Source organism: Vibrio kagoshimensis (assembly GCF_050337535.1).
GTDB classification, from domain to species: domain Bacteria; phylum Pseudomonadota; class Gammaproteobacteria; order Enterobacterales; family Vibrionaceae; genus Vibrio; species Vibrio gallaecicus.
Window position 1 is genome coordinate 1 of record NZ_JAKJSZ010000004.1, and the last position, 57,671, is coordinate 57,671.

General features: G+C 41.8%; 46 protein-coding genes and 1 pseudogene (1 of these 47 running past the window's edge). 26 read left to right on the plus strand and 21 right to left on the minus strand.

The window, feature by feature from the left end:
- The 3 genes and pseudogenes from L4C37_RS03600 to L4C37_RS03610 form a co-directional block, all read right to left on the minus strand.
- Positions 1 to 70, minus strand: a pseudogene (locus L4C37_RS03600) (YnfA family protein); the annotation flags it as partial.
- Positions 71 to 216: 146 nt separating this feature from the next.
- A complete protein-coding gene (locus L4C37_RS03605; protein WP_429767890.1) occupies positions 217 to 621 on the minus strand; it encodes a hypothetical protein in 405 nt (134 codons plus the stop codon).
- A gap of 160 nt (positions 622 to 781) precedes the next feature.
- Positions 782 to 1,108: a TM2 domain-containing protein gene (locus tag L4C37_RS03610; RefSeq protein WP_429767891.1), complete on the minus strand. Its 327-nt coding sequence runs from the start codon at positions 1,106 to 1,108 to the stop codon at positions 782 to 784.
- A 277-nt stretch (positions 1,109 to 1,385) separates the two neighbouring features.
- Between L4C37_RS03610 and L4C37_RS03615 the strand changes: the two genes are divergently transcribed.
- Positions 1,386 to 2,354 carry an integron integrase gene (locus L4C37_RS03615; protein ID WP_429767892.1) on the plus strand — a complete coding sequence of 323 codons (969 nt, stop codon included), beginning with the start codon at positions 1,386 to 1,388 and terminating at the stop codon, positions 2,352 to 2,354.
- A 295-nt stretch (positions 2,355 to 2,649) separates the two neighbouring features.
- Here L4C37_RS03615 and L4C37_RS03620 read toward each other — a convergent pair whose 3' ends face one another.
- Positions 2,650 to 3,534 (minus strand): AraC family transcriptional regulator, encoded by an 885-nt coding sequence (locus tag L4C37_RS03620; RefSeq protein WP_429767893.1) that lies wholly within the window; start codon positions 3,532 to 3,534, stop codon positions 2,650 to 2,652.
- A 184-nt stretch (positions 3,535 to 3,718) separates the two neighbouring features.
- On the opposite strand from L4C37_RS03620, the gene L4C37_RS03625 reads away from it, so the two are divergent.
- The 6 genes from L4C37_RS03625 (at position 3,719) to L4C37_RS03650 (ending at position 9,539) form a co-directional block, all read left to right on the plus strand.
- Positions 3,719 to 4,867, plus strand: coding sequence for an iron-containing alcohol dehydrogenase (locus tag L4C37_RS03625; protein WP_372266568.1), 1,149 nt, complete (start codon positions 3,719 to 3,721; stop codon positions 4,865 to 4,867).
- 205 nt (positions 4,868 to 5,072) lie between these two features.
- Complete coding sequence (locus tag L4C37_RS03630; protein ID WP_137373878.1) at positions 5,073 to 5,789, plus strand: amino acid ABC transporter ATP-binding protein; 717 nt, start codon at positions 5,073 to 5,075, stop codon at positions 5,787 to 5,789.
- Complete coding sequence (locus L4C37_RS03635) at positions 5,789 to 6,586, plus strand: amino acid ABC transporter permease (protein WP_429767894.1); 798 nt, start codon at positions 5,789 to 5,791, stop codon at positions 6,584 to 6,586. Before L4C37_RS03630 ends, L4C37_RS03635 begins: the two co-directional genes overlap by 1 nt.
- A 12-nt stretch (positions 6,587 to 6,598) precedes the next feature.
- Positions 6,599 to 7,408, plus strand: coding sequence for a transporter substrate-binding domain-containing protein (locus L4C37_RS03640; RefSeq protein ID WP_137373858.1), 810 nt, complete (start codon positions 6,599 to 6,601; stop codon positions 7,406 to 7,408).
- 109 nt (positions 7,409 to 7,517) lie between these two features.
- On the plus strand, positions 7,518 to 8,444 hold the full coding sequence (locus L4C37_RS03645; protein ID WP_429767895.1) for an amino acid ABC transporter permease: 927 nt from the start codon (positions 7,518 to 7,520) through the stop codon (positions 8,442 to 8,444).
- Positions 8,445 to 8,594: 150 nt separating this feature from the next.
- Positions 8,595 to 9,539: an ADP-ribosylglycohydrolase family protein gene (locus L4C37_RS03650; protein WP_429767896.1), complete on the plus strand. Its 945-nt coding sequence runs from the start codon at positions 8,595 to 8,597 to the stop codon at positions 9,537 to 9,539.
- Between the two features lie 116 nt (positions 9,540 to 9,655).
- On the opposite strand, the gene L4C37_RS03655 is transcribed toward L4C37_RS03650, so the two are convergent.
- Together L4C37_RS03655 and L4C37_RS03660 are read right to left on the minus strand one after the other, a co-directional pair.
- Positions 9,656 to 10,948, minus strand: a complete 1,293-nt coding sequence (locus tag L4C37_RS03655) for an alpha/beta fold hydrolase (RefSeq protein ID WP_429767897.1) — start codon at positions 10,946 to 10,948, stop codon at positions 9,656 to 9,658.
- Between the two features lie 298 nt (positions 10,949 to 11,246).
- Positions 11,247 to 11,807 (minus strand): RNA-binding S4 domain-containing protein, encoded by a 561-nt coding sequence (locus tag L4C37_RS03660; protein WP_429767898.1) that lies wholly within the window; start codon positions 11,805 to 11,807, stop codon positions 11,247 to 11,249.
- A 168-nt stretch (positions 11,808 to 11,975) separates the two neighbouring features.
- Here L4C37_RS03660 and L4C37_RS03665 point away from each other — a divergent pair, with 168 nt between their 5' ends.
- Entirely contained in the window at positions 11,976 to 12,755 is a 780-nt protein-coding gene (locus L4C37_RS03665) for a substrate-binding periplasmic protein (RefSeq protein ID WP_273297347.1), read from the plus strand.
- Between the two features lie 87 nt (positions 12,756 to 12,842).
- Here L4C37_RS03665 and L4C37_RS03670 read toward each other — a convergent pair whose 3' ends face one another.
- The 4 genes from L4C37_RS03670 to L4C37_RS03685 are packed head-to-tail and all read right to left on the minus strand — an operon-like array spanning position 12,843 to position 18,714.
- Entirely contained in the window at positions 12,843 to 14,474 is a 1,632-nt protein-coding gene (locus L4C37_RS03670; RefSeq protein WP_429767899.1) for an ABC transporter ATP-binding protein, read from the minus strand.
- 6 nt (positions 14,475 to 14,480) lie between these two features.
- Positions 14,481 to 15,599, minus strand: a complete 1,119-nt coding sequence (locus L4C37_RS03675; protein WP_240701746.1) for an ABC transporter permease — start codon at positions 15,597 to 15,599, stop codon at positions 14,481 to 14,483.
- Between the two features lie 2 nt (positions 15,600 to 15,601).
- Positions 15,602 to 16,690, minus strand: coding sequence for a microcin C ABC transporter permease YejB (locus L4C37_RS03680; RefSeq protein ID WP_137373851.1), 1,089 nt, complete (start codon positions 16,688 to 16,690; stop codon positions 15,602 to 15,604).
- Between the two features lie 8 nt (positions 16,691 to 16,698).
- Positions 16,699 to 18,714: an extracellular solute-binding protein gene (locus tag L4C37_RS03685; protein WP_429767900.1), complete on the minus strand. Its 2,016-nt coding sequence runs from the start codon at positions 18,712 to 18,714 to the stop codon at positions 16,699 to 16,701.
- A 299-nt stretch (positions 18,715 to 19,013) separates the two neighbouring features.
- Here L4C37_RS03685 and L4C37_RS03690 point away from each other — a divergent pair, with 299 nt between their 5' ends.
- The 8 genes from L4C37_RS03690 (at position 19,014) to L4C37_RS03725 (ending at position 28,012) form a co-directional block, all read left to right on the plus strand.
- Positions 19,014 to 20,060, plus strand: a complete 1,047-nt coding sequence (locus tag L4C37_RS03690; RefSeq protein WP_429767901.1) for a GGDEF domain-containing protein — start codon at positions 19,014 to 19,016, stop codon at positions 20,058 to 20,060.
- A 97-nt stretch (positions 20,061 to 20,157) separates the two neighbouring features.
- Positions 20,158 to 21,192, plus strand: a complete 1,035-nt coding sequence (locus L4C37_RS03695; RefSeq protein WP_429768041.1) for an endonuclease/exonuclease/phosphatase family protein — start codon at positions 20,158 to 20,160, stop codon at positions 21,190 to 21,192.
- 426 nt (positions 21,193 to 21,618) lie between these two features.
- Entirely contained in the window at positions 21,619 to 22,038 is a 420-nt protein-coding gene (rbsD, locus tag L4C37_RS03700; protein ID WP_273296258.1) for a D-ribose pyranase, read from the plus strand.
- 67 nt (positions 22,039 to 22,105) lie between these two features.
- Positions 22,106 to 23,611, plus strand: coding sequence for a ribose ABC transporter ATP-binding protein RbsA (gene rbsA, locus L4C37_RS03705; protein WP_429767902.1), 1,506 nt, complete (start codon positions 22,106 to 22,108; stop codon positions 23,609 to 23,611).
- A complete protein-coding gene (rbsC, locus tag L4C37_RS03710; RefSeq protein WP_429767903.1) occupies positions 23,608 to 24,600 on the plus strand; it encodes a ribose ABC transporter permease in 993 nt (330 codons plus the stop codon). Before rbsA ends, rbsC begins: the two co-directional genes overlap by 4 nt.
- A 196-nt stretch (positions 24,601 to 24,796) precedes the next feature.
- Entirely contained in the window at positions 24,797 to 25,675 is an 879-nt protein-coding gene (gene rbsB / locus L4C37_RS03715) for a ribose ABC transporter substrate-binding protein RbsB (RefSeq protein ID WP_273296254.1), read from the plus strand.
- A gap of 188 nt (positions 25,676 to 25,863) precedes the next feature.
- Positions 25,864 to 26,787 (plus strand): ribokinase, encoded by a 924-nt coding sequence (rbsK, locus tag L4C37_RS03720; RefSeq protein ID WP_429767904.1) that lies wholly within the window; start codon positions 25,864 to 25,866, stop codon positions 26,785 to 26,787.
- 223 nt (positions 26,788 to 27,010) lie between these two features.
- Entirely contained in the window at positions 27,011 to 28,012 is a 1,002-nt protein-coding gene (locus L4C37_RS03725; RefSeq protein ID WP_137373844.1) for a substrate-binding domain-containing protein, read from the plus strand.
- Positions 28,013 to 28,167: 155 nt separating this feature from the next.
- On the opposite strand, the gene L4C37_RS03730 is transcribed toward L4C37_RS03725, so the two are convergent.
- A complete protein-coding gene (locus tag L4C37_RS03730) occupies positions 28,168 to 30,813 on the minus strand; it encodes a molybdopterin oxidoreductase family protein (protein ID WP_429767905.1) in 2,646 nt (881 codons plus the stop codon).
- 467 nt (positions 30,814 to 31,280) lie between these two features.
- Between L4C37_RS03730 and nirB the strand changes: the two genes are divergently transcribed.
- The 4 genes from nirB to L4C37_RS03750 all read left to right on the plus strand — a co-directional run bounded on the left by nirB (position 31,281) and on the right by L4C37_RS03750 (position 38,241).
- A complete protein-coding gene (gene nirB / locus L4C37_RS03735; RefSeq protein ID WP_429767906.1) occupies positions 31,281 to 33,908 on the plus strand; it encodes a nitrite reductase large subunit NirB in 2,628 nt (875 codons plus the stop codon).
- 69 nt (positions 33,909 to 33,977) lie between these two features.
- Positions 33,978 to 34,313: a nitrite reductase small subunit NirD gene (gene nirD / locus L4C37_RS03740; RefSeq protein WP_137373841.1), complete on the plus strand. Its 336-nt coding sequence runs from the start codon at positions 33,978 to 33,980 to the stop codon at positions 34,311 to 34,313.
- A gap of 216 nt (positions 34,314 to 34,529) precedes the next feature.
- A complete protein-coding gene (locus tag L4C37_RS03745) occupies positions 34,530 to 35,999 on the plus strand; it encodes a NarK family nitrate/nitrite MFS transporter (protein WP_372266543.1) in 1,470 nt (489 codons plus the stop codon).
- A 229-nt stretch (positions 36,000 to 36,228) separates the two neighbouring features.
- On the plus strand, positions 36,229 to 38,241 hold the full coding sequence (locus tag L4C37_RS03750; RefSeq protein ID WP_429767907.1) for a bifunctional protein-serine/threonine kinase/phosphatase: 2,013 nt from the start codon (positions 36,229 to 36,231) through the stop codon (positions 38,239 to 38,241).
- Between the two features lie 98 nt (positions 38,242 to 38,339).
- Here L4C37_RS03750 and L4C37_RS03755 read toward each other — a convergent pair whose 3' ends face one another.
- The gene (locus L4C37_RS03755) at positions 38,340 to 40,025 is read right to left on the minus strand and encodes a methyl-accepting chemotaxis protein (protein WP_429767908.1); all 1,686 of its coding nucleotides are present in this window, start codon (positions 40,023 to 40,025) and stop codon (positions 38,340 to 38,342) included.
- 474 nt (positions 40,026 to 40,499) lie between these two features.
- Here L4C37_RS03755 and L4C37_RS03760 point away from each other — a divergent pair, with 474 nt between their 5' ends.
- On the plus strand, positions 40,500 to 41,537 hold the full coding sequence (locus tag L4C37_RS03760) for a polyamine ABC transporter substrate-binding protein (RefSeq protein ID WP_429767909.1): 1,038 nt from the start codon (positions 40,500 to 40,502) through the stop codon (positions 41,535 to 41,537).
- Between the two features lie 6 nt (positions 41,538 to 41,543).
- Positions 41,544 to 43,931 (plus strand): putative bifunctional diguanylate cyclase/phosphodiesterase, encoded by a 2,388-nt coding sequence (locus L4C37_RS03765; protein WP_429767910.1) that lies wholly within the window; start codon positions 41,544 to 41,546, stop codon positions 43,929 to 43,931.
- Positions 43,932 to 44,086: 155 nt separating this feature from the next.
- Here the strand turns inward: L4C37_RS03765 and L4C37_RS03770 are convergent, their stop codons facing one another.
- The 5 genes from L4C37_RS03770 to L4C37_RS03790 all read right to left on the minus strand — a co-directional run bounded on the left by L4C37_RS03770 (position 44,087) and on the right by L4C37_RS03790 (position 48,049).
- Positions 44,087 to 44,530 (minus strand): PAS domain-containing protein, encoded by a 444-nt coding sequence (locus L4C37_RS03770; RefSeq protein ID WP_137373825.1) that lies wholly within the window; start codon positions 44,528 to 44,530, stop codon positions 44,087 to 44,089.
- A gap of 2 nt (positions 44,531 to 44,532) precedes the next feature.
- Positions 44,533 to 45,537 (minus strand): response regulator, encoded by a 1,005-nt coding sequence (locus L4C37_RS03775; RefSeq protein ID WP_429767911.1) that lies wholly within the window; start codon positions 45,535 to 45,537, stop codon positions 44,533 to 44,535.
- Positions 45,538 to 45,745: 208 nt separating this feature from the next.
- Entirely contained in the window at positions 45,746 to 45,991 is a 246-nt protein-coding gene (locus L4C37_RS03780; RefSeq protein ID WP_137373823.1) for a hypothetical protein, read from the minus strand.
- Between the two features lie 78 nt (positions 45,992 to 46,069).
- Positions 46,070 to 47,080, minus strand: coding sequence for an electron transfer flavoprotein subunit alpha/FixB family protein (locus L4C37_RS03785; protein ID WP_429767912.1), 1,011 nt, complete (start codon positions 47,078 to 47,080; stop codon positions 46,070 to 46,072).
- 129 nt (positions 47,081 to 47,209) lie between these two features.
- A complete protein-coding gene (locus L4C37_RS03790) occupies positions 47,210 to 48,049 on the minus strand; it encodes an electron transfer flavoprotein subunit beta/FixA family protein (RefSeq protein ID WP_429767913.1) in 840 nt (279 codons plus the stop codon).
- Positions 48,050 to 48,348: 299 nt separating this feature from the next.
- Between L4C37_RS03790 and L4C37_RS03795 the strand changes: the two genes are divergently transcribed.
- Positions 48,349 to 50,085, plus strand: coding sequence for an electron transfer flavoprotein-ubiquinone oxidoreductase (locus L4C37_RS03795; RefSeq protein ID WP_429767914.1), 1,737 nt, complete (start codon positions 48,349 to 48,351; stop codon positions 50,083 to 50,085).
- A 145-nt stretch (positions 50,086 to 50,230) separates the two neighbouring features.
- Here the strand turns inward: L4C37_RS03795 and yghU are convergent, their stop codons facing one another.
- Positions 50,231 to 51,091, minus strand: coding sequence for a glutathione-dependent disulfide-bond oxidoreductase (gene yghU, locus L4C37_RS03800; protein ID WP_429767915.1), 861 nt, complete (start codon positions 51,089 to 51,091; stop codon positions 50,231 to 50,233).
- 256 nt (positions 51,092 to 51,347) lie between these two features.
- Between yghU and L4C37_RS03805 the strand changes: the two genes are divergently transcribed.
- Positions 51,348 to 51,692 carry a YajD family HNH nuclease gene (locus L4C37_RS03805; RefSeq protein ID WP_137373818.1) on the plus strand — a complete coding sequence of 115 codons (345 nt, stop codon included), beginning with the start codon at positions 51,348 to 51,350 and terminating at the stop codon, positions 51,690 to 51,692.
- Between the two features lie 201 nt (positions 51,693 to 51,893).
- On the opposite strand, the gene L4C37_RS03810 is transcribed toward L4C37_RS03805, so the two are convergent.
- The 3 genes from L4C37_RS03810 to L4C37_RS03820 form a co-directional block, all read right to left on the minus strand.
- Complete coding sequence (locus tag L4C37_RS03810) at positions 51,894 to 52,652, minus strand: SDR family oxidoreductase (protein ID WP_429767916.1); 759 nt, start codon at positions 52,650 to 52,652, stop codon at positions 51,894 to 51,896.
- Positions 52,653 to 52,766: 114 nt separating this feature from the next.
- Entirely contained in the window at positions 52,767 to 53,927 is a 1,161-nt protein-coding gene (locus tag L4C37_RS03815) for an acyl-CoA dehydrogenase family protein (RefSeq protein WP_429767917.1), read from the minus strand.
- Between the two features lie 25 nt (positions 53,928 to 53,952).
- Positions 53,953 to 55,173 carry a thiolase family protein gene (locus L4C37_RS03820; protein ID WP_429767918.1) on the minus strand — a complete coding sequence of 407 codons (1,221 nt, stop codon included), beginning with the start codon at positions 55,171 to 55,173 and terminating at the stop codon, positions 53,953 to 53,955.
- A 293-nt stretch (positions 55,174 to 55,466) separates the two neighbouring features.
- Between L4C37_RS03820 and L4C37_RS03825 the strand changes: the two genes are divergently transcribed.
- Both L4C37_RS03825 and L4C37_RS03830 read left to right on the plus strand, forming a co-directional pair.
- Positions 55,467 to 56,636, plus strand: coding sequence for an isovaleryl-CoA dehydrogenase (locus L4C37_RS03825; protein WP_137373814.1), 1,170 nt, complete (start codon positions 55,467 to 55,469; stop codon positions 56,634 to 56,636).
- Between the two features lie 142 nt (positions 56,637 to 56,778).
- A protein-coding gene (locus tag L4C37_RS03830) for a carboxyl transferase domain-containing protein (RefSeq protein WP_429767919.1) crosses the window boundary here: on the plus strand, positions 56,779 to 57,671 show its 5' portion. The gene runs 751 nt beyond the window's last position; only the first 893 of its 1,644 coding nucleotides appear in the window; its start codon is at positions 56,779 to 56,781; its stop codon lies off the right edge, out of view.

Below are 57,671 nucleotides of genomic sequence, written 5' to 3' on the forward strand. Positions count from 1 at the left end.
TTAGGTAGCACCCTAAGATTTCAGCGATTGCTGTTACAAAGAATAAGCCTATTGTTTTAATTTCTAACACCTGAAAATCCTATTTTTACTGCAACCACATAACGCCCAATTAAGTTGCAGACCAACACAAACCTGAACCTAAAGCAACGCACCGATTACACCCAAAGCATTTGGAACTGAAAATGCCACGTGTTGGCTGTCAGCTTAAATTGCTTGTTAGCCCTGTTTTAACGACTTGAGGCTTGAATAAGAAACCCAAAGAACTAAAGCAGCTAGTATATTTAACGTTACGGTCAATTCGTTGAATGTAACGCTTATCGGGAGTTTGACTCCCGTGGACAGTGCAAATGAGAAATCAGGTGTTTCAATTCCTATTAGTTGTATAAAATAAAGTCCCATGATCAATTTAAGTGACCATAACTGCTTCTTAAAAAGACCGTAAAAACTGGCAATATTAAGGCTAGCAATCAACAAAATAGGTAATAATACAAGTAGTAAATCCGAAAAAGGAAACTGAGACATTTGGGAAAGTACAGCAAATGATATCAACGAAACCCCGATTAAAGCTATTCCCTGTAATACCAGCAAAAACTTCGTTCTTTTTATATGAAATTCAAACAATTTTAAATCCTATTGTAAGGGCTAACGCCCAATTAAGTAGCTGACAACGCTACCGATATACTCAAACTTAGCACCGTAAACACTGAAGCTAAACCCAACTGAAAATGCCAAKCGTTGGCAGTCTGCTTAAATTGCTTGTTAGGTATATTGCAAGCGAGCACTAGTTRCTATGAATAAGACTCAACGCTCTTCCTTTAGAGTCGGTAAAATTGTTGCAGACTCCAATCCGAATGGTGTCTACAATCCACCAAATKCCAAAACCGCCTCCAGTCAAAAACATYAATATACCAGTGCCTATTTTTCCATACACGAATCTATGAATGCCTAGCCAACCAAAGAGYAAACARACAAAAAAGGCCACTACRCCATCTGAATTTCGACATGTMGTATCTCTGGAAGACATGAACTCTTGTTTATGATTACAAGTGCTACAWACATTGGCAGTCTCTGGCATTRCCTGACCACAATTTCGACAAAAAACATTCATATTTTACTCATTATCCTTAAAGTATTTGTTTGTCCATAAACTCGGATACCTAACGCTTTCTATACATCTAACTGTATACCTAATCACCCACGCTACCGCCACTTCACACGGGTGAAGAACTTAGAATAATATCACGTAACTGATTGAAACACATATCAACTGAGTATTATAACTTGCTGTGAACTTGGCAATTAGATTGCAAAGTGTCTCATAATTCTTGAATCACTTAACTTTAAGTACAACTGTATATAATTACATACCTAAAAATAAGCTAATCATGAAAAATCAGTTTCTACTCAGTGTGCAAGATCATATGCGGACACGCCATTATGCGAGTAAAACCATTGAGGCGTACCTTATGTGGATCAAAAAATACATTATATTCCACAATATGGAGCACCCTTCAAAGTTAAATGAAAAACACGTTGAAAGGTTTTTAAGCTATCTCGCTATAGAAAAAAAGGTAGCCGCCAAAACACAGGCTTTGGCTTTAAATTCGATCAATTTTTTATACCGCGAATATTTCAGAACACCGCTCTCCCTTGAAATGAAGTTTCAAAAATCACAACTAGACAGAAAGCTCCCAGTCGTTTTAACAAAAAATGAGATGTCACAGTTTCTAGTGCATATTGACCCCAAATATAAGCTCCACATAATGCTGCTTTATGGGTCAGGTTTACGCGTAATGGAATGTGTGAGGCTTAGCATACAAGATATTGATTATCATTACGGAGCTATTCGTATATGGCAAGGTAAAGGCGGAAAAAATAGAACGGTAACACTGGCTAAAGAGCTAGTACCCTTACTGAAACAGCAAGAGAGCATAGCGCTAAGCTATTACAAAAAAGATATCAACTCGGCTGGTTATGATGGAGTTTGGCTAAATCAATCTTTACAACGTAAATACCCAAACGCTAGTCTAGACTTTAATTGGCATTATTTGTTTCCCTCAACAAAATTATCTACAGATCCGCAGTCCAGTTTATTGAGACGCCATCATATTAATGAAATTGCACTCCAAAGAGCCGTAAAACGAGCAGGTAAAGATGCAGGAATAACTAAAAACATAACCTGCCACACACTGCGACACAGCTTTGCTACTCATCTTTTAGAATCAGGGGCTGATATAAGAACGATACAAGAGCAGCTTGGTCATTCAGATGTAAAAACCACTCAAATTTATACCCACATATTAGATAGAGGTGCCAGTGGTGTTACCAGCCCACTCTCGAATATTATAAATTAAAGAAGGGAGTGTAAAAGTCGTGATTGAGGAGGTGGTAACTCTCTTCTTGTGCAATAAATAATAATGTAGCCAGTAAATTTCATAATATAAAAAAAGCGCATTCAATGCTTCACAAAGGAATTAGAATAACCTCCGTTCTGGCATCAAATGCGCTTTCCACAGAAAAGCATGACTAGTACTTCCCTATAGGGGGCTTAAGTATCCTATGATAGTACATCAAGAAAAAGAGTAGATTGCATATTATAAATTTCCCCTTTTTGTTTCCCAGCTAGAAACTATAATTTCTAGTTAACGACTAAATTGCTCTTGGAGTAGCGTTAAAGTGACGTTTAAATTCTCTGCTAAATTGAGAAGGACTCGAATAGCCAACTCTTCTTGCTGCATCACTAATTCTCATGCCTTCTATTTGAATGAGATCTTTTGCCTTGTTTAATCGAACTTTTTTCAAATACTGCAAAGGGGATTCAAAGGTCACATTTCTAAACGCATTATGGAAAGCTGACACACTCATATTCGCTTCTTCAGCCAATGATTGAACAGTGATCGTTTGATCGTATTCCTCATGAACTTTAGATAGTGCTTTAGCCACTCTAGCGTAATGCCCATCTTGATGAGCCAGATCAAATAGGACACGTCCTTCAGCTCCAGTTAATGCTCTATAAACAACTTCATCAATTAAAGCATCACCTAAGATATTGGCTTCTATTTCACAATGAAGTGTTTTCATTAAGCGAGTGCAGCTATCTAACATTAGCGCTTCCATTTCTGTTGATTCAAGACCACTACTGCCCGCTTTATGTTTATTGCAGTAACTTTCTAAAAAGCCTTGTTCCTCTAGTTGCTTAACGAGCTTATGCAGCCGTTTGGGATCAATCGTAATCGATAAACCCAATAAAGGTTCTCCATTAATTGGCATGGCTTCACACTCTAATGGCATAGGGACACCAACGACCAAGTAATCACCCGCGGCATAAGTGACTGGACGATCACCGATGTAGATATTTTTTCGCCCTTGAGCAAGTAAGATGATCCCCGATTCATAAGTAAAAGGCTGCCGACCGTTACCTTTATTGCTTCTATAAAGCCAAACACCGTCTATTTCAGTTTCTTTGATCCCTTCAAGATCATTCCAACCTTTTTTATCTACATAAGACTGCATCAAGTTCGCGAGAGTTTGCATAAATAGAGCCTGTTCCAACCAATTTTAATATCTGAAGAATAACAACAATGTAGAAATAGGCAATTATTTTGGAGAAATCACTCTTTAAACACGATAAGAACAGTACTAATATGCAAATATACAAACAAAACAATAATCAAATGCGCTGATTTAAGGCATGTTGAACTTACACAAGGAATTAGCAATGCAATTCACATACGTCAACCCTACAGTTATCCATTTTGGACAAGGTCAAATCCAAAGTATCAGCAATTCAGTTGAATCATCTCAAAAGGTTTTAGTGATCTATGGTGGCGGTTCAATTAAAAAAAATGGTGTTTATGACCAAGTAACTGAAGCACTTAAAAATCACTCTTGGGTAGAATTCTCAGGTGTTGAAGCTAATCCAACAAAGGAAACCCTAGATAAAGCGGTTGCGATTGTTAAAGAGCAAGCCATTGATTTCATCATCGCAGTTGGTGGTGGTTCAGTTATTGATGGTTCTAAGTATGTTGCTGCTGCAGCGAAATACGATGGTGACGGTTGGGATATCCTGCAAGGTAAACACCAAATCACTGAAGCAACACCAATTGGCGCAATTTTAACGCTTCCAGCAACAGGTTCTGAGTCGAATATGGGTGCGGTAATTACTCGAAAAGAAACTCAAGAAAAACTTCCGTTCATGCACCCTGCTGTTCAGCCTAAGTTCGCTGTAATGGACCCGGATGTAATGAAATCTCTGCCAGAACGTCAGCTAGTAAATGGACTTGTTGATGCATGGGTTCACGTATGTGAGCAGTACATCACCATGCCAACTAATGCTATGGTTCAAGAAGGTTACGCTGAAACGCTTCTGAAAAACCTGCTTGTTCTTGGTAAGCAATATGATGAACGCGACAATGATGAATGGCGTGCGAACCTAATGTGGACAGCAAACCAAGCTCTGAACGGTTTAATTGGTACTGGCGTTCCTCAAGATTGGGCAACGCACATGATTGGTCATGAATTCACTGCGCTTTGGCATGTAGACCACGCTCGTTCGTTAGCGATTGTTCAACCATCTTTACTTCGTAACCAAATCGAAGTGAAGCGTGGCAAGCTAGAGCAAATGGGTAAGAATGTATTCTGTTTAGAAGCAGGCTCTGATTTGGCTGAACGCACGATCAGCGCTATTGAAGATTTTTACCATAGCTTAGATGTTGCAACAGAGTTTTCAGATTACGAGGCAGATAAGCCTACGGCTATTGATCGCATTATTTCTCAACTTGAGTCACACGGTTTTGTTCAACTCGGTGAAAACCAAGCAATTACTATTGAAAAAACACGTGAGATTCTAGAGTCTGCGGTTCAATAATTAATTAGCAAAAGATGTTAAGTTGATGACTTAAGATCGATTGTATATAAAATCAGCGGTATTTTTACCGCTGTTTTTTCGTTTAAGCACAAAGCTTTACTTATCACCCATAAGCCAAGATTTTTATGTGCAATCGCATTTCTATCTTGTTATGGTGAACCATACCGCAGATATGTATGAAAAGAATTTGAACAGTCACCAACAAATGGTTGAGTTTAACGCACTTAACAAATGGTATGGCGATTTCCATGCCCTTAAGAATATTGATTTAAGTATCCAACAAGGTGAAATTGTTGTGATTTGTGGACCTTCTGGTTCGGGTAAATCCACACTTATTCGCTGTATCAACCAACTAGAGCCCTTTGAGTCAGGTGAATTAACCGTTAGGCAGCAATCTTTGCCTTGCCAGTTCAATACACCAGGAAAAGTAGGAATGGTATTCCAGCATTTCCATTTATTCCCACACTTAACCGTGCTTGAAAACCTCACTTTATCCCCTATTCGAACTTTAAAAATGAATAAGTCAGACGCCGAATCTCTGGCAATGCATTATTTAGAACGAGTACACATAGCTGAACAAGCTCATAAATACCCTGTTCAGTTATCGGGAGGGCAGCAGCAGCGCGTGGCTATTGCACGTTCACTTTGTATGAAACCCGAACTGTTATTATTTGATGAACCGACATCAGCACTCGACCCTGAAATGATTAATGAAGTCCTCGATGTAATGGTCGAACTTGCAAGTGAAGGGATCACTATGGTGTGTGTGACACACGAGATGGGTTTTGCTAAACAAGTGGCTGATCGAGTCATCTTTATGGATGAAGGGCAAATTGTAGAATCGAACACACCTCAAGCTTTGTTCGAGAACCCTCAGCATATACGTACTCAAACTTTCCTAAATCAAATTCTCACTTACTGATGATCATACGAATTTTTAAACCCGTGATTTCAGCTCTTTTTCAGATTAGCCTGTTAGCTTTCGCAATTGGGTGGATTTTAGATTCTGGTGCACAATCTATGGGCTATAGCTGGCAATGGGACCGTGTGCCCGATTACATTGCCTTCTATGAAGATGGTGAGTGGTGGCCTGCCGAGCTAATTGAAGGTTTGCTTGTCACCATTAAGATTTCTTTACTATCCTTAATCGCGACTCTATTCATTGGCTTAGTAACGGCATTACTTCGAAATTCTGATTCGATCGTAGGCCGGACGATTGCCACCAGTTATGTAGAGCTAATTAGAAACACACCGCTCCTAGTACAAATTTATTTGCTCTATTTTGTGTTTGGTCCTGTGATTGGATTAGACCGATTCAGTACTGCTGTATTAGCTCTGGCATTGTTTCAAGGTGCTTACACAGCTGAAATATTCCGTTCTGGTTTGAATGGTATTGCTAAAGGGCAATTTGAAGCAGCTCAATCGTTAGGGCTATCGAAAACTTTTACTTACTGGGATGTTATTTTACCTCAAGTGGTTCAACGAACACTGCCACCACTGACCAACGAAGTCATATCATTAATAAAAAATTCCTCTATTGTGAGTGTCATGGCGATATTCGACCTAACAACAGAGGCCAGAAACATTGTTTCTGAAACTGCGATGCCATTTGAGATTTGGTTCTCAGTTGCCATCATTTACTTAGCGCTTACACTTTCACTTTCTGCCGTTTCCGCTTGGCTTGAGCATAAGCTCGGAGCCAACTGGCGAACTCAATAAGGATTTATCAGCATGAAGCTATTTAAAACCGCAATCACTGCCCTACTGACGCTAGCCGTTAGCTTGCCGGCACTTGCTGCATCAACACCAAATTTAGATAAGATCAACGACCGAGGCACTCTACGTGTAGGAATGTCGACTTTCGTTCCTTGGGCCATGCGCAATAAACAAGGCGATCTGGTTGGTTTTGAAATTGATGTGGCAAAGCAACTGGCGAAAGATTCTGGATGGAAAGTAGAATTTGTTCCAACTGCGTGGGACGGTATCATCCCTTCTCTACTTTCTAAGAAGTTCGATGTGATCATCGGCGGTATGTCGATTACTGAAGCTCGTGCTAAAAGTGTGTTATTTACCGCGCCTTACTCTCACTCAGGCGTTCAGCTAGCCGCCAACAAAGAACTGGCAGAAGGTTTTACTCAGATTGATGATTTTAACTCTCGCCGCGTGAAAATTGCTGCTCGCCGTGGGGCATTCACAGTGCAAGTTGCACGTGAGACCTTCCCTAAAGCGAAAGTTCTACAATTCGATGACGATGCTCAAGCTTTCCAAGAAGTGTTAAACGGCAATGCCCATGCGGTTATCGCCTCTAGCCCAAAGCCTGAACATGAAAGTATTAAAAATTCAGACACTCTCTTTATTCCTTTTACAGAACGGTTATCTAAAGGCAATGAAGCTTTTGCTGTACGTTTAGGTGAAACGGATAAAGCAGAGTTCTTTGACCAGTGGATTCAAAAGCGTACTGAAGATGGTTGGTTACAAGAGCGCTATGAATATTGGTTCGCCACATTAGATTGGCAAGATCAGATAGCTCAAGGTCAGTAAGCACGCTATCTATTATCATCTAACCGTTAGGAGACTCTTATCGGTTAGGTGATTATTACCTGTTAATTTAACAAAAATTAGCTAAACCAAACCAGCCAATAGGTCCTTTGTGAGCAGTACTAGCAACGCATATTCAGTTAAACCCAATACGAATAACAAGCCTTGGTTTCGTCGTCTTAATTTGCTCGATGGAATACTGCTTGCCGTGCTCGCTGTATTCTCAATTTGGTTATATTACCGTTCCTCCATTGGTATTAATTACCAATGGCGATGGAATGAAGCCTTTTCACTTATTTTTATTCCGCCTTCCAGCGGTAACGTTCCTTACTTTTTCCAAGGTTTGATCGCCACATTGCGATTAAGCTTATGGAGCATGGCATTAGCCTTATCATTTGGCACCGTATTAGGCGTCGCTCGCCATTCAAAGATTGCATTCTTCCGAACCCCTGCGCTTTTATTTATTCAATTAGTGCGCAATATCCCACCTTTGGTATTCGTATTCATTTTTTACTTCTTCGTCTCTAATCAACTCATCCCGTTATTAGGCTTAGAAGAATTGTTAAGAGAGCACAATGGCGATATCAATCAGGTACAAGCTTTCTTATTTGGTCCAGCTAATTTGTGGGAAAATTTAGCCTCAGGTGTCATTTGTATTGGATTACTGTCTTCTGCTTACATTGCTGAAGTTATTCGTGCGGGCTTAGAAAGTGTGCCTAAAGGACAATGGGAAGCCGCAGATTCGCTTGGGCTTTCTGCCTTCGCTAAATACCGCTTTGTTATTGGGCCACAAGTATTGACTGCCATCACCCCACCTTTGGCCGGGCAGGCTATTTCTTTAGTAAAAGATACCTCGATTGTCTCGCTAATTTCTATTCAGGAAATGACGTTTGTCGGTACTGAAATGGCTAACTCATCTGGTCTTATTTTTGAAATTTGGCTGATTGTTGGCGCCGTTTACTTTTCACTTTGCTTTATGCTGTCTCAATTATTCAAATCCATAGAGAAACGTTCGAGTATTTATTTGAATCTTCAATAGTCTGGAAGTGAAAATCCACAATCTAATATATTCTGTAAGCTATACATTTGGTTACGTTGCTCACAGCAATTACATTGATAGGAAAGGATTCGCACGTTTAACTCGTTTGAAACCTATACTTTGATCATTCAATTCATACATGAGTTATCTATGGATCAACATAAAGAAAAAGCTTACCACGCCGTTGTTGGCGCTTTGGTCGGGGATGTCGCTTCTATGGGGTTACATTGGCTGTATGACCAACAGCAGATAATCAAAGTAGCTGGCAAGCACCCCGAATTTCATGCACCAGATAGGTTCGACTATCAAGACAAAGGCTACTTTGCTCACGCCGGAAAATCAGTTGGGGATCATTCTCAGTATGGCGCGCAAGTTTTGGCAATGGTCGATGCGCTAACTTGTGCAAAAGCGTACTCCGAGAAATGCTATATCGAACACTTTAGAGAGTGGTTCGATTTTGGTGGGTACTGGGTCGGTTACATAGATAAACCAACAAAAATAACCTTACAAAACATCCACCAGCAGGAAGCTAACGGGTTACCTGTCACGCGATGTGGCGCTGACGACACTCAGTTACCGGCTATTTCCAAGCTCATTCCCTTAATCGCCTGTTTTCACACCTCTAATGAGCTGCCAGCTATGGTAGAAAGCGCAGTAAGAGTAACGAATAACAATGATAAAGCGGTTGAGTGGGCTCATGCACTTACCTTACTTCTGCAAGCTGCTATTCAAGGACACACACCAATGCAGTGTGTCGAAATGGTCAGACAAACTTGTAGTTCATTCATACACGAACAAGTGAACTTAGCTCTAGTTGAACCTGAACTATCAATAACCGAAGCTGCTCAGAAATTTGGATTGCATTGTGATTTAGCCGCCGCATTTCCTGTGATTATTCGTATCGTGGCAACGGCAAAAAGCTACGAACAAGGGATTCGAGACAACATTCTATGTGGAGGTGATAATTGCGGGCGTTCTATCATTATTGGGGCTGTACTTGCTGCAGGGTACTTTGATGAAGAAGGTTCTATTCCTTGTGAATGGCTTGCCCAACTAAACCTGAATGGCAAGGTACTCGCCTTACCCATCCAATAAGATACCCCTTCAATAAAATATCGCTTCCAATAAAAAGCGCTGTGATAATACAGCGCTTTTTTCAAGGCTTTAAGCAGCCCACTTTTCTAATCAAACAAATTGAAAAACAGTCCGAATTATTTAGGCAAATTGTCTAATGCATTTGCCATAGTGATCAATCGGTCTAGAATACGCTCGCCATCCACACCAATACCATTATGTTCATATTCATTGGTAATCCACGCCTTAGTCATCGGTATGTTAGACAGCGTCTCACGCGTATAATCAAGCTCAACATACATATCGTCAGCGTATGCGGCACACGCTACTGGCACGGTGTTTTGGCTCAATACGTTTGCATCATAGACATCACACCAATCTTGCTTCTCAGCCAATAGGTTTGCAGCTTCACGAAGAGGTTTCAATGTTGCTAGTTGCTCGAACATCCATGGGTAAACCATTTCCCCGGTAAACCAAAACTCACTGCCCGTTTGGTAGTTATATTGCGGGTACTGCTGACGAACGCGATGTGCAGACCAATTTGAAGCGAAGCCCTGGCAGTAAATCGATTCATGCAAAATGGCATAAATTGGATTCGTTAAATATCCCTGCTCTTGCTGCATTTGATTTAAAAAGCTATAGCTCAGTTGTCTTTCGCCATTCACATCAATAAACGCACTTTCTAATGTGAAGTAAAGCGGCATATTAGCCCCACCACGCCCCAAGTTAATACCAATCAATTGGAACTGTTCAACGGTAAACTGCTGACCATTAGGCAGCCTTACATCGTTAATTAGTAAGTAATCTGCAATTTCACGACATATCACTTGTGCTTCAGGGAACTGAGCAAAAAATGCATTGTTTTTGTCTGTCACACGTTTATAGGTTGCTTGGTACACATCATCGGCATGGCGAGAAATAGAAGGAATACCGCCAGTCACATAACAACGTAACAAGCTTTGAGGGAATAGAGATAAGTAAGACAATGTACAGAACCCACCAAAGCTTTGCCCAAGCGTTGCCCATTGGTTCACACCTAGCTTTTCACGAATCGCTTCTGCGTCTCTTACAATGTTATCAGCTCTAAAATGAGTCAAGTATTGCACTTGTTGCTCACAAGACAAATGTGCCAGAGATTCTTGATTCACTGGTGTGCTATGACCGGTGCCTCGTTGATCCAATAACAGCACTCGGTAGTCTTGCAATGCACGCTTTAACCAACCAGATTCACCACTAGCTCTTGGAGAAGGAAAACCAGGACCACCTTGAAAGTACACTAACCAAGGAAGATCTTGATTGTCTTTTGAGAGACTGACGAGTTCACGGGCAAAAACTTGAATGTGTTGCCCTTGTTGATCTTCATAGTTGAGAGGTAATTGAAAGTTATGTTGGCGATACAGTGTTGTTCCATCAATAAAGCTCGTTTGCACCTGAATTTCCTTTTTATTTGTAAAGTTGTGACTGATTTATAAGGTTGCGACTAAAATTGAAGTGCGGAAAATCATCAAATGAATGATTGCCGATATGCACCTCAAACAACAAAATATTAACACTAATCCACGGGAGAAACCGCTCATTAATGTTAAGAAGATCTTTCATCTGCGTGAATAAGTCTGCTTAAAAAAGCTTCGCCCATAAAAAAGCCCGCGATTAGGTTCGCGGGCTTTTTAATAATTAACTGACCGAGTTAGGTAGGCAGAATTGAACAGCTATACAGCCTTACCGTAATTAGAAGAAGCTAATCGAGTGGCGACCACTTTTTTGATCACGTTCTGCTTTTGGCTTGTCTTCTGTTTTCGCTTTCTTTGCCTGATTCGATTTACTCGCTTTACTTGATTTATTCGAATTGTTTGCAGACTTTTTCGGTTCTGCTTTGGCGCTTAGAGGGTGCGAACTGTTTTTCTTATTTTCTTTGCTCTGAGCATTTGTTTTATTTGCTGTTTTTGATTTAGCTGGCTTCTTCGCAGCTAGTACTTTTTCTGGTTTTGCTACCACTTCTTGTACAGGCTGATCACACACAACCACGTAATACTCTTGATTGAACTCAAAGAAGTCACCGTCGTACATTTTGCGGCGTTTACGGGTTTCTAGTTCCCCATTAACGGCTACATAACCTTCAGAGATAATGTGCTTGGCTTCGCCGCCACCGCTCACAAGGTTAGCGATTTTAAAAACTTTATATAGCTCAATAGGTTGAGAAGAAACATCTACACCCAGAGCTTCAATTTCAATTTCTTCGCCTTCTTCATCACCAACATAGTCAGCGTCTTCGTAATATTCTTGTTCCATGTTGATTCTTACCTAAAACTAAATTCTAAACTGATTGCGCGCAGTGTAATGCCAAAAGGCATAAATAACCACGTTCTATTTAAAAACAATGATGGCATGTAATTACGCTATTTATGTCTCTCTATGTAGACTACAGTTAATAGTAAAGTCAATATTACAAAGGATTGTATGCGCATACTTTTGGTTTTATGTTTATGGCTGGGATTCAACCAATCACTTACCGCTAAGCAAATCCCCGTGACGGTTTATGCCGATGATGCTTATCCGCCATACAGTTTTGTAAGTGAGGGGGCAGCCAAAGGGATCTACTCTGATATTATGCGATTGGCTTTCAGTCGCATGCCACGCTACAACGTCACAATAAAGCCGACTCCATTTAAGCGAGGGTTAAAACTTCTTGAAGCAGGCAGAGGTTTTGCCCTTTATCCACCTTATTTCTACCCTAATCAACGCCATTATATAAACCCTTACTCTGTTCCTATTCTGCAAGAAGAAGTCGTGGTGTATTGCAATACAAAGCCGGCGGTCAGTACTTCTTGGCCAGACGATTTTTATGGTTTGAAGATTGGTATCAACAATTCCTTTGCTATTGGCGGAGAGCAATTCTGGATAGCGGAAAAAGAAGACAAAATAACAATTGAGCCAGCGTTAGATAACCGTGAAAACATCTTAAAGCTCAAAACAAATCGCATAGATTGCTACATCAATGACAAGCTATCGATTCTTTGGGAAATAAAACGAATGAAGCTTTCTGGTGATCTGCATGAGGAACGAGAGTTTGAACTTGGTATCAGTGTCAGCACAGAACAAGGCTACTTAGCATTTTCAGCCGATACAGATAACCGTTACCCATTTAAAGAACACTTTGTTAAGCAGTTCAACGCCATCATTCTTGAGATGCAAAACAATGGCGAGATTACAAATCTACTCAAGCGGTATATAAACTAGTTTACTTAACCGCTATGAAGGTTAGTGCTATCAACTCAAGGTATCGACTAAACACAATCATTTAAATAAATACATTAAGATGTTTAGCTAACGACCTTGGCTAAAAGACGATAATGAAACCAATTGCTTGGTGTATTCATGTTTAGGGTCATTAAATAATTGCTCTGTAGCACCTTGTTCCACTATATGCCCTGCTTTCATCACTATGGTGTAATGGCATAGTGATTTCACCACATCCAAATCGTGACTAATGAATAAGTAAGTCAACCCATACTTTTCCTGTAGAGATTTTAAAAGATCAAGTACTTGGGACTGAACAGTTCGGTCAAGGGATGACGTTGGTTCATCCAATAAGATGAATTCGGGCTTCAGTACCAACGCACGCGCCACTGCAATACGCTGCCTTTGTCCACCTGAAAATTCATTCGGGTAACGGTGGCGAGTATTCGGGTCTAAGTCGACTTCTTTCATCACCTCACAAATTTGTTGGTCAAGCTGTGTCTCCGTCAACTCTTGATGTACTCGTAAACCTTCACCAATAACCTGAGCAACCGACATTCTTGGGTTAAGTGCAGAAAACGGGTCTTGAAACACCACCTGCATGCGGCTTCGATATGGCAACATACCGGTTCGGTTTAAACCTTGAAGTTCACTTCCATCATAAGCAATTGAACCTTCACTCTCGACCAGTTTGAGTATCGCCATACCTGTGGTGGATTTACCAGAACCACTTTCACCGACTAACCCAATCGAGTGACCACGCTTTAGAGTAAACCCCATATCCGTGACAGCTTTTACATGCGACACCACTCGTTTGAATATGCCCCCTGTAATAGGGAACCAAACCCGAAGCTGATTCACATCTAACAGTGACTCACTGACTTCCGGTAATCTAACCGGCACACCTTTAGGGTCTGAGTTGATCAGTTTTTTGGTGTAAGCATGATTTGGGGAACTAAAAATCTGCTTACAATCACCACTTTCTACCAGATGTCCATCTTTCATCACTGCCACTCGATCAGCAATTTTTTTCACAATACTTAGGTCATGGGTAATGAATAACATCGCCATACCTAATTCTTGTTGAAGTGATTTAAGTAAATCTAAAATTTGAGCTTGCACGGAGACATCAAGTGCGGTGGTCGGCTCATCTGCAATCAATAGCTCTGGTTCATTAATCAGCGCCATCGCAATCATGACTCTCTGACGCTCTCCACCAGACAATTCATGAGGGTATGACAATATTTTTTGTTCTGGGTAACGGATACCCACTTTACCTAACCACTCTAAAGCCAATTCATGTGCTTTGTTGGTGCGCATACCTCGGTGTATTGATAAGGTTTCAACGAGCTGCTTACCCACTTTGTGTAATGGGTTAAGTGATACCATTGGCTCTTGGAAGATCATTCCAATTCGTCCGCCTCTTACACCTCTAAGTTGACGCTCTGAACAACTCAAAATATCGATACCGTTGAAGTTAATACTGCCGTTTAAATAGTGAGATGAGCCTTTCGGAAGCAATTTAAGAATGGAATTGGCAGTCACCGATTTACCCGAGCCACTTTCACCCACCAAGGCTAAGGTTTCACCTTTTATTATTTCTAAAGACACCTTGTGAGTGACCTGCTCAACAGTACGTTTGTTATCAAGCACGTTCGCTCTTGCAAACCCAACCGACAAGTCTTTGATCGTCAAAACTGGTTCTACGCTATTTGTCATCAGGTTCTACCTATTCTGGTGCGGGTCAAAAGCATCACGTACCGCTTCACCAACGAAGACGAGTAACGTCAACATCATGGAAAGTACAACAAACGCAGAAATGCCAAGCCATGGTGCATGTAAATTTGCCTTACCTTGTGCTAAAAGCTCCCCTAATGAAGGGGAACCCGCGGGTAAACCAAAACCAAGAAAGTCCAAAGAAGTGAGTGTTGTAACCGAGCCAGACAAAATAAATGGCATCATAGTGAGCGACGCAACCATTGCATTGGGCAACATATGCCTAAGCATGATGCGTTTGTCATCGACCCCCATGGCTTGCGCCGCACGAACATAATCAAAATTACGGCAACGCAAAAACTCGGCTCTCACAATGCCCACCAGGCTCATCCAACTGAAGAGCACCATTATCCCCAGTAGCCACCAAAAGTTGGGCTCGATAAAACTGGATAAAATGATCAATAAAAATAGAGTCGGCATGCCAGACCACACTTCAATAAAGCGTTGACCAAGTAAATCTAGCCAACCACCGTAATAGCCTTGGCTTGCCCCCACAAAGACGCCAATCACACTGGATACAATGGTCAATACAAACCCAAATAATACAGAGATTCTGAAGCCATAAATAATACGAGCCAGTACGTCGCGCCCTTTGTCGTCTGTGCCAAGCCAATTCACGTTATCGGGCTTTGAAGGAACAGCACCGGTGATATCAAAATTGATGGTGTCATAGCTAAAGGGAATCAAAGGCCATACGATATAGCCTTGCTCTTCTATCAGTTCAATCACATAAGGATCTTTATAGTCGGCTTCCGTTTCGAACTCTCCGCCAAACTCGGTTTCCGCATGCTCGGTTAAAACGGGATAAAACCATTCATTTTGATAGGACACCAACAAAGGCTTGTCGTTTGCGATTATCTCTGCAAACAAACTCAATACAAACAAGATGGTGAATACCCACAAGGAAATAAAACCGCGTTTATTCGCTTTGAATCTAAGCCACCTTGCTTGGTTTAGGGGGTTATTGAAGTGAAATAAACGATCATTAAATAGATATTTAGGGTGTAAACGTTTCAATGTTAAAGGCTTCTCTGCTGAAGGCTTCTTTGAAGAAGGAACACTATTCATGGTTATCTCGCCTCAAAGTCAATTCGAGGGTCAACCCACGTGTAGGTTAAATCGGAAATAATACTCAGAACTAAACCTAGAAGCGTCATGATATACAATGAACTAAACACCACAGGATAATCACGTTGAATGGTGGATTCAAAACCAAGCAGCCCTATGCCTTCTAAAGAAAACATCACTTCAATTAACATTGAGCCTGTGAAGAAGATGCTGATAAATGCACTTGGGAAGCCCGCAATAATAATGAGCATCGCATTACGAAATACGTGTTTATACAAGATGCTACTTTCATCAAGCCCTTTTGCTCTTGCTGTCACAACGTACTGCTTGTTTATTTCATCTAAGAATGAGTTTTTAGTTAGCATACTCAGCGTTGCAAAGCCGCCGATAACCATCGCAAAAATAGGTAGCGTTAAGTGCCAAAAGTAATCGATGATTTGCTGGTACCAGTTAAGCTGTTCAAAATTACTCGACACTAAACCGCGCAGTGGGAACCAATTAAAGTAATTACCGCTGGCAAATAAGATGATCAAAATAATCGCGAATAAGAAACCCGGAATAGCGTAACCAATGATGACAACTGCACTAGACCAAATATCAAAGCGTGACCCATGGTGGATAGCTTTAAATATTCCCAAAGGAATAGAGATCAAATAGATGATCAAAGTGCTCCATAACCCTAGTGAGATGGAGACGGGAAGCCTATCTACAATCAAATCAATGACATCACCACCTTTAAACAGGCTCTCGCCAAAATTAAACATGGCGTAATTTTTTAGCATGTCAAAGTAACGTTCATGTATGGGCTTATCGAAACCAAATTGCTTTCTGATTTCTTCGACCACTTCTGGGTCTAACCCTCTTGAGCCTTTATAACCACTAGCCGATGCTTGTTCGCTGTTGCCTAAATCGACTTCTTGACCGCCACCAGAAAAACGTTCCATTATCCCTGAATTATGTCCCTCTAATTGCGCAACGGCTTGTTCAACCGGTCCGCCAGGGGCAATTTGGATAATAAAAAAGTTAATGGTGATGATCGCCCACAACGTTGGAATAACAAGCAGTAGACGTCTGAATATATACGCGGCCATTACAGCTCCTAACGACGTTTTTCAGGTAATAAAGCCGCTTTTTCTTCCGATACCCACCATGTATCTACCCCTAAATCGTATTTAGGTAGAGTACTTGGACGTTCGAATTTATCCCACATGGCTACGCGGTATTTCCCAGAGTACCATTGAGGAATAAGGTAAAAGTTCCACTGTAGAACCCGATCAAAAGCAGGACCTAAAGCACTCAACTTTTCAGAGTCACTTTGGCTTTTAGCAATTTGCTCAGTTAAAGCATCAACGACTGGGTCAATTACCCCTGCGGTATTAAACGTAGAGTCAATATAGTTCGAATTCCAAGCAATCAATAAGTTCGGATTCGGGTAAGGGTTTGCGGAATAAGATGATGACACCATGTCAAAATCACGGTCTCTTAGCCGTTTAATATATTGAGTGGTATCCACAGTACGTATCTTCATTTCAATTCCCATACGCTTTAAATTTTTCTGCATAGGTATCGCGATACGCTCAGATGTTGGGCTATAAATCAGGAGTTCAAAAGCTAAAGGCTGACCAGTCTCTTTGTTGGTCATCACCTTATTTTTTAGCTCCCACCCCGCTTCCTTAAGCAATTTAAACGCGGTGCGCATTTGACTACGAATTCGGCCACTTCCATCAGTGACGGGCGGCTTAAACTCTTGAGTAAATACGCGAGGATCAATCTGATCTTTAAACGGAGTCAACAACGCTATTTCAGCTTCTGAAGGTAAACCTTTCGCTTCATACTCGGTATTTTGAAAGTAGCTGCGAGTACGTTGATACTGACTATAGAAAAGGTTGCGATTCATCCATTCAAAATCCATCGCATAGGTTAATGCTTCACGGACTTTAGGATCTGAGAAAGTGGCAATTTGACTATTGAAAATAAAGCCTTGTGACGTTTCAGGCTTTTCATGGTTTAACTCTTCTTTGGTAATGTAACCCTTATCGAAATTTGTGCCTGTATATGACGTTGCCCAAAACTTGGCAGTGTTCTCAACACGCAAATCGTATTCACCTGCTTTGAAGGCTTCAAGCATAACGGTGTCATCACGGTAATAGTCGTATTGCACTTGTTTGAAGTTATTGCGCCCCACATTCACCGGTAGGTTTGCCGCCCAGTAATCTTCCAATAGACCGTAAGTAACACTTTGCCCTGATTTATAATCAATCACTTTATAAGGACCACTACCAACTGGCGGTTCACTTAATGGATCACTTAACTTTCTATCTTGCCAATAGTGTTTGGGTAGTACACGGGTACCTTGCGCAAAGCTAAACAGCTTCTCTCTATTGGGTGTCGCCATTTCAACACGGACTATTAAATCGGAAATAGCAGTAACTGATTTGATATCTTTGTAGTAAACACGGTATTGAGGCACGCCTTCGGTTGAGAACTTGTCGAAGGTGAACGCGACATCATGAGCGGTAATAGGCACCCCGTCTTGGAAGCGGGCTTTAGGGTTTATATCAATTTCTAGCCAAGAAAAGTCATCAGCATAACGAACTTTGGAAGCAATAAGCGGGTAGTAAGCATCTATTTCATCACTTGGAGAGAACATCAACGTGTCGTAAAGCTCTCCTGTGTATTTCGCCGCAAGTCCACGAGAACCAAAACGGTTAAAGCTATCGAAAGTACCGGTTTCCCCATAGGTTACTTTGCCAAATTTAGGGGCATTGGGGTTCACGTAATCAAAGTGAGTGAAATCTTCTGGGTACTTTGCTTTACCAAAACCTACAAGTTGTGTGGTTTCAATTACTTTAGTTTTTTCAATTACTTTAGCCTCTGCTGCATTCGCACCGCTTATAGAAAAACAGGCTATAGAAAATGTTGCCGCTACTCCAAGCACTGAAAAGCTATTAACCAATTTTCTCTTAAAGGTTTTTTGATTGCCGAGGTCTTTATTGAAAGCAATGTTATGGCTGGATGCTTTACAAGCGGATGACTTTTCAACAATTGCTTGGTGAATAGTCGCTCCACCTCCCTGAACATTGTGAAGTGACTTACTTTGAAAACCTTTACCCATTTGACTCTCCCTTCAAATGTCTCAAGTGCTGGCAGCTCCATTAGCTGAAAGCCTTTGATATCTAATGTCGTACTAATACCATTAAAACTAGTATAGAGAAAAATATAACATCATGTAATAACTAATAAAAAACTCATCATATTCCTCTGTTTTTCCACATCAAAATACCAAGCTATTCACTTCATACTATTTAAATGCCAAACCATCACGCCAATTTATGCATAGAATAAACTCACTTTACTCATTATTATCCGTATAATATCTTATTAAATAACTCTATTGTTCTCAGGGCTGGATAGATGAAAACACGACTACTGGAGATGGCGATAAATGAAACTGAAATGGTGCGTCGTCAGTCTTTGATTCAACTGACTGATGAAGATTTATCCATACTTGAACAGCGTTTAAATTTGCTCTCTTTAAGCACAATAGACCTAGCAGAACACACCGTAGAAAAGCTAACTTCCTTAACGGTAAGTAAAGTCATGTTCAAAAGAGTTAAAGGAGAGCTAAACGTACTCGTCAGCCGTCTGCTCAACACGCTCTGTACACTCAATTTTAATATTGATTACTTATACACTCGTGCCGACATCAGCCAATTTTTAGTTACTCACGAAATATCGGTTATTGACCTTACTCTTTGTTTGCATAACACCTACTCACACATAGCTGAGCGCCTACATTTGTCTTTGGTGGAAGACAACCTAGACCCAACACCGACCCTTGCTGCGTGGAATAAACGAGTTTTGTTGGAGACTCAACTCCTCTCTGAAATGTTCCATTACCTGCATCAGCTTAACGGAAATAGCCACTTCAAAGCACAGCCTTTGAGGGACGAACTGACAGGGGTTTACAACAAACCCGCATTTATTGATGAATTAGATCGAACTATTGCACTTTGCGACCGTTCAAATGATTCACTGACTATTTTGCATATAGATTTCCATGCATTGGCAAAAATCAATGACCGGCTTGGCTATGAAGTCGGTAATGCAGTTTTGCAGCAATTTACCAATATTTGTGCAGAACAGTTACGCAAAACTGAAACCATCGCACGTGATGGTGGTGAGTTTTTTATTTTATTGCCCTGCGCGCCAATAAAAAATATACCGGTTATTTGCGAACGTATTATCCAAAGATTTGAAGAAACCGTAGAAACTCAAACGACTTTAAGAATTGGGGCGTGTGCTTACTCACCTCAAGGTGATATTACGCTTGAACAATTGCTTTGCTGCGCGGAAACACATTTGAAGTACGCGAAAGAGCGCTCACTGATCACCGATAATCATGAATTCAGCTTAGGTACAAAGAAAACCACTAATAATGTTCTACGACTGATCAAATAGGATTCAAGAAAATCTAAAGATAAGTTTTTATGGTTTTGCGTTTATTAAACCGAGAAACCAAGCCATAATCATGAAAAATCATCATATTGAGCTTAACTTGAAATTACCTTCGACTCTGACTTTTACTACCATCAACATGCTCAATTACCTTGAGCCACCAAATGCGTACTACGATTTTGAAAACATCTACAGTCAGGACGAGTGGCAGCAAAAACAAAATTGGTTTTCAAACGCGATACAAACACTCGATAGTGATGTGATTGGCTTTCAAGAAGTGTTCAGCCCAGATTCGTTAGCGTCACTTTTACAAACACTTGGCTACCCATATTTCGAGGTTGTTGATTCCCCTCATGTAGAAAGTGATTATTTGTATACCTCTCCTGTCGTAGCCATTGCTTCACGCTATCCAATAATTCAAGTTCGCCCAGTCACCCCCAACCTTGATTTGCTCAAGAGTTTCAATGCAGCCAGTGATTTTTCTTTTAATCGCACACCAGTACACGCCACGATTGATCTGCCTCACTTAGGCGCGACCGATTGTTATGTGGTGCACTTTAAGTCGCAAAGACCTTCTGAACCCCATACTGATACTGATACTGATACTGATAAGAATAAAGAGCCAAGTAGTGATTCTTTAAACCAATTACATACCGAACAACTGGGCAGGTGGCTTTCTACAGTGCAAAGAGGTTTTGAGAGTAACCTGCTGCACAAGTACATTTCTCAGCAACGCCTTCAATCTGATCAACCCATTATGGTTATGGGCGATTTTAACAAACCGATTTTCCATGATGAATTCAATGGGCTGTTGTCTTACATGTTGAATCGTGATGAAGCTAGTAAGAACTGGTTATCTCACTTTCGATTACGAGACAGTTGGGATCTCTACCACCAGCTTCACCAAGAAGATTTATTAGAACATCGAAAGCCTACGCATTACTACGGAGCGACAGGCTCTGTTTTGGATTATATTTTACTTTCGAATGAGTTCGATTGCCAAAATTCATCCAGCTTAATGGAAGTCCACGGATTCACCGTCACAGACAAACACATCGTTAATCCAAGCTTTGAGGTTGACCAATTTAGTACCGATCACGCTTTAGTGTCGGTGACAGTTCGTATTCGAGAATAACCTCACGCAGCCTTTGATTACCTCAAATCTATCGAAGATAACCCTAATCCTATTTTCGATAACTACGACTCAGCCATTAAGTGGCATTTCGCTGAATGTCACTTCTCCCCACTCCCTTATAAATATTCACTAGGCAACACTCTTGCCTGCCTGCTTCTATTTCTTCATCTTCATCTTCATCTTCATCTTCATCTTCATCTTCATCTTCAAGGATGTTCCCTTACAAATACGGTTTTGATGACGTTAATCGCGTGAGCTTCATCACCAAAAAACACGCCATCGAAACGTTTCGATGATCGTTATCACACAATTTAAAACAGAGAAGTGCAATTGATAAATGAAACACTATTATCACTATCGAAACGTTTCGATGGGTTTTATTTGAGCTTCTCTCATACCCACAGCGTTCTTTAAGTAGGTAGCAATATGAAAAAAAGTACTCTAATTAATTCAGACCTTTCATACCTTGTGGCAACGCTTGGCCACACTGATGAGATCACTATCTGCGATGCGGGTTTACCTATCCCTAACCATGTACGACGTATTGATCTAGCATTAACTCACGGAGTACCGAGTTTTCAGCAAACGGTACAAACGATGCTCGATGAATCACAAATTCAAGGTGTGGTTATCGCCGACGAATTCGTAACAGTGAGCCCGGAGCATCACGCCGTTCTTATCGAGCAGCTTAAAGCTGAAGAAGCGCGCTGTGGAAAAACTATCGCTGTCACTTACATCAGCCATGAGGCTTTTAAGGAACGTACCAATGACAGCCGAGCGGTGATCCGGACTGGTGAATGTACACCTTATGCGAACGTTATTTTTCAAGCTGGGGTGACCTTTTAACCACGTACTTTGACGTAATTCACTCTAACTTTATTTTAATTATTCTGGCCCCGAGTAAGGAACCAAGATGACTCAAGCCATTTTAGAACTTAGCGCTATTGAGAAAGCATTCCCTGGTGTGAAAGCCTTAGACAAAGCTAGCCTCAATGTTTATCCAGGACGCGTAATGGCGCTAATGGGTGAAAACGGTGCTGGTAAATCGACGTTAATGAAAGTGCTCACGGGTATTTATCACCTAGATGCGGGCAGCATTGCTTATCAAGGTCAGCCAGCCGCATTTAAAGGACCTCGTGACTCACAAGAAGCGGGAATCAGCATTATCCACCAAGAGTTAAACTTAATTCCGGAGCTGACGATTGCTGAAAACATCTTCCTAGGACGTGAAATTACCGGAACCATGGGTCGTATTCTTTGGAATGAAATGTACCAAGAGGCCGATAAATTACTAAAGCGTTTAAACGTAAACCACAGTTCTAAAACTCCTTTAGGGCAACTTAGCCTTGGTGAGCAGCAAATGGTTGAGATTGCCAAAGCGCTGTCGTTTCAATCTAAGGTCATCATTATGGATGAACCAACGGATGCCCTAACCGACACAGAAACCGAATCGCTGTTTAAGGTGATCCATGAACTTCGCGCTGAAGGCTGCGGCATTGTTTACATCTCTCATCGCTTAAAAGAAATCTTTGAAATTTGTGACGATATTACTGTGCTTCGTGACGGAAAATTCATTGGTCAATGTGAAGTAAAAGACACCGATGAAGATGGCCTAATCGAAATGATGGTAGGTCGTAAACTAGATGAGCAATACCCTCGAATCGATGTGCAATTTGGTGAGACTTGCCTTGAAGTGATAGGGCTAACAGGTTCAGGCGTAGATGACGTGAGCTTTACTCTTAAACGCGGAGAGATATTAGGTGTTTCTGGTCTTATGGGTGCAGGTCGAACTGAGCTAATGAAAGTGATTTATGGCGCTTTACCAAGTGAACGCGGTGTCATTAATTTAGATAATAAGACCATTAACCCAGCCTCTCCTAAAGATGGTCTTGCCAATGGCATTGCTTATATCTCTGAAGACCGTAAAGGCGACGGGTTGGTTTTAGGACTATCGGTTAAAGACAACATGTCACTGTGCGCTTTAGACCAGTTAACCATCAATGGAAAAATCCAGCATACTGATGAAGTCATTGCTGTGGATGATTTCATTAAGTTATTCAATATCAAAACCCCGACTCGTGAACAAATCATTGGCAACCTTTCCGGCGGTAATCAGCAAAAAGTGGCGATTGCCAAAGGGTTAATGACCAAACCTAAAGTACTTATCCTCGACGAGCCAACTCGCGGTGTCGATGTAGGTGCAAAGAAAGAAATTTATCAACTCATCAATAAATTTAAAGCGGAAGGCATGAGCATTATTTTAGTCTCTTCTGAAATGCCTGAAGTGTTAGGGATGAGTGACCGCATCATGGTGATGCATGAAGGCAAAATTAGCGGTGAGTTTGACGCTAAAGATGCGAACCAAGAATTACTACTGGCGTGTGCGGTCGGTAAAAAGATCAATAAGGATGCAGCATGAGTACTAAAACCATGAGCAAAACAACTGAAACTGAAGTACCAAAGAAAAAGCCGCTGATCAGCAAAGAATGGCTGATCGATCAAAAATCATTGATTGCTTTGATCTTTTTAATTGTTGTCGTTTCTTTCTTAAACCCTAACTTTTTCACAGTCGACAATATTCTTAACATCCTACGCCAAACCTCTATCAACGCCATTATTGCAGTTGGTATGACGCTGGTCATTTTAACGGCTGGCATTGATTTAAGTGTTGGTTCTGTCCTTGCTTTATGTGGTGCATTTGCCGCTAGTTTAATTGCTATGGAAATTCCGGTATTGATTGCAGTACCGACCGCGCTTGTTGCAGGTGCTGCTTTAGGCGCTATCAGCGGTGTGATTATTGCGAAAGGCAAAGTCCAAGCATTCATTGCAACTCTCGTTACCATGACTCTGCTACGCGGTGTCACTATGGTTTACACCGATGGTCGCCCTATTTCTACTGGCTTTACTGACACTGCGGATGCGTTTGCTTGGTTTGGTACTGGTTACGCTTTGGGCATCCCTGTTCCAGTATGGATTATGGTGGTTGTGTTTGCAGCGGTTTGGTACTTGCTTAACCACACTCGCTTCGGTCGCTATGTTTATGCCCTAGGCGGCAATGAATCTGCTGCACGCCTTTCTGGTATCGATGTCGATAAAGTTAAAATCGGTGTCTATGCAATCTGTGGTCTGTTGGCAGCCGTCGCTGGCATTATCGTCGCGTCACGTCTTTCTTCAGCACAACCAACAGCTGGTATGGGCTATGAACTTGATGCGATAGCAGCGGTGGTTTTAGGCGGTACAAGCTTAGCCGGCGGCCGTGGTCGAATTATGGGCACTTTAGTCGGCGCTTTGATTATCGGCTTCTTAAACAACGCCCTAAACCTATTAGACGTATCTTCGTACTACCAAATGATTGCCAAAGCAGTGGTTATTCTTCTGGCGGTATTAGTGGACAACAAAAACAAGTAACTGATAACACTGAATAATTATAAGAAACACATAACTATTTGATAACTGTACTACTAATAATATGACATCAGAGCTAGGTGCTAGAACATTTGGGCTAACCAGTAGAGCGTTTTAACTAACCCTTAAAATACTTGAACTAAAGTATTAGCACACTTGAACCAGCCCTAGCTCGCCCCCTACACAAAGGACTATAACGATGAAAAAATTAGCGACTCTTATTTCTGCTGCTGTACTTTCAACTTCTGTATCTGTGTCTGCACAGGCTCAAGATACAATGGCAATCGTACTATCCACTCTAAACAACCCATTCTTTGTAACGATGAAAGATGGCGCAGAAGCAAAAGCGGAAGAGCTAGGTTACAAGCTAATCGTTCTTGATTCACAGAATGATCCAAGCAAAGAGCTATCAAACATCGAAGATTTGACGATTCGAGGCGTGAAAGCCATTCTGATCAACCCAACGGATTCAGATGCTGTTTCTAATGCCATTCGTATGGCAAACCGCTCAAACATACCAGTACTAACGCTGGACCGTGGTGCAAGCCGTGGTGATGTAGTGAGCCACATTGCTTCTGATAACGTGATCGGTGGTGAAATGGCAGGGCACTTCATCATGGAAAAAGTAGGTGAAAAAGCAAAAGTAATTCAACTTGAAGGCATCGCGGGTACTTCTGCTGCACGTGAGCGTGGTGAAGGCTTCATGAACACGGTAAACGGTAGTGACCTTGAATTATTAGCAAGCCAACCTGCCGATTTCGACCGTACTAAAGGTCTGAACGTAATGGAAAATTTATTAGCAGCTAATCCTGATGTGCAAGCCGTATTCGCACAAAATGATGAAATGGCATTGGGAGCACTTCGCGCCGTTCAAGCTTCAGGCAAAGACGTGATGATTGTTGGGTTTGATGGTACTGACGATGGCATTGCTGCTGTTAACCGTGGCAAGTTAGCTGCAACTGTTGCTCAACAACCAGACCTAATTGGTTCACTTGGTATTGAAATGGCTGACAAAGTGCTGAAAGGCGAAACCGTTGAAGCTTACGTACCAGTTCCTTTAAAAATCATCGCTCAGTAATCCTGTTTAGCGCTGAAAATCTAATTAAGCAGGGAGTCCAATACCTCCCTGCTCATTAACTCTAAGCTTATTAACTCTAAGCTTAAAATTAAAAATTCAGATAGTGCATCGCTGTTTCTCATCCAATATCTAATGAGAGGAGCAACAGCCATGCATTTTCAAATACGATATATCATAAGGCTCGTATCATGACTCAACTGATTGTTTTAGGTAGCGTAAACGCTGACCATGTTTTGCAAGTTCCTTCATTCCCTCGCCCTGGTGAAACTTTAGTGGGCGGTAACTATCAAGTAATTCCAGGTGGGAAAGGCGCAAACCAAGCGGTTGCTGCTGCTCGTTTAAAAGCAGATATCGGCTTCATTTCATGCGTAGGTGACGATGCATTTGGTCTTAATATTCGCCAAGCATTTGCACAAGATGGCATCAATACAGATGGCGTGATCATTGCCGATAAAACCCCAACAGGCATCGCGATGATCCAAGTTTCCGCTTCGGGTGAAAACAGCATTTGTTTATCAGCTGAAGCCAACGACAAATTAACGTGTGAACAAATTGAACCACACTTACAAAAAATACGTGATGCAAAATACTTATTAACTCAGCTTGAAACACCAATTGAAGGCATCGAGTATGCAGCTAAAGTAGCAAAAGAAAACAGAACGAATGTTGTGTTAAACCCCGCCCCTGCCCGCCCTTTATCAGATGAATTACTGGCGTGTATTGATGTGATCACCCCAAATGAAACGGAAGCTGAAGTACTAACAGGTATCACAGTCACAGATGACCAAAGTGCTCAGAAAGCTTCAGAAGCATTGCATTTGAAAGGTATTGAAATTGTGATGATCACATTAGGTGCTAAAGGTGTTTGGCTAAGCCAAAATGGACGTGGTGAACTTATTCCAGGGTTTCGTATAGAAGCCACTGATACTACAGCGGCTGGAGACACCTTCAATGGTGCATTCGTAACGGGTTTGCTTGAAAATATGTCAATTGAGCAAGCCATCAAGTTTGCTCATGCTGCTGCGGCTATTTCAGTGACCCGTTTTGGGGCACAAACTTCGATTCCTAGCCGAGAAGAAACCGACACTTTTCTTGCGAAGCAAATGCAGTAAGCCCATAAAAGATATTACGTAATCTGTTGTATTTCCTTTAGAATGAGTTTCATGGAAAGATCTAAACGTAGTTATCTTTAATCAACACAGTTCTATTCGCGGGTTTATAGTCTGTACTTTTAGTGCTGTGTTTAAGATCATTTTCCGGCTACGACTCAAATTTAACATTCTCAATTGGGTACATTCAGTTTGAGCGCATTCAGTATCATCACAAGGACTTAATATGGCTACGATGAAAGACATCGCCAGGTTAGCAAAAGTATCGACTTCTACCGTTAGTCACGTGATTAATAAATCTCGGTTCGTCAGTGATGAAATCGCAGAGCGAGTCAATAACGCCGCTAAAGAGCTGAATTATGCACCATCGGCATTGGCACGTAGCTTAAAAATGAAACGCACCAATACTATAGGCATGCTGGTCACCACGTCTACCAACCCATTCTTTGGTGAAGTGGTAAAAGGGGTAGAACGTCGCTGCTATGAAAAAGGCTATAACCTGATTTTATGCAATACGGAAGGTGACAGCGAACGCATGAAATCATCCATCGATACTTTGCTACAAAAGCGAGTTGATGGGCTTATGCTCATGTGCTCAACCCTTGAAGGTGAACATTTAGATGTATTTGAACGTTATCCAGAACTACCCGTAGTGGTCATGGATTGGGGACCAATGCTTTTTGCCAGCGATAAGATCCAGGATAATTCGCACCAAGGTGGATATATGGCAACCAAGTACTTGATAGACAATGGTCACACGGAGATTGGTTGTATCACCGGTCCTTTACACCGAAATCAAGCTTCTTTACGTTATGAAGGCTATAAGAAAGCCATGGCGGATGCGAACCTAGAGCTAAACCCCCAATGGATTATTGAGTCTAATTTCATGTGTGATGGTGGGTTTGATTCTTACCATAAGCTCAAGAGCAAAGGTCAATTACCTAGCGCCCTATTTGTATGTAACGACATGATGGCAATGGGCGTGATCAATGCGGCTTATCAAGATGGTCTGCATATCCCAAGTGATCTTTCTATTATTGGATATGATGACATTCACTTATCTAAATTCATGACTCCCTCTTTAACGACTATCCACCAGCCTAAGCATCGATTAGGGAAAGCGGCTGTTGATACCTTAATCAACCGACTTAAAACACCAGATGCCTACCCGCAAGTTGTCGAGCTTGAACCTACGCTAGTAGTAAGAGACAGCGTACAAACGCTTTAAATTCAATCGGTCTCATTTCAAAAAACAATGGCATTTGTGACTCAAGGCAACGCTCACCACGTTGCCTTATTTATTGGCTTAACTCGCAACTTAAAGTACTCGCCGCCAAGACAATTCATCGCCGATGAGTACTAATGACCAAGAGTACCAGCTCCCTAATCACCAAAAGCAAGTTGCTGTAAAAACTCACTTTCAAAATCTTCTTCTATGGGCTTATTAAAGCAGTCAATCAGCCAATCTATTTTCTGCTGGCTCAATTGCCCACTGACCACAAAAGCTTGTTGCATACCCGTTGAAGCTAACTTCGCAGTGCCAAAGCTTTTCTCTCGCAAGTCATGACGTCCAGTTACAGATTGCATTGGATCTTTTCCTAGCTCTCCTCCTTCTCCGTGAAAGTGCAGTGTTTTAGATCGACTTGAGTTGTCCGTAGAAAGGGTGTCTAGTTTATTCGCAAGGTCAATAACCAACGTCATAGGGTTTTTATGTGAAGAGATTCTATATAGGAAGCCACCTTCGACTCTTTGCCTTACCCAGTAGTCAAATTCATCACAATCTAAAATTGACTCACTGATCAACGCCGCTTCACTTTTATACCCACACGCTTCTAAAATAATGGGTGTGTGCTTAAACTCTGGCTGCCCAGATGCGCTATCCACATTTGGTAAAATCAAATCACAAGGCTTAGTGTCTTTCGCTGTAGTGCCATTCCAATGTATCGGCATAAAAACCTGTTCTGGCTGTACATCTTTCGTCACCATCAGTCTTGCCTGACATTCACCTTGCCGACTTTTCACTCGCACCACTTGTGGTTGTTTCAAACTATTCAAAATCTGTTGAGAATCAGGCAAGTTAGACACATCTGGATGTAAACCTAACAGGCTCACTGTATCAGGATGAACCGCAACAAAAGGTTCAGGGGTATGCTCGCCTAAATCAGCCGCAAGCCCAGTACGAGACATAGTATGCCATTGATCTCGAATGCGCCCCGTATTCAGGAGTAATGGGTATTCAGATGATCTTGACGCGATTGGATCTTGATGCTCAACGGGCACGAACTGAGCTTTTCCAGACGCGGTGAAAAATTGATTATCGGTAAACATCCGTTGATTGACCAAATCCGTTTGTAACTGCATCACTGGCCACTGCTGGGGGGTAAGGCGGCTATAACCTTGATCATCTAACTGAGTTAACCCAATCAAACAGAGATCTCGCTGTTTACCACCTTGGTTCTCTAAGCTGGTCATGCGGCAGTATTCATTAAAGATCTGACCTTCATGTAAGTAATCAAACTGTTTTGAGAAGCCCATCTTTTGCGCAACTTGGCTTATCATCCACCAATCAGGTTTTGCTTCTCCAGGGCTGGGTAGAATACGCCTTTGACGAGAGATTCGACGCTCTGAATTGGTCACAGTGCCCGACTTTTCACTCCAACCTTGTGCGGGTAATAATATATCGGCAAGGCGCGTGGTTTCAGTATCTTCAATACAATCCGACACCACTACAAATGGGCACCTTTCCAACGCTTCTTTCACTTTCACACTATCAGGCAAACTCACAACTGGGTTCGTTGCCATTATCCATACCGCTTTAATCTTTCCTTCATGCATTGCATCAAATAAGTCTATGGCTTTAAGCCCTGCTTGCTCGGCTAAATTGTCCGTTTGCCAAAAGTCACTGATCAAATGGTGAGCTTGAGCGTCGCCAAATTCAAAGTGAGAAGCCAACGTGTTCGCTAAGCCGCCAACTTCTCTTCCGCCCATAGCGTTGGGCTGTCCGGTGACTGAGAAAGGTCCCATTCCCTGCTTACCTATCTTACCGGTCGCTAAATGGCAGTTGATGATGGCATTGACTTTATCGCAGCCTTGGCTGGATTGGTTCACACCTTGAGAATAGATCGTGATGACTTTGTTCGTGCGAGAAAAAGCTTCATAAAAGGATTCTAGCTCTTGTGAAGTCAGCCCCGTAATTTGCTCTGTGGCTTCACGAGTTTCGGCTTGTTTAGCCGCAGGTTTCATTGCTTTGTTAAAACCTTCGGTGAATTGATCAATGTAGTCCTGATCCAAGTAATCCTTTTCCTCTAGATACGAAAAAAGACCATTAAATAACGCGACATCCGAACCGGATTGAATCGCAAGGTGATGGTCAGCAATATCACAGGTTTCCGTCACCCGAGGATCAATTACAATGACCTTTAAATTTGGATTAGCTTGCTTGGCAGCCCTTAGCCTTTGGAATAAAACAGGATGACACCACGCGAGGTTAGAGCCCGTAATCACGACAAGCTCGGTCTGTTCTAGATCTTCATAGCAGACTGGTACAGTGTCTGAGCCAAATGCGCGTTTATGCCCAACCACACTCGATGCCATACATAAGCGGGAATTACTGTCGATATTCCCGCTGCCGATGAAACCCTTCATCAATTTGTTCGCGACATAGTAATCTTCTGTCAACAATTGCCCAGAGACATAAAACGCGACGGAATCTGGACCATGATCTTTAATTGTTTCGGCAAATTTATCTGCAATCAGTTGGGTGGCTTCATCCCAATCAACGGCTTTTCCATTCTCTGGAGCCTTTCCACTCCTAGAGGCTACAAGTGTCGGTTGTAGCATTCTCCCAATAGGCGTCACTGTATTGCCTAATGCCGCCCCTTTGGTACAAAGTTTTCCATAATTTGAAGGATGGTGTTTATCCCCTCTTATTTCTAATTTCCCTGAAGAGGTAGGCCTTGCTTCAATGCCACAACCGACACCGCAATAAGCACAGGTAGATTTTATCCATTCTTGTTGTGAACTCGTCATTCATCCCTCACGCAATTATCCTTAATTGTATGTAAGACACTACAGCAATTTGCACGCCAGCTTTATTACCAGTTTAAAATTAAAAAATTAACCAATTAAAACAACAAGATAATGAAATTAATCATATGAATCATTTTGATTAATTCATACCACTCGATATATAACCTTAAATTTGCACCAACTTACGCAAAGCTGCACCATTAACGCTCATTTTAATCAATTAACTTAAAAATAAACCTACCACTTTAGGGGTACACTAAAAACAAAGGAATATAATAAGACATTGTTAAGTAAGGATTAAAAATACAAATCACCTTATAAATATCACTTTGGCACCCTCCTTGCTGAACCAACACAAAGGACGAATAAATACAAAATTCAGAATGAACGATAAGTAAGAGAAAAACCTCTATTTACTCTCTCATTTATCATTCCTATCTGAACCAGTTGATAAAAAGGAATTTGCAATGAGCCAGACACCTACAAGAAAAACTAAGATTGTTGTCGTTGGAAATGGCATGGTCGGACATAAATTTATCGATAATCTGATTCAAGATAAATCCGATGAATTTGACATCATCACTTTCTGTGAAGAGTCTCGATTAGCTTATGATCGCGTACAACTCACTTCTTACTTTGATGAAGGTAAAGGGGCGGATGATCTCGCCCTAGCCAGTGAAGGTTATTACCAAAGTAACGGAATTAACTACTTACTCAACAGCAAAGTAACTCAGCTTGATACAGACAATAACCAAGTCATCACCGACAGTGGTCATATTGAAAGTTACGACAAGCTAGTACTAGCAACGGGCTCATTCCCATTTGTTCCCCCTATTCCCGGTAATGACCAAGAACATTGTCATGTCTACCGTACTTTAGATGATTTAGATGCCATCGAGTTATCAAGCAAGCAGAGCAAATCAGGCGTGGTAATTGGTGGTGGCTTGCTGGGTCTTGAAGCTGCTAACGCCGTTAAGAACTTAGGGCTAGAAACGCATGTTGTTGAATTCGCGCCTCGCTTAATGGCGGTTCAATTGGATGATGGAGGCGGTGCACTTCTACGCAGAAAGATTGAAGGACTTGGGGTTCAAGTTCATACCGAAAAAGCGACATCAGAAATTATAGCGGGTGACACTGCCCGCTACCGAATGAACTTTGCTGACGGTACTCACCTTGAAACCGATATGATCGTCTTTTCTGCTGGTATCCGCCCTAAAGATGCGCTGGCACGCAGCTCAAACATCACTATTGGTGAACGTGGCGGGATTGTGATTAATAACCATTGCCAAACCAATATCGATAATGTTTATGCGGTTGGTGAATGTGCACTTTGGGACAACAAAATTTTTGGTTTGGTGGCACCCGGCTATTCCATGGCAAAAGTGGCGGCATCACATATAGCGACCAATGGCGAAACTGAATCGAGCTTTACTGGCGCAGATATGAGTACCAAACTCAAACTGCTAGGTGTAGATGTTGCCAGTATCGGGGAAGTCCACGGGCGAACAGAAGGCGCGCAGTCTTACACTTACAATGATGAAATAGAGCAAGTGTATAAGCGTTTAATCATTTCTGCCGATGGTAAGAAAATTGTCGGTGCTGTACTGGTTGGTGATGCTGAAGCTTACGGCACTTTGCTGCAAACCAAACAAAATGATATGCCCCTTCCTGAAAACCCAGCCGTATTAATTTTACCCAATGTTGCTGACGATTCAGGATCCGCAATGGGCGTAGAAGCCCTGCCAGACACGGCGGTCATTTGTTCATGTTTTGATGTAACCAAAGGCGATATTAAACAGGCGGTTTCTGCAGGTTGCACCACTATGGCCGCGCTGAAAGAATCGACGAATGCTTCAACCGGTTGTGGTGGCTGCTCTGCCTTAGCTAAGCAAGTCTTAGATAGCGAGTTAAGCAATTTAGGCGTAGAAGTCTGTAACGATATTTGTGAGCACTTTGCTTACTCTCGCCAAGAGCTTACCGACATTATTCGAGTCAATAAGATCAAATCATTTGATGAGTTATTGGACTCTCATGGCCAAGGCTTAGGCTGTACCGTGTGTAAGCCAACGATTGGATCTATCCTCGCGTCATACTGGAATGATTACATTCTTGAAGATCAACATTTAGAGCTTCAAGACACTAACGACATTTACCTCGGCAACATGCAAAAAGACGGCACCTACTCTGTAGTGCCTCGTATTGCTGGCGGTGAAATCACACCAGATAGACTCATCGTGTTAGGTGAGGTTGCTAAGAAATTCGATTTATACACCAAGATAACTGGTGGTCAGAGAGTTGATTTATTTGGTGCTCAACTCAACGAATTGCCTGTCATTTGGAAAACTCTTATCGATGCTGGTTTTGAAACGGGTCATGCCTACGGAAAATCCGTTCGTACCGTTAAATCATGCGTGGGCAGCACTTGGTGCCGATATGGTGTGGACGACAGTGTTGGCTTAGCTATCAGGCTTGAAAATAGATACAAAGGGCTACGTTCCCCCCACAAAATCAAATTTGCCGTATCAGGCTGTACCCGTGAATGTGCCGAAGCTCAGTCTAAAGACTTTGGAATTATCGCCACCGATAAAGGCTGGAACTTATACATCTGTGGTAATGGCGGCATGCGCCCACGTCATGGTGATCTTTTTGCTACTGATTTAGATGAAACCACTCTTCTTAAATACATTGACCGAATCCTAATGTTCTACACCCGTACGGCTGATCGCTTACAACGTACTTCGGTGTGGATGGAGAATTTAGAAGGCGGTATGGATTACCTCAAACAAGTGGTCATTGAGGACAAACTTGGTGTAGCAGCTGAGTTAGAAGCCGATATCGAACTGAATATCTCTAAATATCAATGCGAATGGAAAACCACCATTGAAAACCCTAAAAAAATGAAGCGATTCCAACACTTCATCAATAGTGAAGATATGGATGAGAACGTCAGTTTTATCACCGAAAGAGAGCAACGCTTCCCAATGCCACTTTCCAGCTCTTCAATCAACGAGGCTGCAAACAATAAGTCAGAGCATGCGAGTAATAGATCAGAGCAAGAAAAAGCTCAAAGAATCGAAATCACTGAAGTGTCATAACGGTGGTCCTTCACGTCCACAATGATGCATCTAAAAACAATTTTAAACTCATGAGACAAGGAGAACGCCATGGGAAATTGGCTAACAGTCTGTAGCGCAGATGATTTAACTCCCAATGCCGGAATTTGCGCCAAAGTAGAAGATAACCAAGTTGCTATATTTTATTGTAAACGCAACGACAAACTCTACGCTTTATCTAATTACGACCCGATTGGTAAAGCCAATGTCATGTCGCGTGGTATCATCGGCTCGCTCAGCGGTGAACCTTATGTTGCATCGCCTTTATATAAGCAACACTTTCATTTAGAAACAGGGGAATGCTTAGAAGAACCAAGCCACCAGCTGCATAAATTTGAAATTCGAAGACAAGGAAAGCAAGTACAAGTGTTATCACCTGCGGCTTAACGCGCCCAGTCAGACTAAATTTGGTAAACACAATTTTAGTTTGATAAACACGATTTTAAATACTGGATTCAAATTTATTCGCGTTCTTCTTAAACGCAAAATTCGCTTACTAACGATTGTTTAATGAAAGTGCTTTTATTAAAAATTATAGGTTAATGGTAAACGTTACCCGACCGATAAAAGCCACTTTCACTCCATATATAAAGGATTTATTACATGGATAATACAAAGTTTTCGCTGCTGTCATTTACTGGGAAGATGAAGGTTTTACACCTCAGTTGGATGGCTTTTTTTATCACGTTTGTTGTTTGGTTTAACTTTGCCCCACTTTTGCAAATGGTTAAAACCACTTTAGGCTTAAGTACTGAACAAATTAAAACGTTACTCATTTTAAACGTTGCACTAACCATTCCTGCGCGTGTCGTGGTGGGTATGCTCACCGATAAATATGGACCAAGACTGGTGTACTCCACCCTGCTTGCGGTCTGTTCCATACCATGTTTCATGTTTGCATTTGCAGATTCCTTCATTCAAGCCGCTATTGCCCGTTTCCTACTTGGTTTCATTGGCGCAGGTTTTGTTGTTGGTATCCGTTTGGTTTCTGAATGGTTCCCACACAATGAACTGGGTACGGCTGAAGGCATTTACGGCGGTTGGGGTAACTTTGGTTCAGCAGCAGCAGCCTTTACACTACCGACTCTTGCACTGATGTTTGGTGGTGAAGAAGGCTGGCGCTATGCCGTTGGTCTTACCGGCTTAATGAGTTTAGTTTTCGCAGTTATCTTCTATAAAAATGTCACTGACACCCCTAAAGGCGCGACTTACTTTAAACCGAGTCAAGTGACCGCAATGGAAGTGACATCTAAAGGTGACTTCTTCTTCCTACTGATAATGAAGATCCCAATGTATGCCGCTTTAGCGCTATTGGCTTGGAAACTCTCTCCTTCTGGCATCAACATGATCACTGACGTCATGGTCAATACCGTGTATGTCACACTTATTGCCCTTTATGCTTATGAAGTTTCACAAGTATGGAAGGTAAACAAGAAGGTATTTAAAGAAGAAGTGCCTGAAATGCACCAGTACAAGTTCAAGCAAGTTGCCGTGTTAAATGTATTGTACTTTGCAACATTTGGTTCTGAACTTGCGGTTATTTCAATGCTGCCATTGTTCTTCTCGGAAACGTTTGAATTAACCCCAGTGATGGCTGGTATGGTGGCTTCTGCCTATGCATTTATGAACTTAATGTCCAGACCTGGCGGCGGTTGGATTTCAGATAGATTCGGTCGTAAACCAACACTATTAATCCTTACTGCCGGTCTAGCCGTGGGTTACTTCCTAATGGGACAAGTAGGCAGTGATTGGCCTTTATGGTTAGCAGTGGCTACTGCTATGGGTTGTTCTTTCTTTGTTCAAGCGGGTGAAGGGGCGGTATTTGCGACAGTACCTCTGATTAAACGTCGTATGACAGGTCAGATTGCGGGTATGACGGGGGCTTACGGAAACGTAGGTGCTGTGGTTTACCTTACCGTTCTTTCATTTGTTTCATACCAAACGTTCTTCTTAGTTATTGCTGGTACGGCTGTGATTGGCTTTGCAACCCTAATCTTTATGGAAGAACCAAATGGCAAAATAGCAGAAGTGAACGATGATGGTAGCGTGACATTAATTGATGTTTCTCACTAATGAACGTGCGCGTCAATCAATAACTAAATCGGGGGCAACCGTTCTAAGAAACGTTAATGCATCGAAGTGTTATTAGTGAATCATAATGAATGGCTGCCGTTCAAAAGCTCTGCTGTTACTTAGATTTACAGGTATTCGATCACCTGCCTATTCTAAATATCAGTCTGAGCTTTTGTTCTTGCTTCTACTCTTCAACCAAGGGAAGGAGCAATCAAGGGAAAGAGAAGACATGGATCAAGCTTTTAAAAATCCAGAACAAGATCTAAACACCAGCCAAACCAGCAATCAATTAGAGCTGCGTTACGGTGGGTGTTCTTTACAAGGTAGAAGGGATGAAAACCAAGACGCTCTCATTGTTAAGCACCCCAAACTAACTGCTGAACGTGAACTAAAAGGCAGCATCGCCTGTATTGCTGACGGAGTCAGTTGCAGTTCTCAAGGTCAACAGGCAAGCCACACAAGCGTGATGCAGTTTGTCACGGATTACTACGCCACACCCAATAGCTGGACAGTAAAAAAATCGGCTCAAAAGGTTCTAACCGCACTCAACTCTTGGCTTTTCAACTCAAGTAACAAACAAAGCTTATCGCATAACAGCTTAGTGACGACATTTAGCGCCGTAATCTTCAAATCCAATACGGCTCATATCTTCCATGTAGGTGATAGCCGAATTTATCGATATAGATCTCCTCAAGAGCAATCTTCAAAAAACCAATCTTCTACAAAAAATAATACCAATCCGGAGAATAGTGACCAAAAGCGAAGTCATACGCTGACTTTACTCACAAGAGATCACCAGCGAAAAAGCTTTGGTGATAATCACTTTCTCACTCGTGCTCTTGGTATGGATAATAAACTCGATATTGATTATCAAGCCATACCGTTACAGCAAGGTGATATCTTTCTACTCACTACAGATGGCGTTCACGATTATTTACTAGAGGCTGAGATTCTTACCGAATTGAATAAGATGAAGAACTCATCTTTAAATGGTAATCAAGAAGCTAGCGCCTCTGCTAAAAACCAACAAAACCTAGATTCATCAACGACTCAAGTAGCTACACAACCATTAGCCACACAACCATTAACCACACTAAGTGCTGACCACTTCGAAAACGCAGCTCAATCTCTTTGCCACAAAGCTCTAGCGCAGAATAGTAAAGACAACATCACCAGCTTATTGGTGGAAGTTTCCCATTTGCCTAAGCCTTCACACCTTGAATTTCAGGAAAATTTACGAACCCGAGTTATCCCACCAGCTTTAAAAATCGGTAATACCATTGATGGGTTTAAAGTAACAAAAATCATCCATGCTGGTGCGCGCAGCCATGTCTATCAAGTCACTGAGATTGAGACTCAAAAAGAATACATCTTCAAAACCCCCTCTCTTCATTACAGTGAAGATCAAGATACGATCACAAGCTTTTGTAACGAGCAATGGGCGGGCACTCAACTAGATAACAGCAAAATAATGAAAGTGTATCCATGCCCAGCCCACTCTAAATTTTTGTATCAGCTATGTGAGCCGATTCAGGGCATCACACTAAGACAATGGATGTTTGATAACCAATCTGTGCCGCGCACAGCAGCCAAGCTTGATGAGATAAGAAGAATAATTCGTGATGTAATCAGTGCGGTGCGTGTTTTACAGCGAGCGGATATGGTTCACCGTGATTTAAAGCCTGAGAACATCATGTTATTACCAAATGGAGAGATAAAACTGATCGACTTAGGTGCCGTTTTAGTTAAAAGCCTTCAAGAATTAGAACTTAAAGATGCAGTGAGTGGAAACCATTCAAAAAAAATCCCTTTGGGAGCGGCGAACTACATAGCACCAGAATACCTAAACTCTGGCGAAGCCAGTATTCAATCCGATTTGTTTTCAGTCGGCGTGATTTGCTACGAAATGCTGACAGGAGAATTGCCATACAAAGAAATGGACACTCAATCGCTTGCAAAGGCTCGCCATCAAGAATGGCACTATATATCCTTTATAAACAAACATTCTCATCTTCCAGCTTGGTTAGATTTAACCTTAAAAAAGGCTTGTCACCCTAGCCCTAACTCTCGGTATCAAGTATTGAGTGAGTTTGTTGAAGATATCTATTCACCCAATTCTGCTCTAGTTGAAAAACAAAAAAACAGCCCGTTCATTAACCGCCAGCCACTGCAGTTTTGGAAGTTACTCGCCTTGTTACTCGGCTTTGTCGCCATCGCAGAGTTTTTGTTGTTATTGCAATAAACTGCATAGCTAGAGTCTTTATTTATAACGAGTCATCTCCAATTAAAAAGCCTCTGATCACTTTCATGATCAGAGGCTTGTTTATCTCATCGAGTATCTTATAGCTTAAATTGGTCTACCAAGTTCTGTAGATTAGACCCAGCTGTCGATAGCTCATCGACCACATTACTGGAATCATGGCTTGCTTCGAGTAAAGAAGAAACAATGTCACGAATAGCGACAAGATTGCGGTTTATTTCTTCGGTTACAGAGCTTTGTTCAGTCGCAGCAGTGGCAATGTGATCCGTCATACTATTGATTGATTCGACCGCTGAACCTACGGCATCTAACCCAGCAGTAATATCCGAAGAAGAACTGACTACCTTTCCACAAGTGGTTTGGCTGTCACTCATCGATTGAACAGCTTGCTCAACAAGTTGGTGCAACTCATCTAGCATGGTTTTTATTTCATGCGTACTGCCTTGTGTTCGGCTTGCCAAGCTGCGAACTTCATCGGCAACCACTGCAAAGCCACGCCCTTGCTCACCAGCTCGCGCTGCTTCAATAGCTGCATTTAACGCTAGTAAGTTCGTTTGTTCAGCAATGTCGCCGATCACTTTCAGAACACCATCAATTTTCTTCGATTGCTCATGCAAAGAGCCCATGTGTGAGCTTGTTTTTTCAATGTTATCTTCTAAAGACGTAATAGAACCGATAGAAATGGTTACGCGCTCTTGAGCTTGTTGAGCATCTTTATTAGCGTCATTCGTAGCGGTAGAAACTTGATTGGCACTTTGAGCCACTTCATGCGCTGTCGAGCTCATTTCCGTTACTGCAGTCACTACTTGCTCAGTTTCGTGGTTGTGTGTTTGTAACTGCACTTTTAGGTTTTCAGTTTGCTGGTTAATAGTATTCGCCGCCTGAGTCACATGCCCCGTTGACTCAGTCACCTGTGACATAATGCCATGCAACTTACTAATGAACTTATCGAATGCTTGACCAAGTTGGGCAATTTCATCTTCACCTTGAGCGTTAATTCTGTGCGTTAAGTCACCCTCTCCACTGGCAATGTCTTCAAAGGTAGACAGCATTTTACGAATAGGTGCCGTAACCTTATTCGCCACATATGTCATCACTGCAGCCACAATCAACAGAATCGCAATTGAGCTTAGTAGTACAAACTGCATTTGCGTGCGCATCCGCTCGTTCGCCGCATAGCGATATTCTTCAGTCGCACGAATAATGTCATCCGTATATAGACCAGTTCCTAAAAACCATGAGCTACCCAATATTGGTGCTGAATACGCAATTTTAGGTTGTGGAGTACTTGCTCCTGGTTTGTCATATACGTATTCAATAAAGCCGCCACCTTGTTTAGCTTTTGATCTCAAACCTTGGGTGATTTTCACGCCATTTGGATCAACGAGCCCCAGTCCAGATGTGCCTTCGGCTTTTGGCTTCAAACTATGGACAATATAGGTGCCTTCTCCATCAAACATGAAGAAATAACCACTGCCACCAGCAGAAAAACGCGCTTTTTTAAGTGCATGTCTAGCCGCAATTCTAGCTTCATCACCAGTACCTAATCGGCTGACAATCTCTTCAATCACAGCTTGAGCGACAGTAGCAGCATCTTTAATGTTGTTTTGTCTTTCCTTTGTCAATGTCTCTTGGTAGTGACTGACTTCTGCTTCAACTGATTTCAATTGAAGGTTAAGGACTATAGACATAGCAACAGTTATCACGAGAACCATGGGCACAAGCGATGCGAGTAAAAATTTCAATTTCATTGATAAACGATTCATACATCCTCAATTATTATAATAAGTATGACTAACATTATTTACACAGCAGAATACCACACCGTAAAAAATCTTGGTCATTTATAGGCTTAATTATTAATCCATTCTAAATATCAATATCAAATGAAACTTGATGCAAACCAAAAAAACTGCATTAGCCTTCTTTAAATGAGGCGTTTTGAACAATTATGTGTTGCGTAAACACTGCTCAACTCAAATAAACCTTAACTAAGTCACCGAAATAAGCGCACAAAATTACTGACAAAAGTAGTATTAACAAATCCCTCCTAGAACTAAGTCTTAATAACTAGATTCTAAGTATTTATTCTATAAAAGCCTGTTCTAATTGGACTGAAACCATAAACGCTCCTACAGTATTAACTGGCATATTTTATAAATTTATCATTAATATTCGAATTCAGATTTTCCGTGATGAATACTAGATACCCATGACCGATTTCAAGGATGAAAATCGAAATGCTAATCAAGAAGTCATACCAAAACATTATACTCGCCGGTATTTTTACCAGTGGTGTTACCACAGCTAATGAAATAAATATCTACAACTGGGAAGGCTATATTGATCAGAAAATCATACAAGATTTCGAGAATCAAACCGGTCACACCATTACTATTGACACTTATGACAGCGATTCTATTCGTGATGAAGTGATCAACAGTGGGCGTGCTTATGTATTTGATTTAATCCTACTCGACAGCTGGACTCTAAAATCGATGGGCGAAAAAGGGTTACTGTATGACCTTTCTCATGTATCAAATGAGCTATCAAGTGTGATTGATGTGTCTCGCCAGAAAGATTGTGGGCGGTTCGGCCTCCCATATACATGGGGAACCATGGGCATTGCCTATAGAGCATCGGTTGCCAGAACGCCTATCACAAGTTGGATGCATCTATTTAACCCACCCAGCGAGCATCACCAACGTGTTGTATTTAGTGAGGATTTAGTGGATGGAGTAGCAAGTGCACTACTCGCTTCCAACTTACCCCCTTTCAGTTCCAGTAAAAATGATTTAAAAACAGCCTATAAATTACTGCAACAGCAAAAACCCCACGTACTTTCTTATGAATTTGGTGAGAGCTATGGGCTTATTTATGGCTCAGCTAGCCAAATGTCCATGACTTTGGCTTTCACTGGCGAACATTACTACATAGGTGAATATACGGAACAAAATGACTGGCAATATGTAGTACCTGAAGAAGGGACGTTAATTTGGACAGAATGTTTTGCCGTTCCTAAATCGGACAATATCAACACAGCTGCGATTAAGTTCCTTAAATACTTAAACCAACCTGACATAGCAGCTCGAAACGCTGAGTCTATCTGGTTCGCAACGCCGAATACCGCTGCCTTACCACTCACAAACCAAGAATACCGACAAGATATAAATATATTTCCAAGTGCAGAAATTCTGTCACGTAGTGTCCCCTATCAATCTTTAGATGGGGACGCTCAATTAATTCGCGAGAAGATGATTCAAGCTGTCAAAAGGTAGTGAGCTATGAATTTAACCCAGCGTGTAAAGTTTTTTATTTTACCCATCATCATTCTCACCTTTGCAACGGCGGGATACTTATCCTTCCAAGTTTTTAGGCAACATCAGGTTGATTACCATACTCATTTCATCAGTCATAGCTTGTATCACTTACATGAATCTTTGCAGATTGAAGACAGGTCAAACAATTCCCAGCTATCTAATATATTGAATAATAATGAATTTATTCGAATTTCCGATGAAGTGAATTGGGACTATCTTGATTATTCCCTGAACCCTGCCATTTATTCTATGATTGCGCGCTCTGTAGAAAACAGCGCCACTCAAAGTATTCATATCACTAATAATCGCGGTCGCATATTACTCGCCTTCGATGATAACGACCCTTTTAGTGAAGTTCAGCTCCCTCCCCATACTGAAGAATTTGTTAAGCACGCACTGCAACATTTCCTTTTGACCTCCTCTTTTTCTACCGTCAGCACTTTATTTAGAGACTCAGATGGAATACTCAAAATAGTGTATGCGCGATCTTTCTCTCCGAGACTGCTTCAGCATGACCTACGGAACAAAACCAACGAATACCTCGTTGCTATACAAGTCACTAACCTAGATAGCTTTACAACTTTTCAAAACCAAATTCGCCACGAGTTTGGAGACGAGGTCACTTTTTCAGTTCAACCTGAATTCTTCCCTGGCTCTTCACAAATAGACCAAACGGATATCAATGTTACTCTTAGCCAAGACAAATCCCTTATTGGTTCAATGGATGGAGGGGCGTATTTCTACTCTGTAAAAGTCCCTAAGCATTTAGTCGATAAGTCTACGACCACTTCATTTTACTTGGCTTTCTCAAGCGCCCTTGTCATGTCTGTTGTTACCTATCTGTTTTTACTTTGGGTAATAAAAACTCAGATAATCAACCCAATCCTATCTTTGGAGTCGAATGTTAGAGAGACAACACTCAGTGGCAATAATAAACTGATATTACTCGATAAAAATGACGAAGTGTCCAAACTCAATAACGCTTATTATCACTTGGTCAGTAACTTGGACCACCTTGCTTCACGAGACGTTCTCACTGATCTCGCCAATAGGCGACAATTTGAAACTTGGCTTGAAGAGCGCCTAAAGTTTGTTAATACCGTAGAATTCAAAGATAAAAGACCTCAAGACTTTGCCTTATTGTTTATTGATTTAGACAAGTTTAAGCAAGTGAACGATCACCATGGTCATGAAACTGGCGATAAACTATTACAAATATTCAGTAAACGTTTAACGGACGTGGTCAAAACGTCGGTGTCATCATCAAGCATAGAATTTTCAAGCATTGCTCGCTTGGCAGGAGATGAATTTTCCGTTGCGCTGCCTAAAATAAATGGACTTGATGAAGCAGAACATGTCGCTCAACAAATTATTGCCATGTTTGATGGTGGGTTCGAAGTTGGCGGAATATGCCATGATGTGAAAGCCAGTATAGGCATTGCAATGTACACGGAGAATATGAGTTCTGCTTCCCATCTTCTCAAATGCGCTGATACCGCTATGTATCAAGCAAAAGCGAATGGGCGTAATAGATATGAGGTTTTCACCAAAGCATTAGAGAACCAATTAAAACTAACCGAAACCATTGAAAACACGCTCCTTGAGGAGCTACTTGAGAATCAACTTGAACTCTATTACATGCCAATTTTCGAATCTCGCTCACTTGCACTTGTCGGCTATGAGACGCTACTCCGAAGCCCTACATTGATGGCTAAAGATATTGGACCTGAAACCTTTATTCAAATAGCGGAATCATCCAGCTTGATCAAGAAAATTGACCTTTGGGTGATTGATCGCTCTCTTCTTGAATTTACGCAATTAAGGAATGAAGGGTTTGGCGGTTATCTGTCTGTTAACATCTCATCTCTAGAACTCAAGAACAAAGAGTTTGCCCCGCAAGTAGCGCTTAAAATTAAGCAATCAGGCATTGAACCTAGTTTGATTCACCTAGAAATAACGGAAACCAAATTGGCAGCCCCTGACGCCGATTCTGTTCACATACTAAACCAGCTTCGAGATATCGGAGTAAAATTGGTATTGGATGATTTTGGTACTGGCTACACCGCTTTTAATCAGCTCGTTCACTACCCAGTCGATTGTTTAAAAATCGATCGCAGTTTTGTCGATACCATCGAAGTGGATCATCATAAAAAAATGGTCGAAATTATTATCACTTTAGCAAAATTATATGGGCTAAGAGTAGTGGCAGAGGGCGTTGAAAATGAAGTGCAACTTACCTATTTAGCCGACCAAGGTTGCCAATTTGTACAAGGGAACCTCCTCTCTCGTCCATTACCCTTAGAGCAGTTTAGAGACCGTTTTATCCGCCGTGTTAATTATTCAAACGGCTAACTATGTAAACGTCTAATTATTAGAGGGGCAATGCATACTGATTTCAAATAAATCCGTACCTAAAACTAAAAATGGCGACACTTTGCAGTGACGCCATTAGAAATAGGAACTTTCTGTTATCTGTTATCTGTTATCTGTTATCTGTTATCGAAACACTAACTTGTTTTATTCAGTGAAACCAAAGCTTCTGCTGTTGCATCTTGAATAGACAAAAACAGTGAGTTGATCTTCCCCGTAGGTGTTCTCATCGGGTTTAACGTCACATTCTGATACATGAAGTCAGCCTGCTGCGTAATCGGTCTTACATTACGGCACTTAAACAAATACGGGCGCTGCTGCCACGTAATGAAGCTTCGACAGCCTAGATCATAAACTGGCTTGGTTTTTATTCGGAACCAATCTTCAGGTATTTCAGGGAACAATTCAAAAATAGATTTGCCGATCGCATCATGTGACTGTAAGCCACTATGGTGAGTCATAAAACCATTCCAAACTTGAACGTTATAATCTCGGTCCATAACCACTAAACCCATATCAACGTTTTGTACCATATCCACCATCCAGTGGAATTGTTCAAATTCTGCAGGGAGATTGAGCATACTTAAAACTCCTCCATTAGGTACGCAAGCTTGTTGTCTAATAAAGGCAAAGATTCATCAACAAACATAAATAGTAAATCACAACGAATTGAAGTGCCGTCTATGTTATAGCTCACTTCGAATGTCATTGTTTTCTGAAATGATCCGCTGGTATTTTCGATAATAGAATCAATCGAAATATGCTGACCTAATAGCACAGGGGAACTTTGGAAGAATCGTACTTCGGACTGTTCACCTAAGCCATTTAAGAACGATCCAACAAGTATGTTAGACACATCCATTAATAGTTCGAGCTCTTCTAATTCTTCACTTTCAGTCGGCACTTTCATCAATTTTTTCAAGTCACTCACACTTGAGTCACTTAAAAGAACGAGAGCTTCACCAGCAATACCTTCACCACTAAAACCTTGGCATACACCTGAAACTTGGTCATTTTCAGCCAAGTCACGCAATGCCATATGTAGTTCACTTACCTCGAAAATATTCACATTCGGTAATGGTAAGTGCACAAACACATCAAAATGCCTTGCTAGCGCATCAGCAGCACGACCAATCGCAACGTTCGCTACTTCCATATATATATCGCGACGACGCAATACTGGTAAGTCAAGAATCGTTGGCGTAACAATTTGCGGCTGCTTCGGTGGATCAACTAATTCACGCAGTATTTCTTTTAGCGCTTCTTTATCTATCGGCTTTTTCAGGAAAGCTTTTGCCCCAAGAGATAACACTTTCTCTCTGGCTTTCGGTTGTATATCACCAGATACAACCACGACTGGTGTGTCATCACCCAGACGCTGCATTTCTTCTAATGTTCCATAGCCATCTAACTCAGGCATGGTTAGATCGAGGAACATAAGCTTAAATTTATTCTTTTCTAGCTCTTCCAGCGCATTCACGCCGTGAACTGCAAATGTTATATCTGCATTTAAAGATGCAGGCAGAGAGCGTGCCATCTGCTTTCGAGCTAACGCAGAATCATCACAAATGAGAATAGGAAACGACATTCATCCACCATTGATATTTTTAACTTATAAACATCAGTGTAACAGATTGTTATAGTATCAGGTACGGAGTTGCGGGGTTTTACAAGTTATATTTATAACTCAGAATGAAACTACTGCACTAGCCAAAATTCTAGCGCGTGGTTCGTTAGCTGTTAAAGTTATCTTTATAAAGTATTGTTTTAATGACAATACTAAAATCAATTGACTACTAAAGCTGATGCGTTGGCCATAAAATCAGTAACGCAAAGCGCATAATAACGGCGAAGACGAGAAGTGCTATGCCTAATCGGTACCACTTATATTCAGCAATACTCATAGGGATTCGTTTATAAAACATAGTCACGACACCTTTCCAGTCTTGGCTCCGTTTACCATATTGCATAACACCAGTTAAAACAAAAAGCACACCGAGAAGCAACATCCCTTTTTCTGCCCAAAATAAACCAACTTCCATTTTAATCTCCTACGGCACATTAATAGAGTCAGTTTAGAGTGCTTTCTAAAATATTGATGTACTACGATGGTCTAAAGCTCAAACCGAATCAATGAGTTCCGGTAACAGCTCAAATAAATCCCCAACGACCCCATAATCTGCCACATCAAAAATCGCCGCTTCTGAATCATGATTAATTGCGACAATCACCTTTGAATCTTTCATGCCAGCCAAATGTTGAATCGCCCCCGAAATACCCACAGCAATATATAGATCGGGCGCTACAATTTTACCGGTTTGCCCTACTTGTAAATCATTAGCCACATACCCTGCATCTACTGCGGCTCTTGAGGCTCCTATTGCCGCACCAAGTTTATCCGCAAGCTTTTCAACCATGACAAAGTTTTCTTTGCTGCCTAGCCCACGTCCCCCTGATACAACAATTCGTGCAGCTGGTAAGTCAGGACGAACACTTTCTTCTTTATGCTGGGAAACAAAGTCAGAAACCGCATAGATGTCGTTGTCGTCTGCTGTGTTATCAGCAATAGACAAGATAGTTAATGCGTTAATAGGTTCATCTCGGCTTTCATTAATGGGCACTGCATCAAATGCTGAGCTGCGGATGGTCATAACCTTCGTGGAATCAAAGCTTTTGACTTTAGCGAGAGCGTTACCTGCATAAATTGGTCTTATTACTGTATCGAGAGCTTGAATTTCTATCACGTCAGAGAGCTGACCAACATCGAGTAGTGCAGCAATTCGAGGCAATAGATTTTTCCCAAAAGTAGATGCCGGAGCCAAAATATGAGTGAACGGCTGATCCAGTGACACAATCACACTAGCCATTCTTTCAGCTAAAGGATTTCGATACATTTCGTGATCAGCCACTAGCAAATTATCAATGCCGTCAATTCCTTTAAAAGCATCTACTACGCTAGGCAAGTTATGTCCAATCACAGCTACATTAACTTCAATCTTATCAATTGCAGGGTCTAGTTTCGCTTGTTGTACAAGGTGGTTTGCTGCGCTTAATGTTTTGAGTGTTTCTGGTGCTAAATTAACATTATCGTGCTCAGCTATGATCAGGATTGAACAAAAGTTATTGTCCATAATGTGCTCCTTTTTAATCGGTTGAACACTCTCTCTGCATTTATTGACTAGATACAGATCCTTAAATTCAGGTCACAAGTTTTAGTCACTTACGGTGCCGTCAAACCATAATTCACTGACAATTTTTATTCATGAAGGCAAAACCTTCACTTCGTTTTTTAACTTATCAACCAGTTCACTAATCCCACTGACAATCACACCAGCTTTTCTTTCTTGAGGTTCGTAAACCTCTACTATCTGTTGAGAGCTTTCTATAGCAACACCTAACTGTTCTGGAGTGAGGACATCCAGCGGCTTTCTTTTCGCCTTCATAATGTTAGGGAGTGACGCATATCTTGGTTCATTTAAGCGTAGGTCGGTACTGAGTATCGCTGGCAAGCTCAGATTTAAAGTCTCCAAACCGACATCCGTTTCTCGGGTGACTTGAAGAGACGCTATTTGTGACCCGCCATAAGTGACAGCGTCACCCATTGATGATTCATTAGTCTCCGTTGAAGTGGCATCGGCGCCCATAGGGTGAGATTGAGGAACAATTGAAGAAATGAAAGTCCCCTGAGCGCAGCTAGATAAGGCAGCAAGCATCTGCGCGACTTGGTTATTATCCGTATCAATTGACTGCTTTCCGAGTAATACAAGGTCAGCCTCTTCTTGCTTCATCACTGATCGAAGTAATTTGGCAACATTCAATGGCTCTATTTGGTTCGGAGCTTCAATTTGAATAGCCCTGTCAGCCCCTAGTGCCAAAGCATTTCTTAGCTGCTCTTGACTAGATTGCTCACCGATTGAAACAACAATCACTTCAGATGCATGACCTGCCTCTTTTAAACGAATCGCCTCTTCAACTGCGATCTCACAGAACGGGTTCATGCTCATTTTGACGTTATTAACTTCAACACCTGAGCCGTCAGGTTTAACTCTAATTTTGGCATAAGGGTCAATAACTCTTTTAATCGACACGAGTATTTTCATAACTTCTCCCTACCTAACCACTATGCAATGCCACAGGTATCAATATGTGCAAAATTATTACTCACCAGACAGAAAAACCATATAAAACAGTTCTTCACTTGAGCTTAGTAAAGTTTACGTTTCCGTCAACTGGACTATATTTGTAAGACACTAAGTGGGTAATGGCTAACAGATAAGGTGCACACAACGCGGCGGTTTAACTTCCAATTCATTATCACCTTGGCTTCAATTATTCATATTTTCGGTACGTCATAGCTTTCTATACGCCTTTGTCTTCAGCAGAAAAGCAGGTAAGAATCATGGATAGAGAATGCATGGAATTTGATGTTGTAATTGTAGGCGCAGGTCCAGCTGGCTTAGCTGCGGCGTGCCAATTGGCTATGCTGAACAAGCCAGCACCTCTTCTTAAAAATGAATCTCAATCGCCCGATATAAAGAACAAGAATGAGCCACTATCAATCTGTGTCATCGAAAAAGGCGCAGAAGTAGGGGCACATATTCTGTCAGGTGCGGTATTTGAAACCTCTGCACTTTATGAGCTTTTCCCTGAATGGCATCAGATGTCTGCACCGATAAGCTCACAAGTCACCGAAGATCAATTTCTATACCTAACAACCAACCAAAATCATGTTGTTATTCCGCATTTTCTTACTCCAAACCCAATGCTTAACAATAGAAACGACCATAAAAACTATGTCATCAGTCTTGCCGACTTGTGCCGCTGGCTTACCGTTCAGGCTGAAGAACTTGGAGTGGAGATATTCCCAGGTTTTGCCGCGTCATCCATTAGCTATGACCAAGATGGTCGGGTTAGTGGTGTAATTACCTCTGATATGGGATTAGATAAAACCAATCAGCAAAAGCCTTCTTTTGAAGCCGGTATAGAACTAAAAGCTAAATACACGCTCTTTGCTGAAGGTGCTCGTGGTCATTTAGGCAAGGAGCTCATAAATCGTTTCCAATTAGACCATGAAGCTCAACCGCAACATTACGCGTTAGGCATAAAAGAGATATGGGAAATACCCTGCGAATATCATGAAGAAGGAAAAGTCATACATGCCACGGGTTGGCCTTTGAGTGAAACCAATACTTGTGGGGGAAGTTTTTTATATCACTTAGCCGACAACCAAGTGGCGGTAGGTTTAATTACCGACCTCAATTACCAAAACCCATATCTAAGTCCATACGATGAATTCCAGCGCCTTAAACACCACCCTACTTTTGCTCGTTATTTGAGAGACGGTCAACGAATCGCTTATGGCGCAAGAGCCATTGCTAAAGGGGGATTATCATCACTTCCCAAGCAAGAGTTTCCTGGTGGTATTTTAATTGGCTGCGATGCCGGGACTTTAAACGTAGCCAAAATTAAAGGCAGCCACACCGCAATGAAATCAGGCATGCTTGCTGCTCAAGCTGTTTTTGATGAGCTTAATTCGAATGAACCTCAAAGCGAGCCAAACTATCAAAAACATTTTAAGCAATCATGGCTTTATGATGAATTGAAAGACACTCGTAACTTCGGTTCTGGAATTCATAAATTTGGTCATGTTCTCGGGGGATTACTTGCCAGTTTCGAGCATAACATCTGGTCTTCTATGACAAAAAAAACAGTTCCATGGACAATAAAAGATCAAAAGTATGACCATGATACACTTCACCAAACTAACCAATCTTATAAGATCGATTACCCAAAGCCTGATGGCATATTAAGTTTTGATAAAGCGTCATCACTATTTTTGTCTGGTACTCAACATGAAGAGAACCAACCTTGTCATCTTCAATTAATCGATCAAGATATTCCAATCGAACTGCATTTAGATCTTTACGATGAACCAAGCCAAAGGTACTGCCCTGCTGGTGTCTACGAATTTATTCGGGAAGAAGTCAAAGGGGAAAATGAAAAACAAATAGCCAAGTTTCAGATCAACTCGGCTAATTGCCTACACTGTAAAACCTGCGACATTAAAGACCCCTCTCAAAATATCAAATGGCAACCACCAGAAGGTGGTGGCGGTCCTAACTATCAAAACATGTAGTCTATTAGCTGAAATCTGAAATTATTGGGATATGACGAATCTGCATGAAAGTGCGGATGAGACTAAAAAAAGGACAAAAAAAGTGAGAGTGTAAAAACACTCTCACTTTAAAATCATTCAAATACTAACGGCTTAACTAAAGGCGTTATTGAGGCTTCTTCGCTAGAACGGCATCAATGTCAGCCGCACTATGGCGTTCAGGTAGCTGCTCCCATTCTTCACCAAAAGAACGGTTCACAATGCGACCACGTTGCACACCTTCACGGCTTTCAAGCAATTTAGCCCAACGAACCACATTCGTGTACGACTCGACTTGCAAGAACTCTGCTGCGTCGTAAATTTTGCCCAACACTAAATTGCCATACCACGGCCAGATTGCCATATCGGCAATGCTGTACTCTTCGCCCGCGACATACGTATTCTTAGCCAGTTGTTTATCTAACACATCTAGCTGACGTTTTGCTTCCATCGCAAAACGATTAATTGGGTATTCATATTTGGTATCAGCGTACGCGTAAAAATGACCAAAGCCACCACCTAAGAATGGTGCAGAACCTTGAGCCCAAAACAACCAATTGAATGTTTGAGTCCTAGCACTGCCCTCTTTTGGTAAGAACTTGCCAAATTTTTCCGCCAAATGAACCAGAATAGAAGCTGATTCAAATACGTGGTTATCTTCCGAACCCGTCTTGTCTACTAAAGCTGGGATTTTTGAATTTGGGTTCACACCCACAAAACCTGATGAAAATTGGTCACCTTCGCCGATGTTAATAAGGTAAGCATCGTATTCAGCTTCTTTAATACCCAACGCCAATAACTCTTCTAAAAGAATCGTTACTTTTTGTCCGTTTGGCGTACCAAGAGAATAAAGTTGTAAAGAATGCTCACCGACCGGTAAATCTTGTTCGTGTCTTGCTCCAGACTCTGGGCTATTAATGTTTGCCCATTTATTGCCACCATTGGTGTCATTTACCCAAACTTTCGGTGGAGTATATTCATTTGTCATTATCATTCCTTAGTAATGTGGGTGTTTCATAAACTGATATCGGGGCGTTTCTACTAATTAAAACCCCAACCACTCTATTTCACTTACATTTTGTTACTGGGTGTTCTTTTGTGAATCTAAAGAGTAGTTCAAAGCGTAAGGTTTAAATGATCTAGATCCGGTGAAAAGCATCTACCCTTGTTAAACCATCCTCCTACTTTTAGAGTTATGATAAAGTACTTTGTATTGATATAGATTCATGAAGTAGGACGAACAAATGTCATCAGATTACACAGGCTCAAGTGCAGCCTATGCCCGCCAAGAAAGTGGGTACCGTGAAAAAGCACTGAAACTATACCCATGGGTTTGTGGCAAATGTGCTCGCGAATTTGTGTATTCAAATTTACGTGAACTAACGGTTCACCACGTCGATCACGACCACACAAACAACCCTCAAGATGGCAGTAACTGGGAATTGTTGTGCCTATATTGCCACGATCACGAGCATTCAAAATACACAGATCATGATCGCTATGGTGTGGATGCGAAAGCAAGCTTAGATGATCACCAGCAAGCAACGCACAACCCATTTGCTGATCTTGCTAAATTGATGAAGAAATGATCATTTCATAAAAAACCGTAAGTATTTAAACGGTTAAGCGAAGAGACTGCGTTCACTTTTTGCTGCATTGATTTTCAATAAACGCTCTAGGTATAAATACCAGGGCGTTTTCATTTTTAAAAGCCCGTAAATTTCTCCTCTGAACTCACCTCCACTTTGATCTTAATGCCGCCTTTCTCTGTTTATATTTCTACCTAAGCATTACATTCTTAACCCGCCGTCGACTTCTAATATACGACCGGTAAAGTAATCATTTTCAAAAATATATTTCGCTGCGTGCGCAATTTCAGCAGGCTCTCCAATACGCCCGACAGGCACCATGCTATTCAATCTTTCTATCGCTTCCGCCTTTAAACTTTCAGCCATCGAGGTTTGAACAATACCTGGAGCAATGGCTGCAGCTCGTATCCCATACCGCGCTAATTCCTTAGCCCAACACGTTGCCATTGCTGCTACTGCCGCTTTAGAGGCCGAGTAATTCGACTGTCCAATATTGCCTGAACGCGCAACACTTGAGATATTAATGATCACGCCTTTTCTCTGCGTCTCTATCATTTTTGCAGCTGCTTCTCTGCCACACAAAAATGTGCCTGTCAGATTGACATCAATGACAGAATTAAACTGCTCTAATGACATTTTCGTCATTTTTCCATCTTTGGATTTAACCAGCAGAGCATCACGTAAAATACCCGCATTATTAATTAACCCATCTAGCTGGCCAAAATCATCCACAATACAATTAAAAGTCTGCTCTACTTGAAGTTCACTCGTGACATCGACGTTATACACAAAAGCTTTGGTTCCAAGCATATGACACTGTTTCTGAGTATCCAACAAAGCTTGTTCATTCATATCCAGCAAGGCAAGTTCAGCTCCTGACTGAGCTAATACTATCGCCATCATTTGCCCAAGCCCTTGCCCTGCGCCTGTAATAGCGATCACGCTCCCTTTTAGTTCCATTCTACGTCCTTATTTTCAGTTATTGCTCTAGGTGAAAGCAGTCCGTGATTGCTCTTGATGAAAACTTTCCTTTATAGCTTTGCTTTCCGTTATAGCTTTGAAACGAACTAAAACTCACAGTAAATTAGAACCTTGAGTTAAAACATGTCTGGCAATAATGACGCGCATGATCTCATTCGTTCCTTCCAATATTTGATGCACTCGCACATCTCTAAAGTATCTTTCTACCGGGTACTCTTTAATATAGCCATAGCCGCCATAAAGCTGCAGAGCTTGATCGCATACCCTGAACCCTACATCGGTCGCAAACCGTTTTGCCATCGCACAATAAGCGGTTGCTTCAGGGTCTTGTCTATCTAATTTACTGGCGGCATATCGAACCATTTGCCTCGCGGCTATTAATTCGGTTGCCATATCAGCTAACTTAAACTGGATGCCTTGGAACTGAGCAATTTCCTTTCCAAACTGCTTACGCTGTTGTATGTACTCGATCGCATCATTCAGCGCTTGTTGAGCTGTACCAATGGAACAACTAGCAATATTAATTCGCCCTCCATCTAACCCTTTCATTGCGAAGGTAAAGCCGTCGCCCTCTTTGCCCAATAAATAATGCTTGGGGATCTCAACATCTTTAAAAATTACCGACCGAGTCGCTTGGCTCTTCCAGCCCATTTTCTGCTCTTTTCTTCCATAACTTATACCGGCACTATTTGCAGGTACAACAAAGGCAGAAATAGCTTTAGCACCACTTTCCTCTTCCGATGTTTTCGCCATAACGACTAAGATATCCGTATCACCCGCCCCAGAAATAAACGCCTTTTCACCCGTCAGTACATAGCTATCACCCTGCTTTTTCGCGAAGGTTGACAGTGAAGCAGCATCCGACCCTGAATTCGGTTCAGTCAGGCAATACGAACCAAGCCATTCACCAGCAATCAACTTTGAACAAAACTCCGTTTTCGCTTCGCTGGTAGCAAAATTTGAGATCATCCAACTCACCATGTTATGCACCGTCATAAAAGCAGTTGTGGACGTGCAGCCCATAGAAAGTTGTTCAAAAATAATCGATGAATCGAGTCGACTTAACCCTAAACCACCTTGCTCTTCAGGAGTATACAAACTCAAAAAACCAAGCTCTCCAGATAGTTTCAGCACGTCTTTGGGAAAGATTTCATCTTGATCCCATAAAGCTGCATTCGGGGATAACTTATCCAACGAAAACTGGCGAGCCATTTCAGAAAATGCTCGTTGATCTTCGCTTAATTCAAAGTCCATACATTCCTCCGGCTACAATTTTCAATTATGAATTAACCACTGAAACTTCAATTCCAACGGCTGTCGCTTCGCCTCCTCCAATACATAATGAAGCCACACCTCTAAGTACCAGAGGAGTCTTTGAAGGGGCGTTTGTTTGTGAAGCTAAAGCAAGCTGTCTGAGGCTATGAATAAGAGTGACTAAGATCCTAGTACCACTCGCTCCAATAGGGTGTCCCAAGGCACATGCACCGCCTTTTACATTGACTTTTGAAGGATCTATCGACAATTGCTTAACGGCGATTTGAGTCACCACGGCAAATGCTTCATTAATTTCCCAGAGATCCACATCTTCAATATCCCAGTCTAATTGAGAGAGCAGTGATTGAATCGCAAATACAGGAGAAAGAGTAAACTCCGCAGGTTCACGAGCATGAGTGGCATGACCTTTAATGATGGCAAGAGGCTCCAGACCATGGTGGCGTGCTAGTGTTTCATTGATAACAATCACAGCCGCAGCCCCATCCGCTATTGAGCTAGAATTTGCCGCGGTGATCGTTCCATCTTTAGTGAAAGCAGACCTCAAAGTCGAAATTTTAGTGGTATCGATGTCTCTTGGGTGTTCATCAAAATCAATGAGTTGCTCGCCTATATAGAAGTCATGGATCATTTCATCAGAAAATAGGTTTTGTTCTTGCGCAGTTACCGCCAAATTCACCGATTTTTCTGCCCATTCATCCATTTCTGTTCTGCTAAATTGAAACCTATCTGCCGATTTCTGAGCAAACACCCCCATTAATTCACCTTGATAAGCATCTTGTAAGCCATCAAAGAACATATGATCGTGTGTTGTTTTATGCCCAAGTCGCATCCCTTTACGAGACTCTTTCAGCAGGTAAGGGGCATTGGTCATGCTTTCCATTCCACCAGCAACGATACATCGAAGGCTGCCTGATTTGATCAGGTCATGAGCCAACATGACCGATTTCATTCCAGAGCCACACACTTTGTTGATAGTGGTACAAGCCACTGAAAATGGCAGCCCAGCTCCTAAAGCGGCTTGCCTTGCCGGAGCTTGCCCACACCCAGCCGGCAGTACACACCCCATAATTGTTTCATCAATATCTTCCATCGGAATAGCAACTGCATTTACCGACGCTTCAATGGCTAGGCTGCCTAGTTGTGGAGCACTAAAATCACTAAGCATTCCTTGAAAACTGCCCATTGGTGTTCGTTTAGCGGAAACAATCCATATTTCATCGCTCATTACTTAACCCTCCAGATGCAATATCTGATTTCGGTAATTCGATTCTGATTTCTTGACGTTTCCACAAGCATAGCACTAACATTTATAAACATAGGAACAAGTTAAATTTCAAACCAATAGCATCATTTAATGAACAACGGCAGTAGTTGGTTACTTAATAGCAACGCCAAATCAGTTGCATAATCAGATACATAGCACTTTCAGATAAATAGTGACGTCATCAACTATCACCACCACTTAACGCCACCAATAATAAATTGCGTTTAACGTTCCATCCATGTTCGGGAGGAGTTATGCAAGACACATTCAAACCACTCAATTTTGGCCTTGGCGAAACTGCCGATATGTTACGTGAACATGTTCAGGCTTTTGCTAACGAGCACATCGCCCCTATTGCGGCTCAAGTCGATATCGACAATCAATTTCCCAATCATTTATGGTCGATATTTGGAGAAATGGGCTTACTTGGTGTGACTGTTGACGAACAGTACGGTGGTGCAGGCATGAATTACCTTGCTCATGTAATTGCCATGGAAGAAATCAGCCGAGCTTCTGCATCGATTGCCCTCAGTTATGGTGCACACTCCAATCTATGCGTGAATCAAATTTTCCGAAATGGTACAGAGCAGCAGCGCGAAAAATACCTCCCAAAATTAATCGATGGTAGCCATATTGGTGCGCTTGCAATGAGTGAACCTAATGCTGGTTCTGATGTGGTGGCGATGCAATTGAAAGCGGAACTAAACGGCGATCATTACATTCTAAATGGCACAAAAATGTGGATCACCAACGGGCCAGATGCGCATACCTTAGTGGTCTATGCGAAAACAGATCCTGATGCGAAATCACATGGTATTACTGCGTTTATTATTGAAAGTGAGTTTGAAGGTTTCAGCCATGCCCAAAAGCTCGATAAGTTAGGAATGAGAGGTTCTAATACTTGTGAACTAGTGTTTAACCAGTGTCGAGTGCCAGTAGGAAATGTACTGGGAAAAGTAAACCATGGTGTTGAAGTACTGATGAGTGGGTTGGATTACGAACGTGTGGTATTAGCCGCAGGTCCCTTAGGCATTATGCAAGCATGCCTCGACTTAGTTATCCCTTATATTCATGACCGTAAGCAGTTTGGTCGGTCTATTGGCGAGTTTCAACTCGTGCAGGCGAAAGTTGCTGATATGTACACACGGACCAATGCCGCTAAAGCCTATGTTTATACTGTTGCTGCTGCGTGCGATCGCGGAGAAGCCACCAGAAAAGATGCCGCAGGCGCTATTTTATACGCAGCGGAACTTGCCACACAGATAGCATTAGATGCGATCCAATTATTAGGTGGCAATGGCTATATCAATGAGTTCCCCGCAGGTCGCCTGTTAAGAGATGCCAAATTGTATGAGATCGGGGCGGGTACATCTGAAATTAGACGGATGTTGATAGGTCGAGAGCTTTTCGAAGAATCCAGTTAACACTGCAGGTTAGCTATGCTTTAACAAAACCTAGAGTTTACTCGAACAAGATCTTGAACTTAACTCTAACAAGTTCTGGAACTTGAAAGCCTATCTGATGGGCACCTAAGGCAATGATGACATTCAATGAAGGAGTGCGACGATGGCAGTAATCCAAACGAAAATTAAGCCAACCTCACCTCTGTTTTTGAAGAATCAGCAGTCAATGGAAACGCTGGTCAGTGAGCTGCAATCCAATATAAACAAAATAAAACAGGGCGGTGGAGAAGCCGCTATCGCACGCCAGAAAAGCAAAGGAAAACTCCCCGTCAGGCAGCGCATTGAGAGTCTCATTGATGATGGTAATGATTTCCTCGAAATTGGGCAATTTGCAGCATGGGAGGTCTATGAAGAAGAGGTTCCTTGTGCTGGTGTCGTAGCGGGAATCGGTAAGATCCACGGCATTGATTGCATGATCATCGCCAATGATCCGTCGGTTAAAGGGGGAACGTATTACCCGCTTACAGTGAAAAAGCATTTAAGAGCACAAAGCATTGCAAAGAAATGCCACCTACCCTGTTTGTATCTGGTTGATTCCGGTGGTGCAAACCTTCCTCACCAAGCAGAGGTCTTTCCTGATAAAGAGCATTTCGGTCGAATTTTCTATAACCAAGCTCGTATGTCAGCACAAGGCATTCCACAAATTGCCATTGTTTTAGGCCTTTGTACCGCGGGTGGTGCTTACATTCCTGCCATGGCTGACGTATCCATTATCGTCCAGCAGCAAGGGACCATCTTTCTTGCGGGTCCACCTTTAGTTAAAGCGGCGACCGGTGAAGTGGTGACAGGAGAAGAACTGGGAGGTGCTGATGTTCATTGCAAAAAATCTGGTGTAGCTGACTATTATGCCGAAGATGAAAAGCACGCTCTAGAGCTAGCTAGACAAGCCATAAAAAGCGCTAACATAGATCATCCTAGTGGCCGTAATGAAATCAATAACCAAAGTACAGATTCAGCAGCTCAGTCATCAACAGTGCAATCTCCCATCTACAACCC

Bases quoted from the DNA above. Each gene is read 5' to 3' on its own strand.
- L4C37_RS03615 (WP_429767892.1), top strand. From the start codon at position 1,386: ATGAAAAATCAGTTTCTACTCAGTGTGCAAGATCATATGCGGACACGC.
- L4C37_RS03620 (WP_429767893.1), bottom strand. From the start codon at position 3,534: ATGCAAACTCTCGCGAACTTGATGCAGTCTTATGTAGATAAAAAAGGT.
- L4C37_RS03625 (WP_372266568.1), top strand. From the start codon at position 3,719: ATGCAATTCACATACGTCAACCCTACAGTTATCCATTTTGGACAAGGT.
- L4C37_RS03630 (WP_137373878.1), top strand. From the start codon at position 5,073: ATGGTTGAGTTTAACGCACTTAACAAATGGTATGGCGATTTCCATGCC.
- L4C37_RS03635 (WP_429767894.1), top strand. From the start codon at position 5,789: ATGATCATACGAATTTTTAAACCCGTGATTTCAGCTCTTTTTCAGATT.
- L4C37_RS03640 (WP_137373858.1), top strand. From the start codon at position 6,599: ATGAAGCTATTTAAAACCGCAATCACTGCCCTACTGACGCTAGCCGTT.
- L4C37_RS03650 (WP_429767896.1), top strand. From the start codon at position 8,595: ATGGATCAACATAAAGAAAAAGCTTACCACGCCGTTGTTGGCGCTTTG.
- L4C37_RS03660 (WP_429767898.1), bottom strand. From the start codon at position 11,807: ATGGAACAAGAATATTACGAAGACGCTGACTATGTTGGTGATGAAGAA.
- L4C37_RS03665 (WP_273297347.1), top strand. From the start codon at position 11,976: ATGCGCATACTTTTGGTTTTATGTTTATGGCTGGGATTCAACCAATCA.
- L4C37_RS03670 (WP_429767899.1), bottom strand. From the start codon at position 14,474: ATGACAAATAGCGTAGAACCAGTTTTGACGATCAAAGACTTGTCGGTT.
- L4C37_RS03675 (WP_240701746.1), bottom strand. From the start codon at position 15,599: ATGAATAGTGTTCCTTCTTCAAAGAAGCCTTCAGCAGAGAAGCCTTTA.
- L4C37_RS03680 (WP_137373851.1), bottom strand. From the start codon at position 16,690: ATGGCCGCGTATATATTCAGACGTCTACTGCTTGTTATTCCAACGTTG.
- L4C37_RS03685 (WP_429767900.1), bottom strand. From the start codon at position 18,714: ATGGGTAAAGGTTTTCAAAGTAAGTCACTTCACAATGTTCAGGGAGGT.
- L4C37_RS03690 (WP_429767901.1), top strand. From the start codon at position 19,014: ATGAAAACACGACTACTGGAGATGGCGATAAATGAAACTGAAATGGTG.
- rbsD (WP_273296258.1), top strand. From the start codon at position 21,619: ATGAAAAAAAGTACTCTAATTAATTCAGACCTTTCATACCTTGTGGCA.
- rbsA (WP_429767902.1), top strand. From the start codon at position 22,106: ATGACTCAAGCCATTTTAGAACTTAGCGCTATTGAGAAAGCATTCCCT.
- rbsC (WP_429767903.1), top strand. From the start codon at position 23,608: ATGAGTACTAAAACCATGAGCAAAACAACTGAAACTGAAGTACCAAAG.
- rbsB (WP_273296254.1), top strand. From the start codon at position 24,797: ATGAAAAAATTAGCGACTCTTATTTCTGCTGCTGTACTTTCAACTTCT.
- rbsK (WP_429767904.1), top strand. From the start codon at position 25,864: ATGACTCAACTGATTGTTTTAGGTAGCGTAAACGCTGACCATGTTTTG.
- L4C37_RS03725 (WP_137373844.1), top strand. From the start codon at position 27,011: ATGGCTACGATGAAAGACATCGCCAGGTTAGCAAAAGTATCGACTTCT.
- L4C37_RS03730 (WP_429767905.1), bottom strand. From the start codon at position 30,813: ATGACGAGTTCACAACAAGAATGGATAAAATCTACCTGTGCTTATTGC.
- nirB (WP_429767906.1), top strand. From the start codon at position 31,281: ATGAGCCAGACACCTACAAGAAAAACTAAGATTGTTGTCGTTGGAAAT.
- nirD (WP_137373841.1), top strand. From the start codon at position 33,978: ATGGGAAATTGGCTAACAGTCTGTAGCGCAGATGATTTAACTCCCAAT.
- L4C37_RS03745 (WP_372266543.1), top strand. From the start codon at position 34,530: ATGGATAATACAAAGTTTTCGCTGCTGTCATTTACTGGGAAGATGAAG.
- L4C37_RS03750 (WP_429767907.1), top strand. From the start codon at position 36,229: ATGGATCAAGCTTTTAAAAATCCAGAACAAGATCTAAACACCAGCCAA.
- L4C37_RS03755 (WP_429767908.1), bottom strand. From the start codon at position 40,025: ATGAATCGTTTATCAATGAAATTGAAATTTTTACTCGCATCGCTTGTG.
- L4C37_RS03760 (WP_429767909.1), top strand. From the start codon at position 40,500: ATGCTAATCAAGAAGTCATACCAAAACATTATACTCGCCGGTATTTTT.
- L4C37_RS03765 (WP_429767910.1), top strand. From the start codon at position 41,544: ATGAATTTAACCCAGCGTGTAAAGTTTTTTATTTTACCCATCATCATT.
- L4C37_RS03770 (WP_137373825.1), bottom strand. From the start codon at position 44,530: ATGCTCAATCTCCCTGCAGAATTTGAACAATTCCACTGGATGGTGGAT.
- L4C37_RS03775 (WP_429767911.1), bottom strand. From the start codon at position 45,537: ATGTCGTTTCCTATTCTCATTTGTGATGATTCTGCGTTAGCTCGAAAG.
- L4C37_RS03780 (WP_137373823.1), bottom strand. From the start codon at position 45,991: ATGGAAGTTGGTTTATTTTGGGCAGAAAAAGGGATGTTGCTTCTCGGT.
- L4C37_RS03785 (WP_429767912.1), bottom strand. From the start codon at position 47,080: ATGGACAATAACTTTTGTTCAATCCTGATCATAGCTGAGCACGATAAT.
- L4C37_RS03790 (WP_429767913.1), bottom strand. From the start codon at position 48,049: ATGAAAATACTCGTGTCGATTAAAAGAGTTATTGACCCTTATGCCAAA.
- L4C37_RS03795 (WP_429767914.1), top strand. From the start codon at position 48,349: ATGGATAGAGAATGCATGGAATTTGATGTTGTAATTGTAGGCGCAGGT.
- yghU (WP_429767915.1), bottom strand. From the start codon at position 51,091: ATGACAAATGAATATACTCCACCGAAAGTTTGGGTAAATGACACCAAT.
- L4C37_RS03805 (WP_137373818.1), top strand. From the start codon at position 51,348: ATGTCATCAGATTACACAGGCTCAAGTGCAGCCTATGCCCGCCAAGAA.
- L4C37_RS03810 (WP_429767916.1), bottom strand. From the start codon at position 52,652: ATGGAACTAAAAGGGAGCGTGATCGCTATTACAGGCGCAGGGCAAGGG.
- L4C37_RS03815 (WP_429767917.1), bottom strand. From the start codon at position 53,927: ATGGACTTTGAATTAAGCGAAGATCAACGAGCATTTTCTGAAATGGCT.
- L4C37_RS03820 (WP_429767918.1), bottom strand. From the start codon at position 55,173: ATGAGCGATGAAATATGGATTGTTTCCGCTAAACGAACACCAATGGGC.
- L4C37_RS03825 (WP_137373814.1), top strand. From the start codon at position 55,467: ATGCAAGACACATTCAAACCACTCAATTTTGGCCTTGGCGAAACTGCC.